This is a genomic window from Pandoraea sp. B-6 (genome assembly GCF_000282835.1).
GTDB classification, from domain to species: domain Bacteria; phylum Pseudomonadota; class Gammaproteobacteria; order Burkholderiales; family Burkholderiaceae; genus Pandoraea; species Pandoraea cepalis.
This window is the reverse complement of sequence record NZ_KB290495.1, coordinates 2,763-44,326: the sequence shown is the minus strand read 5'-3', so window position 1 is coordinate 44,326 and position 41,564 is coordinate 2,763. Positions and strand designations below refer to the sequence as shown.

Below are 41,564 nucleotides of genomic sequence, written 5' to 3'. Positions count from 1 at the left end.
TCTCACGCGCCACGGAATATGCGGCAAACGGCTTCCCGGTCACCCCGTCGCAACACTTCTGGCAAACATTGCGCGCGGCCGAATTGCAGGGTTGGGAAGGCTTCGCCTCGGTCTTCATGCCGAACGGCCGCATTCCGCAGGCGGGCGAGCGCTTTCATCAGCCGGCACTGGCGCGCAGTCTCGATCGCATTGCCACCCATGGAGGGCGCGAGTTCTACGAAGGCGATCTGGCCGGCCGCATCGCGGCAGGCCTCAAGCAGGCCGGCTCGCCGCTGCGCGCCGGCGACCTGTCACGGGCGCAGGCGCGCGAGGAAGTGCCGCTGCGCGTGGCCTATCGTGACGGCGAGCTGCTCGGGCTGCGTCCGCCGACGCAGGGCGTGACAACGCTGGAGATCATGGGCATTCTCGATCGCTTCGATCTGAAGTCGATGCCCGAGGGCAGCGCCGACTACTACCACGTGCTGGTCGAGGCGGTGAAGCTCGCATTCATCGACCGCAATCGCTATGTAGCCGACCCCGATTTCGTCGATGTGCCGGTCGATCGCTTGCTGGCGAGCGCCCACCTTGACGCGCATGCCCGCAGCATTCGCATGGATCGCGCCATGTCATGGCCGCATGTGTTCAAGACTGGTGACACGGTGTACATCGGTGCAGCGGACAGTCAGGGCAACTGCGTGAGCATGCTGCAGACGGTCTACTTCGATTGGGGCAGCGGTGTGGTGTTGGGGGACACGGGCGTGCTGTGGCACAACCGGGGCGCGTCGTTCAGTCTCGACGCACGGAGTCCGAACGTGCTGCACGGTGGCAAGCGCCCGTTCCATACGCTCAATCCAGGCATGTATCTGAAGCAGGGACGCCCGCAACTGCTTTACGGTACGCAGGGCGCCGACGGGCAACCGCAGACGCTGGCCGCGGTGCTCACCCGCCTGATCGATTACGAGATGGATCCGCTCACCGCGCTGGGACGGCCGCGCTTCCTGCTCGGCAAGACCTTCTCCGACAGCCGCGATGCCCTCAAGCTCGAACAGGATGCCGGTGCCGAAGTGTTCGCGGCGCTGGCCGCGCGTGGGCACGAGATGAGCGAGCTGCCGCCGCAGAGTCAGTTGGCGGGCCATCCCGGTGCGATTCGCATCGGTGCGCACGGGCAGATGAGCGGTGCCCACGATCCTCGCAGCGATGGTCGGGCCCTGGGGCTTTGACGCTCGGTTGTCGCGCGTGATACAAGTGCTGCCATCCATCGACAACGTAAATACTTCACATGGCTGGCAGTGCAAAATCGAATCGCCCGCTGTTCGATCTGGATCTGCTGCGCTCGATCATCACGGTGGCGGATTGCGGCAGCTTCACGGCGGCGGCCGCGCGTCTGCATTCGACGCAATCCACCGTGAGCCAAAAGGTGCGGCGTCTCGAAGACTTGGTCGGGCACAAGTTGCTCGAACGCGGCAATCGCGACGTCCATGCCACCGACGCGGGCGAGCGATTGCTCGGCCATGCGCGTCAGATGCTCGCGCTCAACGACCAGATGTTCGAGGCGCTCTCCGGAGCCGTGATAGTGACGGTGCGGCTGGGCGTGCCGGAGGATTTCGCGACCGGCGCCACGACGCAGGTGCTCGCGCGTTTCAATCGGCAGTATCCGCAGGTCAAGCTCGAAGTCACGAGCGGCCTGAGCCGCGATTTGTTCGCGAGCTACGATCGCGGCGAACTCGATCTCGTGCTGGTCAAGCAGCGTCGCGGCAGTCGCGAATCGGTGGCGAGCCGCCCCGAGAAGCTGGCGTGGATCGACAGCGCAACGCATCCGTCGTTCGGATGCGATCCGGTGCCGCTCGTGACGTTTCCCGCGCGCGGGTTGTATCGCGACGATATGATTCATGCACTTGAGACGATGGGACGCGACTGGCGCATCAGCTTCACCAGTTCCAGCCTGAGCGGCATTCAGGGCGCGGTGGCCGACGGGATGGGAATCAGTCTGGTGCCGCCGCGCGCCGTACTGCCGCGGCATGCGGTGCTTGGCCGGGCGCAGGGGCTACCGGTCATCGACGCCTTCGAGCTGGCGATCTTTCACCGACCGACGGCGGATGCCATGGTGATGGCGCTCGCCAAAGTGCTCGTCGGGATGCTCGCGACGAAACCGCGCGCGCCGAAGTGAGCGACGCGCGCGGCGGGATGCGTGCGGGGATGGGCGCCAAGGGGCGCATAGCGCAGACGCTGACTTCAGCGCCTGCTACGGCACCGGTTTCAGCGCTTGTTTCGGCGCTTACTTCGGCTGGGCACCCAGCGTCAGGTTCATGTGACGGTTGACGTCCTTGTACAGCAAGTAGCGGAACGGGCCGGGGCCACCGGCGTAGCACGCCTGTGGGCAGAAGGCGCGCAGCCACATGAAGTCACCGGCTTCGACTTCCACCCAATCCTGATTCAGGCGATAGACGGCCTTGCCTTCGAGCACATACAAGCCGTGCTCCATGACGTGAGTTTCCGCGAACGGGATCACGCCGCCGGGCTGGAACGTCACGATGTTCACATGCATGTCGTGGCGCATGTCCTGGATGTCGACGAAGCGCGTCGTCACCCAGCGGCCGTCGGTGCCGGGCATCGGAATCGGCTCGACGTCCTGCTCGTGCTTCACGAACGGCTCAGGGGCCGGCAAACCCGGCACGGCTTGATAGTGCTTGCGAATCCAATGGAAGCGGGCGGTGCCCTGGCTGTGGTTGCGCACTTGCCAGTCGGTCGCGGGCGGCAGGAACGCATAGCCGCCCGGGGTGAGGCGGTTCGCCTTGCCCTGGATCGTCACCGTGATCTCCCCTTCGACGACGAACAGCACGCCCTCGGCGTTTTCATCCTGCTCGGGTTGGTCGCTGCCGCCCCCCGCTCCGACTTCCATGATGTATTGCGCGAAGGTCTCGGCGAAGCCCGAGAGCGGACGGGCGAGCACCCACAGGCGCGTGTTGTCCCAGAACGGCAGATGGCTCGTGACGATGTCGCGCATCACGCCCTTGGGAATGACGGCGTACGCTTCGGTGAACATGGCGCGGTCGGTCAGCAGTTCCGATTGGCTCGGATGCCCACCCTGCGGCGCGTAATACGTAGTCTTCGACATGATTGATGGCTCCTGTGTCGTTCTGATCGCGGAGTTTCGTGGGGGCGAAACCATCGGGAAAGATGCACAAGATAGCGAACCCGCCATCCATCGACAAATTAAATATCAAAATGGGTGACATTCGATTTTTGAATGAATGAAGACGCTCAGGGCACAACCACGCGCATTGGCCAGCGAAATCGGCCGAGCACATGGACATCGCGGTCCGTGACGATGGCCTCGATGGTCAGCGCTGCCGTGCCGCTGCCCACGACATCGGCTTGCCAAAAGGCATCCGGGGCGTCGCGCGCGACGGCGGCCTGCGGCGAACCCGATTGCGGCGCGTAGCGCGTGGCGTGCTCAAGGCAATGCAACTGCAGGCCGCTCAGCGTTGTCTCGTCATCGAGGCAGAGCTGGAGCATCACGGCATGTTCGCCACGCATGGCGAGCGGCGTCCAGCGCAGCCGCAAGCGGTCGCCGGGGCGAACGTCGACACGCCATTGCGCCGCATTGACACCGGTGAGCGCCGCGCTATCCGCGGCCAGCGCATGGCAGCAGTCGGCGTCTACGCCCACGGGCGCGTCGATCGCTTCGGGGTGCTGGTCAAGCAGCGTCACGGTATCGATGACAAGCAGAACGTCGGCAATCGCACCGCATTCGCCATCGCCGTCGGAGGTGTTTGCGTTGGACATTGGGATTCCTTGCCGTGAGCCTAGGTGACCGCGATCGGGCGCCCGGATTGGCGCGTCGTGGATCGCGGCGCGGCGCTCGTCAGTGATTGCGAATGGTGATGAACGGATCCCACTGGTAGCAGCCGCACAAATTACCGCTGCGATCGAGGATCATGAACTGAAAGTGGTAGGTGACGCGACCGGTCTTGAGCGTTTCGCACGACCAGAAGTAGTTCGAGCAGGTCTGCTTCTTCGGATGGGTCGGGTCGGGCGGATTCGGCACGGGGATCGTGACCTCCGCTTCCCGTGGCGAGGGCGGGGAGATCAGGTCGTTGCCCTGATTGCCGATGAACTTGTAGAAGATGCACGATTGCTCGAAGCCGAGCGAGAGCGAGCATTCGCGCCACCGGATGACGTCGCCGACGGTCGCCGCGACGTCCAGCTCACCGCCCGCCTGTCCGCTCACCACGTTACCCTGCGCCACGATCATGAAGACGTGCTTGAAGTCGATGAGGGGGGATTCGCCATGCTGGAGTTCTTGCCGTACCGGTCGACGATCGTCTTGGTGTCGATGCTGACCAGCACATCGGTGATTTGCGACATGTGTTTCTCCACGAAAGGCTGAGTTGGATGCCGTCCATCGGACGATGGCGGTCTCTAAGCCAGCGGCCTGCCGGCCGCGCGCGAAACGCGGCAACGCGCTTCACGGATGGAGCCTAGAAACGGCGACGGCAATGTTCAACCTCGCGCGGGCTGCGCTTTATGAGTGACAGTTGCGTGCAAAGCGGCGTCGCGACTCGCGTTGCGCGGATGGGCACCGATACACCAATCGGGGAATTGGAGCGATGCCCCCAGGAAGGCCGATGCGTGCGTGCGGGCATCGGCGGCGTCAGCGACAGGAGCGTATCGGCCGGCCGTGTGAACGAAGCCGGCCTGGACAGACGAGCGGGGGCGGGGCTTAACTCAGCTTGCGGCTGTGTTGCAGGCGTTCGAGCACATGAATGCTCAACCGCGCCGTGTGGCTGCGCATGGCGTTATAGGCGGCTTCGGCGTCGGCCGCGAGCACGGCCTCGACGACGCGCTCGTGCTCGTCGAACGACACGGCGAAGCGCTCTTCGACATCGGCTTGCGCCGCGCGGAAGGGCGCCAGACGTTCACGATGACTGTCGATCAGCGCCATCAACGTCTTGTTCTGCGTGCCCGCGCTCAGCAACTGATGGAACTCGCGGTTGAGCGCGAGATAGCCGGCTTCGTCGCCCGCATCCATGCACTGCTTGCTCTGGATGTGAATCATCTCGAGCTGCTTCTTCTGCATCGCGCTCATGCGCTGGGCGCTCAGCCGGCAGCACAGGGCGTCGAGTTCGCACATCGCTTCGAGCATGTCGGACAGATCGTCGACGCTGATGCTCGCCACCACGCCGCCCTTGTGCGGGGTGAGTTCAATGAGGCCGCGTGCATTGAGTTCGCGCAGCGCTTCACGAATGGGCGTACGCGACGCCTTGAAGCGCTCGGCCAGCGCGACTTCCTCGAGCTTCTGTCCCGGCGGCAGGCGTCCGTCGATGATCTCGCCGGTCAACACCCGGCAGATTCGTGCGGCAATGGTTTCGGCCATGCTTGTCTATCTCGCTCCGTGGATGTGTCTTTTTGATGCGATTGTATACATGGAGATTATACGAGTATTTTCCTTCGCCACTATGTCTGGAGGCGTCATCAGGACGCCATTGCCGGATGGAAAGCGCAGCAGGGTGATCCAAGTGCATTCAAAAATACGTTTTTGGATGCAATATGCTGAGATAGTATACATGAACGTCTGCCGGGTGTTCCGGCACGCGTCGACACCTCAATTCGAAGGAGACATCTCATCATGGCCAAACTGCGTCACATTGCGCTTTCGGTGCCCGATCCGTGGAAGGCGGCAGCGTTCTATATGCAGGCATTCGACTTCAAGAAAGTGGGCGAGACGGACTCGTCGCTCGCTCGGGGCGTTTATCTGTCTGACGGCGTCATCAACCTGGCGTTGCTCAATTACAAGAACGACGAAGCCGCAGGCGATCGCGGCCGCGAGTATGTGGGGCTGCATCACATCGGGATCTGGGTCGAGGATGTCGAGGCCACGCGTACGAAAATCGAAGCTGCCGGGGGCCGCTACTACATGGGCGAAGTGCCGGTGAAGAGCAACATCTTTTATGAAGTGAAGTTCTTCGATCCGAATGGCGTGATCTTCGATGTCACTGCCCACGGCTGGGGCGGTGCGTCGAAGGACGGCACGGGCAAGGACAACGCGCCAGCGCTGCGTCACGAAGGGCTGCAAGCCGATCGCACGGGGCTCTGATAGCACGCCGTTCTCGCTCGGCGCCAGGGTTCGCAACACCTGCCTCTGCCCGCCGGACGCCACGCGCCGGCGGCGCTCAGCGACCAGCGCTCACGGGCCAGTGGCCATCCGGGGTGACCCGCTATAAAAAAATCGATCGTTTGTATAAACAAATAGCGGTAGAAATTCAATTTCTTTGCTATGTATAATAATTCGACTGATTGTATACATGTAGCGCGGGCGGCAGACACCCGGTCAGGGGCGCCGCGACAAAAACGAGAAAACTCAGGAGACAGCATGAAGAAGCGAGTGTTGTGTGCATTGTTGCTGGGCGCACTGCAGGGCGGTGCGTACGCGCAATCGACCGGGGGCGTGACGCTTTCGGGGTTCGTGGACCTGAACGTCGAGCAGTTGTGGGGATCGGGGGCCAATGGCGGCAAGGTCACGCGGGTCTCCAGCGGCGGGCTGAACAACTCTCGCTTCAATTTGAGCGGGTTCGAGGACTTGGGCGGCGGCAACCGCGCATTCTTCACGTATGAGCCCATGTTCTCTGCCGCGAACGGCACGCAATCGGCGCAGGCGCGCCAGTCGTTCGTTGGCCTGAAGGGGGCGTGGGGCGAAGTGTCGCTCGGCCGTCAGTTCACGCCGTCTTACTGGATCGCCGGTTACGCCGACCCGAGCTGGGCGGCGGACTTCAGTATGGTCAACAACATGGAGTTCTTCTACGCGTCGTATCGCGTCGACAACGCCATTCAGTACAACACGCCCCGCTGGCACGGGTTGATGGGCCGCTTCATGGCGACGACCGGCGTGGGCGACGGTACGCGTTCGGGCCGGTTCTACTCTGCCGGCCTCGACTACCGTAACGGCGGCATTTTCCTGGGCGCCGTCAGCGAACTGCAATACACGCGCGACATCTACTCGTCGAGCCAGATCCACTCGTCGCGCGACAACTACTTCTCGGCCACCTACAAGTTCGGCAGCGTCGAACCGACCCTGATTTATCACACGTACAACGGCTACTACGCGTACCCGCCGTATGTCGCATTCAACGTGCGCGGCTGGGATATTCAGGCCGGGGTGCGGTATGCGCTGACCGACCGTCATCGCTTCTACGCGAGCTTTGTCCATCGTCAGGACGACGACAACAAGGCGCTCTCGAACGGCAACGGCTTCGTGATCGGCTACATGTACAGCTTGTCCAAACGCACCACGCTTTACGCCACTTATGCCCGTGTGCAGCACAGCAACGACACGACGGTGCATTACCCGGTGACGTTCCAGGTCACGCCGACCGGCACACAGAATCCGTCGGGCGTGCAGTTCGGCATCCGCCACGCGTTCTGACGCGTTCCGATCGGCGACATCACGCCGCCAGCGCCTGACTGACGCGCTGGCGAGAAGATTTTTGAGACGAAGGAGGAAGACATGTTTCGCAAGCCCACACTCGGCGTTTCGTTGACCGCGACGGCATTGCTCGCGGCGCTCACGATGACGCTCGCGGCCCACGCGTCGGCACCGGACAGCGCGCCGGCGGCGCCCGCCGCCACGCCGTCGGACGCACAGCCCACCGGTACGCCCGGTATGCCGAACGTCAAGGATCCTTACCTGGCGGGATGGTTGCGCCTCACGCCGGATCGGGAGCCCAAGCCGCTCAAGGCGGGCGTCGATTACGGCATGGATCCGGCAACAGGCAAATTCATCTGGCCGAAGGCCACACCGGAAGTGCACGCCGGTCAGCGCTTTCCCGGCGAGCTGACGACGTGGGACAAGAAAAGCTACACCAAGAACGTGAAAGTCCTGGCGTTCTACCCGGGGGTCAATTCGCCGTTCCACGCATGGAACAACATCGCCGACTTCAACGGCAAGCGCTACCTCTATATTCACGATCGCGACTACCTGCGCATCATGGACGTGACCGATCCCGCGCATGGCAAGGTGGTGTATTCGACCGGCGGCGTGTGGGGCCCGAAGGGATCGAGCGAGAAGTTTGATCCGAACAATGTGCACGGCTATCTGGGCGGTGCCACCATCGTGTGGAACAAGGCGCGGCGCAAGCCGATTCTCGTGGCGTCGTTCGAAATCGGCCGTTACGGCCTGATGACCGACAAGTCGAAGCAACCGGACAAGGTGGCCGCGCAACGCCACTACAACTCGCTCAAGGGCTTCAAGGTCTTCGAGATGGATGGGCCGCTACCGTCCGACTGGAAGCTCATCGCCACGCGCACCACCGACTACCAGCATCCGGACGCGCCGGTCGGGCAGCAGCAGGGCTCGGGCTCGCTCGATTCGCCGGAGTTCTACGGCGGCAAGTACATGATTCTCTCGTCGGCGCCGGACGACAGCTACGCACTTACCGAGTACCCGAACTATCTCTACTCGCCGGGCTACCAGGTGTGGGATATGTCGGATCCGGCCAATCCGAAGTTCGTCTCGCAGATCTCGGTGCCGGGGCAGATTCTTGGCAATGCGGCGCACGAACAGGCCTATTTGCAGAATCCGCGGGCGGGCAACCGCACCTCGTGGATGGGTTCGCGCATGCCGATCTTCCTGCCCAAGCCGCTGGAGCAGGGCGGCAAGGTGGGCTTCGGCGCGATGGGGGGGCTGGGGCTGTGGTCGTTCGACTTGTCCGATCCGGCGCATCCGAAGGTACTGGGCAACGTGAATACGGCGCCGAGCTTCGCGGGCACCGAGTACGACAATGCGGACGTGAGCCAGTACGAGCGCACGGGGTACGTGCTGACCAGCGGCTACCCGATGAACCGCGACTGTTATGAGCCGTACAAGGACATCTTCGTGGTCGATGCGCGCAACCCGGCCAAGATGAAGGTCGCGGCGAAGCTGCCCGAGCCCGACGTCCCCGAAGGCGCGCCGTTCACCAGTTTCTGCCAGCGCGGCGGCAACTTCGGTCCGAAGCGTTCGAATTCGATCGGCCAGCCGGGCGCGTGGCGCCAGGGCATCGTGCCGTACTCGTTCTACAACGCGGGGGTGCAGATATTCGACGTCAAGGATCCGGCCAAGCCGCGCATTGCGGGCTACTTCGTGCCGGGGCTGGCCGACGAGTCCGAGCTGCCCGTCTACACGCTGGGCAAGGGGGTGCTCGCGATGTACACCGAGTACGACCGCAACATCATGTGGGCCTTCACCGAGAACGGCGCCTACGCCCTGTCGAGCCCGTTGCTGGGTGAGCCCGTGATGGGCGCACCGGCAAAACCCTGGCCGGCACGGTAAGCACCGCGCACAGTGTCAAGGCGGCACGACACGTCGTGCCGTCGCCGCGCACGACTTCACAGGGCCTCCAAAGCGTGAAGTGTTGAGGCGGGCAACCTCCGAAGGTCTCCTGGTTGCCCGCTTCTTTTTTCACCTGAACGCGTTATCGCGCGACATGCCGCGCCACCGCATTGACGGGGGACGCCAGCGGCGCGCCCGCGAGATGGGCGTGAAGGCTGGCGAGCAGCGCGTCGATCTGCGCGTGCAGGGCGGCCGGCGAGCGTCCCGAGACATGCGGCGTCAGCACAACGTTCTCCAGCATGCGCAATGCCGAAGGCACCTCGGGTTCGTGCTCAAACACGTCGAGCGCAGCCCCTGCAATCACGCCGTCGCACAGCGCTTCGATCAGGGCCACGGTATCGACGACGCTGCCGCGCGACACGTTCACGAGAAAGCCGTCGGCGCCGAGCCGCGCCAGCACGTCGGCGTTCACGAGGTGATGTGTCGCGGCACCGCCCGGGCAGGCGAGCACGAGAAAGTCGCTGGCGTCGGCCAGGGCGCCGACGTCAGCGACATGGTGCCAACGGCAGTTGCGGCGCGGTGTGCGCGTGTGATAGCGGATGGACATGCCGAAGCCTTCCGCGCGCGTCGCAATCGCGTGACCGATGTGACCCAGGCCGACGATGCCGAGTCGCGCGCCATGCAGCGTCGGGCGCGGTGCGCGGTGGTTCGCCCAGCCACCGGCCTTCACGGCGCGATCGAGCGTGATGAGGCCGCGTGCGGTGGCGAGCATGAGGGCCAGGGCGTGATCGGCGACGGTCTCGCCGTTGGTGTTGGGCGCGTGCGCGACGGCGATGCCACGTGCGGTGGCGGCGGCGACGTCGATGTTCTCGTAGCCCGCCCCGAAGGCGCAGACGAGTTCGAGCTTCGGTAGCGCATCCATCTGCACGGCCGTGAGGCCTGTCGTGCCATTGGTGAGCACGAAGCGAACGTTGGACGCATTGGACATGAGGCGGATGACGTCGGCCCGATCGACGGCCTCGCAATCGGCGTCGATCTCGTGCAGACGCAGTCCCGCGGCGATCAGTCGCGCGCGGGTGATCGGCGCAAGCGGGATGAGGGAGAGGAGTGGCGAAGCGTCGGTCATGGAGGCCTTCATCGTGAGGATCGTTTGGATAGGAAAATAAAATACAAATCTGTTGCTATGTATACATATGCTATGTATTGTATCTTCACATGGCAATCAAAAAAACGACCGATGCGCAACGCGCGACGTCGGTTCCCTGAGGGAAGACAAGGAGGAAGGTGTGACCTGGTTTGGACTTGCAACTTATGAATCGCTGGCGCCGGGCGCCGTTGCCGCGCGGCGTACGGCGCTCGTGCAACATGGGCATTTGTACGATCTGGAAGCCGTGCTGCGCCACATGGGCACGGACGTGGGCGATGCGGTGCTGGCGGCGCACGATCTGACGGCGCTGCTCTCGGACTGGGATGTGCACGGCAAAGCGATCAACGCCGCCGTGCGCCGTGCGCTGGACGCGGGTGTGCCGGCGAAGGTCGGCGCGCTGGCGAGCGACGCCTATCGCCTGTGCGTGCCCTATCAGCCGGGCCGCATCTTTGCAACGGCCTCGAACTATTACGAGCACGCGGCCGAAATGGGTACGAAGCTCGCGCCGCGCAGCGAGAGTTCGCCGTACATGTTCATGAAGGCGGAGACGAGCGTGACGGCGACCGGCACGGACGTCGTGCTGCCGCCGCACGCGCAGCGCGTGGACTGGGAGGTCGAGCTGGCGGTGGTCATCGGCCGTCCGGGACGGCATATTCCGGTCGAGCAGGCGCATGAATGGATCGCGGGCTATACGGTCATCAACGATGTCAGCGCGCGCGACCTGAACCGCCGCACCGACTATCCGTTCACGCACGACTGGTTTCGCGGGAAGAGTTTCGATACCTTCGCCCCTCTGGGGCCGTGGTTTGTGCCGCGCGAGGTGATTCTCGATCCCCAGCAACTGCGCATGACGCTGTCGGTGAATGGCGAAATGATGCAAAACGACACGACGGCGGGGATGATCTTCAACATTGCGGAGCAGATCGCCTACCTGTCCGACATTCTCACGCTCAAGCCAGGCGATCTGATTGCCACGGGCACGCCGACCGGTGTGGGCATGGGACGCGGCGTCTATCTCAAGGCCGGCGACGTGATGGTGGCGGGCATCGAGGGCATTGGGGCCATCGAGAACCGCGTCGTGGCGCAGCAAAGATAACAACGGCCGCTCAGGTAGCGGCCAGGAGGAGGCGGCAATGGAGCAGTGGCAGTGGGCAAGGCGGTGGTGGACGGTGCTTGCGTGTGCCGGATCGATCGGTGCGATGGGAGCGATGGGGGCGATCGGCACGGTGAGTGCTATCGGTGCGGGCGCGCTGTGGCCGACGCCGGCCGTCGCACAGGAGAAGGTCAAGTTCAACCTCTCGTGGCTGCCACAGGGCAGCACCGGGGGGGTGCTCGTTGCCATTCACCAGGGCTTTTACCGCGAGGCAGGCCTCGAAGTGTCGGCGGTCGTTGGCCATGGCGGGCAGCGCACCGTCAATGAAGTCGATCAGGGCCTGTTCGAGTTCGGCTACGGCGATCCGATCAGCGTGATGCTCAACCGCGCGCAGGGCGGAAAGACGAAGATGGTTGGCGCGATCAATGCCGTCTGGCCCGGCGCGATCTGCTACCTCGTCAAACCGGGGCGGACCCTTGCGAAGCCCGCCGATCTCAAGGGGTTGTCGATGGGCGGCGGCGGGGCGTCGCCGTTACAGAACATCGTGCCGGCCTGGCTCAAGGCCAATGGCTTGCCGCCGACGGCGATCAAGCTGTTGCGGCTCGACCCGTCGACGATCAATCCGTCGTTCCTGCAAGGTCGCGTGGATCTCACCGAATGCTGGGAAGGCGCGAACCTGCCGGTGCTCAAGTCGCTCGCGGCGAAGCAGGGGCGGGAGATCGGCTCGCTGCGCTACCGAGATTTCGGGCTCGACATGGTCGGCAACGGCATCGTCACGACCGAGACGATGATTGCGAAGCAGCCTGACGTGGTGCGTCGCTTCGTGCAGGCCACCTATCGCGGCTATGCGTGGATGCGCGAGCATCCAGAGGCGTCGGCGGGTGTGATCGTGTCGCAGTACCCCATGCTCGACAAACAGGTCATGGTCGAACAGATTCGGCAGATCGGCGTGCTGGAGACCGACCGCGAAACGCAGGGGCACAAGCCGGGTTGGCTGCCGGTGGCGCGCATGGCGACGACCGCGCAGTTTGTGCGCAACGCCTTCAACCTGCCCCCCACGCTGAAGGCCACCGACCTCTATACCAACCAGTTCGTCGAATGACGCTCGCGCAATCGCTGCAATGCAAGGAGTCGAGATGACAAGCCTCAAACCCAAGCTCAACCCGAAGCGCCTTGGTCACCTGGTGTTGGTGGTGCGTGATATTCAGAAGTCGGCGAAGTTCTACACCGAAGTGCTCGGATTGACCGTCTCCGACTGGATTGGCGACCAGATGGTGTTCTTGCGCGCCGGCACCGACCACCACGATCTGGCGCTCTCGCAGATTCCAAAGGATTCGCCGGACATCGACGATCTGCCGCGTTACGGCCGTCCCGGCATGGAGCACTTCTCCTACCTCGTCGACAGTGTCGAGGAAATGGAGCAAGCCGTGGCGGTGCTGCGTGCGCATGACGTCGAGATCGTGCGTGGGATCGGGCGTCACGGGCCGGGGGCGAATTATTTCCTCGTGTTCAAGGACCCGGATGGCAACAACGTCGAGTTGTATTGCGAAATGACGCAGATCGACGACGACCACCCGTACGAAGCGAAGGTGTGGGAGCGCTCTATCGAGAGCTTCGACCGGTTCCGCTTCGAACGCTTCGTCGTGCCGCCCCCGCCGGGCATGGTCAAGGACAAGTCGGGCGGAAAGACCTAGCCAGCCGAGATTCCGGAGGAGACATCGAATGAAACGCATCGCACAGACGATCGTATTTTGGGGCGTGCTGCTCGCCCTGTGGGAATTGGCCGTGACGTACTTCAAGGTGCAGTCGTACCTGATGCCGCCGCCGTCGGCGATCTTTCGCGCGGCCTGGGAAGTGCATCCGCAAATGCTGGAGGACACCTGGATCACAACGGTCGAAGTGTTGACCGGCTTCGTGGCGGCGGTGGCAGGTGGGCTCGTGATTGGCGTCGTCATCAGCTACAGCGCGTTTGCGCGTCGCACGCTGTACCCGCTCGTCACTGCCTTGCAGAGCATGCCGAAGATCGCACTCGCGCCGCTGATGATCGTGTGGTTCGGGTATGGGTTTGCGTCGAAGCTGGCGTCGACCTTCCTGTTCGCGTTCTTCCCGGTCGTCGTGGCGACCATGGGCGGACTCGCCAGTGTCGCGCGCAACCTCGACGAGCACTTCCGCGCGTTGGGCGCGAGCCCGTGGGACACCTTCTGGCGGCTGTACCTGCCGGCGGCGCTGCCCGCGTTCGCCGATGGCCTGAAGATCGCCATGCCGCTCGCGGTGATCGGCGCCATCGTCGGCGAGTTCATCGGCTCGGAAGCGGGGCTGGGGCATCTGATCGTGTTCGCATCGGCGGCGGCGCGCACCGACGTCATGTTCGCGGCCATCCTCATGGTGACGCTGCTGGCGGTAGTGCTCTACTGGGTGATCGAGCGTCTGGCGCGCTTTGTCTGGTGGCGAGGGATCAACGTATGACGATCTCGACGACTACGGTGACGCCGTTCCCCGCGCCGTCGCGCCCCGCCGGCGACACGAAAGTGGCACCGGCGGGCGCCGCGCAGGTCCACGACGCCATGATCGAAGTGCGCCACATCGACAAGACCTTCGCCGCCAAGCAGCGCAAGGCCTCACCGGTGAAGATACTCGACGACGTATCGCTCTCGATTGCGGATCGCGAGTTCGTGTCGATTCTCGGCGCGAGCGGTTGCGGCAAGAGCACGCTGCTGCGCATCGTTGCCGGCCTTGTGCCGCACGATGGCGGCGAGGTGCGTGTGGCGGGCCAGCGCGTGACGCGGCCCGCCCCCGAGATTGGCGTGGTGTTCCAGACGAGCAATATGTTGCCGTGGCTCACGGTGCGGCAAAACCTGCTGCTCGGCACGCGTCTGCGCAAGATCCCGAAAGCCAAGAGCGAGCCGCGCGTGGCGGCGCTGCTGGAGATGCTGGGGCTCGCCCAGTTCGCCGATCATCATCCGCACGAGTTGTCCGGCGGCATGCGCCAGCGCGCGTCGATCGGCCAGATCCTGGCGCTCGAACCGAAAGTGCTGCTCATGGACGAGCCGTTCGGTGCGCTCGACGCCCTCACGCGCGACAACCTGAACGTCGAACTGCTGCGCATCTGGCAGGAGCACCGGCAAACGGTGTTGCTCGTCACGCACAGCATCGAGGAGGCGGTGTTCCTGTCGGATCGCGTGATCGTGATGTCGGCGCGTCCGGGCAAGGTGCAGCAGGAAGTCGTGATCGATCTGCCGCGTCCGCGCTCGCCGCAGACGATCAAGCAGCACCCGCGATACGCCGGGTATGTCGCGCAGCTCTCGCAACTGATGGGGGTCTATTGATGACCGGACAGACGATTGCGGCGACGGCAGACGGGTGGGCGCGAGCGCGATCGCACATGCGCGCGCTCGGGCCGCGCTGGGCCGACGATATCGCTGCCGGACGGCGCCTCGTGCTGGAGACCTACACGCCGCTGCTCGCGCAAGCGTCGACCGACGCGTACACCGTCGTGCGTGATCTGGCCTATGGGCCGCATGCGCGGCATCGGCTTGACGTCTATCGGCCGGCGTCGCGTTTGCGCGAGCCTGCACCGGTCGTCATCTTCGTGCATGGCGGCGGGTTCGTTCGCGGCGACATGAACGCCAATGCGCAGATCTACGGCAACGTGCCCCGATACTTCGCGCGTCACGGTTGCGTGGCGGTCAACGTGGAGTATCGGCTCGCGCCCGAGGCGCCGTTCCCGGGCGGCGCACAGGACGTGGGCGCCGCGGTGCGCTGGGTGCGCGAGCATATCGGCGAGTATGCGGGCGAGGGTGGGGCCGACGTGAAGCGCATGCTGTTGATCGGCCATTCGGCCGGCGGCTCGCACGTGGCCAGCTATCTGTGCGACCCGCGGGTGCGGCCGGCGCAGCCCGAGGTGGCGGGGACCGTGCTTATCAGCGCGCGACTGCGTGCGGATGTGCTGCCCGACAATCCGAACGCGCCCGGTGTGGTGGCGTATTACGGCGACGCGCCTGCACGCCACGAGGCCGACGCGCCGATGGCGCATGCCGAAGCGATGCCGGTGCCCGTGATGACCGTCGTGGCGGAGTTCGAAAATCCCCATCTCGACACCTATGCGCTTGAGTTCTGTCACCGGCTGGCCAAGCGCGACGCCCGCGCGCCGCGCTGGCTACAGGTGCGCGACCACAACCATACGTCGGTGGTTGCGCATCTCGATTCCGGCGACGAGTCGCTCGGTCGCGAGATCCTGCACTTCCTGCACGACATCGACCCATCGCCCTGATGCGGTTCGCGCCTGCCTGCGCCGGTGAGCCATTGCGCCGTTGAACCCTTGAACCGTTGAACCGTTGATCGAATCGGCGGCGGTTCAGCGGCGGGTCAGCAGCGAACAGGCGGCTCTCGGTGCGGGCAGCGCCGTTCATCTCTCCCTCCCTTAAGGAACTGTCATGGTCGATCACGAATTGACCGGGGCGTTTGCGCCCGTCGTCACGCCGTTTCAGGCGGATATGACGCCGGATGCCCCCCGTTTTCTCGCGCATTGCGAATGGTTGCTCTCGCACGACGTGGGCCTGGCCCCGTTTGGTACGAACAGCGAAGCGAATTCTCTCGACGCCCGCGAACGCATGGCGTTGCTCGATCATCTGGTCGACAACGGTCTTGATGTGCGGCGCATGCTGCCCGGCACCGGCTGCTGCTCGTTGCCCGAGACCGTCACGCTCACGCGGCACGCGGTCGAGCGTGGCTGCGCGGGGGTGCTCATGCTGCCGCCGTTTTTCTACAAAGGCGTCACCGACGATGGCGTGTACGACTACTACGCCCGCGTGATCGATCAGGTGAACGATGCGCGTTTGCGTCTGTACCTCTATCACATCCCAGCGCTCTCGGGCGTGCCCATCACGCTACCGGTGATCGAGCGGCTCAGGCGCGACTTCCCGCGGACCGTGGTTGGCATCAAGGACAGCTCGGGTGACTGGACTCATCTGAGTGCGATGCTCGACGCCTTCCCCGGCTTCGGCATCTTCCCGGCATCGGAGTCGCTGGTGTCGCGCGCGTCGGCCAAGGGCGCGAAAGGCTGCATTTCCGCGACGGTCAACATCAATGCGCCCATGATCGGGCGGTTGTGTCGCGAGTGGGCGGACGATGCCGGTGCGGCGCTTCAGGCACAGGCCGACATCGTTCGCGGCATCGTGCAGTCGTTCCCGATGATTCCGGCGCTCAAGGCGGTGCTGGCCTCGCATCGTGACGATCCGGCGTGGGCGCGCGTGCGTGCGCCGCTTACGCAACTGACGAGCGACCAACACGTACGGCTGCACGCGCAGTTGGCCGCTTGCGGTTTCACGTTGGCAGGGTAAGCGGACATGCGCGGCACGTTGCGGTATCGAGGGATATGTCGTGGCTGGCTGTATGTCGGGACCACGCGGCACCTGACTGCGCGGGGGGGCACGAGGCTGGCAGTGGCATGGGGCCTTGCGCTGGCGCTGGGTCCGGGCGCTTGCGAGGTGTCGCACGCTCAGGTGCAGGTCTACGGCCACCTCACGCCGATGACCGATTGGGTCAGTGTTAGCGGGCGTCAGGCGAGCGCGTCGGCGCCGCGTCCGACCCAGGCGCCGTCGGGGGCGATCAATGCGCCGACGGCGAGCGGTGCGCGCATGCTGTCGAGCATTTCGTACTTCGGCATGCGCGGCAAGGAAGATCTTGGCGACGGGTATGCCGCGATCTGGCAGATCGAGACACCTGTCGCGCTCGACGGCAAATCGACCGGCACCATCGCGGGACGCAATACGAATGTGGGCCTGACCGGGCCGTTCGGTACGGCGTTTCTGGGCAACTGGGACACGCCGTATCAATGGTCGACGCTCGCGGTCGGCTCGCCGGTGCGCAATCCATACACCGGCGACCTGAGTACGATCCTGAGCAATCCCGGATTCAATGTGCCGAACACGACGACGCAATCGGGGCGGGTGGGCAGTGCGGTCGATGCCACGTTCAACCGTCGGCAGGGCAACAGTCTTCAGTACTGGACACCGACGTGGGCCGGGTTGCAACTGCGGTTCTCGTACTCGCCGTCGAACAGCAAGGTCGTCACGCCGGCGGGCGAGATCTCGCCACAGGTGTTCGGGGCCGGACTGGAGTACCTGAACGGTCCGCTGCGCGTGCGTTACGCGTACGCGCTGCACAAGGACTACTTCGGGCTGGCATGGCTCGGCGCGCCGTCGTCCGCCAATCCGTCCAATGTCGGATCGCACGCCACGGGGTCGCGCGACGACGCGCACAAGGTGCTTGTGGTCTTTACCTATGCGCAAACCAAGTGGGTCGCGGGCTGGGATCGGCTGACCTACCGCACGGACGACGGCACTCTCGGCAATCTCAACCGCTACCGGCGCGATGCGTTCTACGCCATGGTCCAGCACTGGTTTGGCGGCGGCCGTCACTCGGTCTGGCTCGGCGGCGGCTATGCGACGAACGGCGCGTGTTCCCGCTCGGGCGGTGCGTCGTGCAGTACCGACGGGCTTGGAGCCACGCAACTCAATCTTGGCTATCGCTACGACTTTTCACGGCGCACGGACGTGTACGTCGCGTACTACCAGGTCATCAATCGCGCTTGGGGTCGGTACGGCGTCTCGCCGCGTCCGACGCTCGGCGCGAACGGCGCAAGCGCACCGCCGGGCGCGCACTACCGGGGCATCGGTTTCGGCATCGAACACAGCTTTTGAACAACACCATCCGACTCACAGGAGACGAAATTGAAGACGACACAAGCGGGCTTCGACAGCATTGTCGAGCGAGAAAAGGGGCTGCATCGCGGCCTGAGCAGCGGGCAATTGTCGATGATTGCCATTGGCGGTGCGATTGGCACCGGCCTCTTTCTGGGCAGTGCGTTTGCCATTGGCTTTGCCGGGCCGAGCGTGCTGGTGAGCTATGCGATCGGTGGCCTGATTGCGCTGCTGTTGATGGGGTGTCTGGCGGAGATGACCGTGGCGCACCCGACCTCTGGGTCGTTCGGCGCCTATGCGGAGCACTATATCGGGCCGCTGGCGGGGTTTCTGGTGCGTTACGGCTACTGGTCGTCGATCGTGTTCGCGGTCGGCACCGAGGTGACGGCCATTGCCGTCTACATGAAATACTGGTTTCCGGCGGTGCCGGGGTGGTACTGGATCGTTGGCTTCTCGGCCGGCCTGATCGGCATCAACGCGGCGAGCGTGAAGGTGTTCGGCGCGGTCGAGTACGGATTTTCGATGCTCAAGATCGCGGCCATTGTCGTGTTCCTGATGCTCGGGGCCTATCTGGTGTTTCGGGCGCCGGTGGACAGCGGCATCGGAGTGGCCAACTACACGTCGCACGGGGGATTCTTCCCGAAGGGCGGATGGGGGATGTGGGTCGCGGTGATCGTGTCGATCTTCAGCTATCTGAGCATCGAGATGATTGCCGTGGCGGCCGGCGAGGCGCAGGATCCGCAGCGGGCGATCACGCGCGCCTTCCGGGCGACGATGTTCCGTCTGGTGTTCTTCTATCTGCTCACGCTCGCGTTGACGCTTGCCATCGTGCCGTGGAACGCGGCGGGTGAAGACGGCAGTCCGTTCGTCAAGGTGATGGCCGCGACGCATATCCCGGGCGCGGCGGGGGTGATCAACCTGGTGATTCTGGTGGCCGCGCTCTCCGCGATGAACAGTCAGCTCTACATCACCACGCGCATGATGTTCAGCCTGTCGCGGGCCGGGTACGCGCCGCGCCGGTTCGGCGAGGTGAGCCGCAACGGCGTACCGGTCGCGGCGCTCATGCTCTCGACCATCGGCATCGGGCTGGCGGTCGCGCTCAACGTGTTCGTGCCGCAGGCGTCTTTCACGCTGATGATGTCCGTGTCGATGTTCGGTGCGATGTTCACGTGGCTCATGATCTTCGTCACGCACCTGTACTTCCGCCGTGCGCACGAAGCAGCGTCGCTGAGCTTTCGCATGTGGGGCTATCCGTATGCGAGTCTGGCGGGCGCGCTGCTCATGCTGGCGACACTGGTCACCACCTATTTCACCGACGAATTCCGCCTGACGCTGGTCTATGGCGTGCCGTTTGTCGTGGCGTTGTCGGTAATCTATGCGGTCTGGTATCGCCGGCGTGCGGACGTGGCGGTGGCGCAGTCGCAATAAGCCGCGCTCGCCGTTGCGCGTCGGCCTATCGTTCCCTTCCGGCGCGATGCTTCTGATAGTGAATCGCCGACAGGATCGCCACGCGTCGGATCGGCTCGGGCGGCAGCCACGTCGGCCGCTCGAACCCCAGCGCATCGGCCAGTTCGGGCGACTGCCGGCCGCAGGCCATCTCGCCGAGCAGCTTGCCGAACATGCTGCCCTTGAGCACTCCCGCGCCGTTGCAGCCGAGCGAGGCGAACAGGCCCTTGCGGATCTCGCCGAAGTAGAGCGCACCGTTGCGGGTGAGCGCCGTCACACCGCCCCAGACGAACGCGAACTTGTGCGAGTCCATTTGAGGATAGCGGCGCCGATACGCGTCCGTGAGCATGGCGCTCACCTCGGCCATCGGACGTTCCTTCTCGTACGAATAGGCGCTGCGCACGATAAACCGGCCGCCGTGGGTCTTGCGCAGCGTCGTGCCGAGACGATTGGCCGGAATCACGCCCCATTCGCGCGCGGGGCCGAGCTTGGCCAACTCGTCGGCCGGCAGCGCGTCGGTCATGGCCGCGTAAGTGTAGATCGTGAAGACGCGGTCGCGCGCCAGCCCGAGCTTGCGCGCGAACCCGTTGTTCGCCACGATGACTTGCGAGGCGCGCAGTTGCGTGCGCGCCGTCGTCACGGTGAAGGGGCCGGTGCCGTCGAGCGACAGGACCGGCTCGTTTTCCCACAGCCGGACGTTGGCGGGCAGGCTATCCGCCAGACCGCGCACGAGCGCGGCAGGCTGTACGAAGACGTTGTTCTCCGAGTGATAGCCGTAGCCGTAATAGTCGGTGCCGATCTCGCTTTGCAGGGCATCGCGCGACAGTTCCCGGTAAGTCACCCCCCATTCGCGATATTGCGCGAGCGTGTCGCGCAGGCGCTGCTCGCCATCGGGCGTGGCGGCCGCGTGGTACTTGCCGACCGGGTTCCAGTCGCAGTCGATGCCATGCGTGGTGACGAGGTCACGCAGCCACTTCAGGCCGATGTCGTAGAGCCGGATCTGCTTGCGCGCGACCTCCACCGGGCTGCCGTGCCCGCCCATGCCCGTGTTGTGCGGCAGGTTGATGAGAAAGCCCGAATTGCGGCCTGCGGAACCATTGCCGACCGTGGTGGCGTCGATCACAAGCACCGACGCCTCAGGACGCAATTCCGCTACGCGCCGTGCGGCGGCCAGTCCGGTGAACCCCGCACCAATGACGATGACGTCGAAGCTGCGGGCCACAGGCGGCTGCGTGTGTGGCATGCGCGTCGGCAGCAGGGCGTTCCAGCCGGCCCCCGCCTGATACGCGGGGAAAGTGTCCCGCGCGCTGCGGGAGGGAGTGACTTGATTGGGCATGACGATAGAAGGACGGAGGCTCGCCGAACGTTATGCAGCCTGGCTTTCCAGGCTGCGCATGACTTCGGTCTGCACGGTGTTCCAGATTTGCGACTTGAGTTCGTTGTAGCGCGGCGAGAGCTGAACCTGGGCGTCGCGCGGCATCGGTAGATCGTTCGGCAGGTCGCAGGCCACGCGCCCGGGTCGCGCGCTCATGATCACCATGCGCGTCGACAACATCAGGGCTTCGTCGATGGAGTGCGTGATGAAGACGATGGTCTTGCCGCTCTTCTGATAGATCTGGAGCAACTCCTCCTGCAACACCTGACGCGTCATCGCATCGAGTGCGGCAAACGGTTCGTCGAGCAGAATCACGTCCGGGTCGTTCGCGAGCACACGGGCGATCGACACACGTTGGCGCATGCCGCCCGAGAGCGCCTTCGGATACCGATCCTCGAAGCCCCTGAGGCCAACCATGTCGATGTAGCGTCGTGCCGTGGCGTAGCGGGACGCCTTGTCGACGCCCTTCATCTTCAGGCCGAACGCCACGTTATCGAGCACGCTCAGCCACGGGAACAGCGCGTACTGCTGGAAAACCATGCCGCAATGCGGGTCGACGCCCTTGACCTCGCGGCCGTTCACGCGGATGCGCCCGGTGGTCGGGGCGTCGAAGCCCGTGATGAGGTTCAGCAGCGTCGACTTGCCGCAGCCCGATGCCCCGAGCAACACCACAAACTCGCCGCGTGCGATAGTCATGTCCACACGCTCGAGTGCCTGAAAATCGCCGTAACGCTTCGACACGCCATCGATGGCGATCATGGTTTCGGCGGGGCTTGCAGACGCGGCACCCGACGCGTGCAAAGCGCCCACGTGGGAATCGATTCGATCGTTCATGCCTGCCACCTCAACACCTTGCGCTCGATGGCGCGAAAAACGATATCCGTCACCAGCACGGTGACACTGATCATCACCATGCCGAGCACGACGACTTCCGTCTGGAAAAACTCCTTGCCGTTCATGATGAGAAAGCCCAAGCCCTCGCGCGCAGCGACCAACTCGGCGGAGATCACGCACGTCCACGACAGGCCGAGAATGATCTTCATCCCGCTCAGAATCTGCGGCAGACTTGCGGGCAGGATGACCTCTCGCATGACTTGCGCGTTGCTCGCCCCCAGGTTCTTCGCGGCGCGGATGAGCAGTGGGTCGACATTGCGCGTGGCTTCGATAACGTAGACGAGCGCCGGGGCGAACGTTCCCATGAACACGATGCTGTACTTCTGCGTCTCCGAGATGCCGAACCACAACAGGGAGAGCGGAATCCAGCTCATCGAAGGCAGCGGTCGCAGGAACGACAGAATCGGGTCGAACGCCGCACGGGCGTAGCTCGACGTGCCGAGCACGATCCCCAGCGGAATGGCCACGGCGGTCGCGGCAATGAAGCCCGTCATCACGCGGCGCGTCGAGGCGAGCACGTTCGCGAGCAGCGTGCCGTCGGACAGCATCGAAACGATGCGTTCGCCGACGGCCGACGGGGGTGGCAGGAACAAGGGATCGACGATCCCGGTGCGGCACGCCGCTTCCCACGCGAGCAGGAACACGACCACGGACACAAAGCCCACACCCAGCAGCGTGGCGCGGGACGGTTGATGATGACTCACAATCAGACTCCTCGAGCGTGCGCCGGCACCGCGATGGACCGGCCCCGGCGCACTGATCCAGCCGCAGGACTTACAGATACGACGTGTTGATCCACTGACGCACGGCCGGCGCCTTGTCGATCTGCTTGTACGTGACGAGCATTTCCGCCAGACGTTGCAGGCCGTCGACATAGCTCCCCGGCGCCTTGAGCAACTGCGTTTGCTGGGCGAGGCCGTACCACTCCGCGCCCTTGATCGTCTCGACCTGATCGAGCGCCGACATGCCGGTCAGCGCGATCAGCGAGCGTGCCGCGTCGTCCGGCTTCTCGCGCAACATCTGGCAGGTATCGAAATACACCTTGAGGCACTTGCGAACCGCGTCGGCGTTCTTCTCGGCCCACGCATTGCGCACAATGAGCACATCGGGGCCCGGCGTGACGTTGTACTTCTTGTAAAGCGAGAACTGCGTATCGTCGGCCAGCAGCTTCATACCCGACATGGCGCGGATGCGATTGAACTGCGGCGTCCAAGCGGCGGCGGCATCGATCTGGCCCGATTGAATTGCGCCGGGTAACTCGGGGGCGGGCACATTGAGCACCGTGACGTCGTTCGACAGGCCGGCGTTGCCGAGCAGATCGAGCACGAGCAGGTGCGCGCTCGAGGCGAACGTGACGCCCAGCTTCTTGCCCTTGAGATCCTGCAACGAATTCACACCATCGCGCACGAACAACCCCTCGACGCGGCCGAAGCTCTCCGGCACCGCGACGATCGAGAAGTGCTTGGAGCCGCGCGCCATCAGCGCGAGCGCCGACACGATACCGGTACAAGCGATATCGATGCCGCCCGAGAGCACAGCGCTCATGCGCGCCGACGACGTGCCGAACGACTGCCATTGCTGGTCGATGCCGGCGCTGGCGAGCGCCCCCGACTTCATGGCGAGGTAGGCCGGGTAGTGACCGAGCCATGCCGAGCCGCCGTACTGAACGGACGTCGCGTTCGTCGCGCGGGCGATACCCGAGAGGGACAGAGTGCCGGCGGCAGCGGCGGCCGACAGGGCGGCACTGGAGTGAAGGAAATTGCGTCGTGACAGGTTCATGCGTGTCTCCTTGGTAGGTTATGTGTTATTCGCGTTGAACGATGGGCGCGCTTCAGGTGAAATTCATCTGGCCCGGCGCCTGGGGCGGTGGCTGACCATCGTTGGCCGGGCTCAGCAAAGCGCCAGCCGTTCCCCCAGCCAGGGCATGACGCGGCGCAGTTCTGGAAAGGCTTCCTGCGCGAGGGCCATGCGCCCGGCGAGAAAGCACTGCGAGGCCATCTCCGACACTTCGCCCTCGCGCGATACCTGATAGATCGTGCGAGACAGGGCGGGGCCCGGCAGTGGCAGTGCGGCCACCTGCGGCAGCGAAGCACGGCCTTGCAACACGCACAGCGGCGTGGCAATCGTGAAGCCCAGGTCGGCGGCAACCATCGACATCACGACATCCGACGTATCGATTTCGAGATGCATGCGAGGCGAATGGCCGGTGCGGCGCAAATGTCGTTCGATCACGGCGCCGAAGTGCGAACGGCCCGAAAAGCGAATCAAGGGCAGCGTGCGGATCAGTTCGCTCAAATCGGCCTGTGCAAGATCGGCCTCGCGGGCCTTGGGCACGACGACGATAAACGGCTCCGTGAAGATCGGGCGGCGCACGAGGCGCTCCATGTCATGCATCGGATCGCTGGTTACGATCAGATCGAGCTGGCGGGCGAGCAACGCCTGCGCGTGGCCGTTGGCAAGGCCCGACCAGAGCAGCAACTCGCTGGTGCTGTCCGACATCTGACGTACGATGGACGGGCCAACCGTCGCGGCGAAGGAATCGATCATGCCCACGCGCACTGCGGCACGGCTGGCGACGTCGGCGTCCTGCACCTGAGCGATAAGCCGGTCCATGTCGTCCACAATCTGACGCGCGTGGCGTGAGAGCGCGAGTCCGGCCGGGGTGAGCTTGAGTGGGCGGCGCGACCGATCGAGCACGCGTGTGCCGACGGTCTGTTCGATTTGCGCGATGGCTTGGGAGATAGCGGATTGCGTGACGCCCAGGGCATCGGCGGCGATAGAGAGACTGCCTGCCGACGCGACGGCCTCGAAAATCCGAAGTGATCTGACATCGAGGTCTGCGCGCTTTTTCATCGGCGTGTCTCCGGTTCGGGCGTCGCGTCTTAGCGGGCGGAAATGGCCTTGCTGGCGCGTCGCGATGAATCGATATAAGAATTTTTAAGAATTGTAGGGATTGAAGGGCATAAAACAAAATCAACATAAGAAAAACTAATACTTTGTATTAGGGCGAGGGAATTTTGGGCGAGCAGTGGCGACGGGAGCGGGACGTTCGTCTCGGTCGGTGAAAGCGGGGGCATCAGACGGAGGAGGTATCGGAGGAGGGCGTGGGGCGAGGCGGTGCGGGGAGGTGGTGAGGGGCGGTGGTGCGGGGAGGGTGGTGAGGGGCGGTGAGAGAGACGGACCGGGGCCCCTTTCTGCAGCGAGTTGGGTTTATGTCTGAGAGGCGGAAAGGGGCCCCGGTCCGTCTGACTGTGGGAGAGTGAAGCGGGTGGGGCGTGTGAAGCGTGTGAAGCGTGTGAAGCGGACGCGACGCCACCGGGACGCACCCGACGTACCGGCGGCTACGTGGGGCAGACGTTAGAGCAGACGATAAGCGAGGCGGGCGGCGACGCGAGCCCCTGCGCCTTGCGGGTCAAAGCGCGGGTTGTATTCGGCCAGGTCGGCCACGCGCAGTTTGCCCGAGCGGCGCACATGCGTGACGATGGCTTCGACGACGGACATTGGCACGCCATACGCGGCGGGGGCGGATACCCCTGGCATGACTGGCGCCGGAAGCACATCGAGATCGATCGTCAGATAGACATGTGAGACGTCGGCAATCAAAGCGTCAATCTGTGCGAGACGCGCGTCCAGATGCCGCTCTTGCATTTCGGTGTCTTCCACGTGGATCACGTTCAACTCGCGCGCGCGGTCGAACAGCGATGCCGTATTGCTCAACCGGCTGACACCCAGACATGCGTAGTCGAACGGAAGTCCGGCCGCTTCGCAGGCCTGCGCGATCTGATCGAACGGTGTGCCCGACGTGCCTGGGCGCGCCGTGCGCAGATCGAAATGGGCGTCGAGATTCAGGATCAACACGCGCGAGCGGTCGCCAGTCGCATCGAGATGCGCGCGGAGTCCTTGCCACGTGCCCCACGCCATTTCGTGACCGCCGCCCAGCACCACCGGTTGCGCCCCGGCATCGAGCTGATGGCGTACCGCGTCGGCCAGTGCTGCTTGCGCCGCCTCGAGATCATCGCCGTCACAGGTGATATCGCCGGCATCGAACAGGCACGCGATGTCGTGGGCGGGCAGGTTCGCCAGCGCCCGACGGATCGCTTGCGGACCCTCACCGGCGCCAACGCGTCCCTGGTTGCGTTTGACGCCCGCATCGCAGGCGAAGCCGAGCAGCACGGGCGCGCCGCCCGCCGCCGCATCAGTGCGCGCATCGATCTCGCGCACGACGTTGAACAGCCGGCGCGTGTCGCCACGCTCGCCGGTATCCGTGCGCCCGCGCCAGATCGGGGGATCGCCCGGCACCGATTGCCAATGAATTGCCATGCAAGTCTCCTGTGCGCCGTGCGAGATCAAACCGAGGTCAGGTCGCGCCACTCGCCGTGGCGTACGGTCCGAGACGGCAACTCGCCGCCCAGCCAGTAGGCCAGTTCCGCGGGTCGATCGATTTCCCACGCCACGAAGTCCGCCGTCTTCCCGGCTTCGATCGTGCCGTGCGTGCCGAGCATGCCCAGGGCTTTGGCCGCATTGCGCGTGGCGCCCGCCAGTGCTTCTTCCGGGGTCAGACCGAACAGCGTGCAGGCCATGTTGAGCATCAAGCGTAGCGAGAGGGCGGGCGACGTGCCCGGGTTCAGATCCGACGCCACCGCGATGTCGACGCCGTGACGACGCAGCAGATCCACCGGTGGGCGACGCGTCTCCTGCAACATGTGGAACGCGCCCGGCAGCAGAACGGCAACCGTGCCCGCGCGTCCCATCGCGGCGGCATCGTCAGCGCTCATATATTCCAGATGATCCGCCGACAGGGCACCCATCTCGGCCGCAAGACTTGCGCCGCCGAGCGGCGAGAGTTGCTCGGCGTGCAGCTTCACCGGCAGCTTCAGTTTCTGCGCGCGCAGCAGCACGCGCATCACCTGCGACGGTGAAAAGGCAATGGTCTCGCAAAAGGCATCGACCGCATCGACCAGATGCTCCGCCGCGAGCTTGGGCAGGATGTCATTGCAGACGTAATTCACATACTCGTCCGCCTTGCCCGCGAATTCCGAAGGCACCGTGTGCGCAGCCAGGCACGTGGTCTTCACCGTGACCGGCAACGCCTCGCCCAGGCGACGTGCCACGCGCAGCATCTTGCGCTCGCTGTTCAGATCGAGGCCGTAACCCGACTTGATCTCGACCGTGGTGACGCCGTCGCGCATCAAGGCAAGCAACCGTTTGCGCGCCGATTCGAAGAGCGCATCCTCGGTGGCGTCGCGTGTGTGCCGCACCGTGTGCTTGATGCCGCCGCCGGCGGCCGAGATGTCCGCGTAGCTCACCCCCTGCAACCGTTGCTCGAATTCGAGGCTGCGGTTGCCACCGAACACCAGATGCGTATGGCAATCGATCAGGCCGGGCGTGACCCACGCCCCTTGCAGATCGACGCATGCGTCGGTGCCCGAGGCGGAGCGCTCGCTGCGCGCGCCGACCCACTCGATATGCTTGCCGCATGTCACGATCGCGGCATCTTCGATGGCGTGGTAACGGCCGTCGCGCATCGTCGCGACGTGACAGTGTTTCCAGTAGGTCCGTTTCATGAGAGGCTCATTCCAGGCTCATTGGGCCGCGCACCTGCGCTTCCTTGGGTTTCACGCCGAACTGATAGGCCACCGACATCAGTACGATCCAGCCGGCACCGACATACAACGCGACACGGGTGTCCTCCATGAAGCCGAGCACCCCGATCACAAACAGCATGAACGCGATAGCCAGCGCCGGACCGACCGGCCATAGCGGCACCTTGAACTTGAGCGCGGCGACCTCCGTGGCAGAAAGGCGACGGCGCATCGCCACCTGCGAGAGCAGGATCATCAGCCACACCCACACCGTGGCAAACGTGGCAATGGAAGCGATGATCAGGAACACGCCTTCCGGGATCAGGTAGTTGAGCACCACGCCGCCGAGCAGGGCGGCCGTCATCACCAGCACCGTGACCCACGGCACCCCATGGCGAGACATCGCCGAGAACGCGGCAGGCGCCTGACCCTGTTCGGCCATGCCGAACATCATGCGACCCGCGCCGAAAATGTTGCTGTTGATGGCCGAGATGGCGGCGGAAATCACGATCACGTTGAGGATGGCTGCGGCGGACTTGATGCCCAGCCCCGAGAAGATCTGCACGAACGGACTGCCCTGGCTGCCGATGCCCGTCCACGGGAAGATCGCCATGAGCACACACATCGTCAACACATAGAACAGCAGAATGCGCATCGGCACGGCGTTGATGGCGCGCGGGATCACGGTTTCGGGACTCTTGGCCTCCCCGCCGGTAATGCCGATGATCTCGATCCCGCCGTAGGCGAACATCACCACAGCCAGCGACGCCACGAGTCCGCCCCAGCCATTGGGCAGGAAACCGCCGTGCGACCAGAGATTGCTTACCGCAGGGGCATGCTCGCTATGGAGTTGCACGCCCGCAAACAGAATCACACCGCCCCCCACGATCATCGCGACGATGGCGAGAATCTTCACCAGCGCCAGCCAGAATTCCATCTCCCCGTACACCTTCACGTTGCACAGGTTGAGCCCGCAGATCAGCATCACGATGCCAAGCACCCAGATCCATTGCGGCACGTCCGGGAACCAGAAGCCCATATAGATGCCGAACGCGGTCACGTCCGCCAGGCAGACGATGACCATCTCCAGAATGTAGGTCCAGCCCGTGAGAAACCCGGCCAGGGGGCCAAGGTTGTCGCTCGCATAGCGGCCGAACGAGCCGGACACGGGCTGGCGCACGACCATCTCGCCCAGCGCGCGCATCACCATGTACACGGCGGCGCCGCCCAGAATATAGGCCAGGATGACCGCCGGACCGGCCAGTTGGATGGCGGACGCCGAGCCGTAGAACAGGCCCGTGCCGATGGCGGAGCCGAGCGCCAGAAAGCGGATGTGCCGCGCGCTCAGATTGCGTTGCAGGTTTTTCAAGCTGTCTCCTGAATGCGTGATGAGCCAGCCCGCGATCGCGGGCGGCAAGGGAATGCGGGGGAACGGGCAACCCAGTCCCCAACCGCCGGTGGCGCGAATCGCAGTTCGCTTCGCCCCGGCGGGGGAAGAGGCCTGTGCGATTTAAGCGACTGGCGCGCTAGGCAACGTGCCTGAGGGCACCAGCGCACTGAGCTGGCGCTGGGCGATCAACGCGCTTGCGCCCTCGATGTCGGGCGCAAAATAGCGGTCCTTATCGTAGAACGGAACCGACTGGCGCAGGAGCGCGCGGGCGCGCTCAAGTGCCGGGGTCGACTTGACCCCCTCGCGGAAGTCCAGCCCCTGGCAGGCGCCAAGCCATTCGATCGCGATAATCCCCTTGACGTTATCGGCCATCTCCCAAAGCCGCTTGCCGGCGTTGGGGGCCATCGACACATGATCTTCCTGGTTGGCCGAGGTCGGCAGACTGTCGACACTGGCTGGATGCGCCAATGCCTTGTTCTCGGAGGCGAGTGCGGCGGCCGTCACCTGCGCGATCATGAAACCGGAGTTCACGCCGCCGTTGGCCACGAGAAACGCGGGCAATTGCGACATGTGCTTGTCCATCATCAGGGAGATGCGACGCTCGCTCAGCGCGCCGATTTCGGCCAGCGCGAGCGCGAGGTTGTCCGCCGCCATGGCGACCGGCTCGGCGTGGAAGTTGCCGCCGGAGATCACGTCGCCTTGTTCCCAGAACACGAGCGGGTTATCCGATACCGCATTCGCTTCGACGGCGAGCACCTCGGCCGCCTGACGGATCTGCGTGAGACACGCGCCCATGACTTGCGGCTGGCAGCGCAGCGAGTAGGGGTCTTGCACCTTATCGCAGTGCGCGTGGGACTCACCCACCTCGCTCGTCTCGCCCAGCAGGTGGCGGTACAGCGCGGCGGCATCGATCTGGCCACGCTGGCCGCGCGCGGCGTGAATGCGGGCGTCGAACGGGGCGCGCGAACCGAGCATGGCTTCCACGGTCAAGGCGCCGCAGACGCTGGCGGCGGCGAACATGTCCTCAGCTTCGAACAGACCCCGCAGGGCATAGGCCGTCGAGACTTGCGTGCCGTTGAGCAGCGCCAGGCCTTCCTTGGCGGCGAGCGTGAGCGGTTCGAGTCCGGCCACGGCGAGGGCTTCGCGGGCGTTCATCCACTGACCGCGATAACGTGCCTGACCTTCGCCCAGCAACAGCAGCGACATGTGGGCGAGCGGGGCGAGATCGCCGGAGGCGCCGACCGAGCCCTTGAGCGGGATGCACGGGTAGACCTCGGCGTTCACCAGCGTGATGAGGGCATCGATGACCTTGCGGCGAATCCCCGAATAGCCGCGCGCCAGACTGTTGATCTTGAGCACCATGATGAGGCGCACGAGCGCGTCATCAAGCGGTGCGCCCACGCCGGCGGCGTGCGAGAGCACGAGTGAGCGTTGCAGGTTCTCGAGATCGTCTTTGGCGATGCGCGTCGTGGCGAGCAGTCCGAAGCCAGTATTGATGCCATAAGCCGTGCGGCCTTCGGCGACGATGTTTTCCACGCAGGCCACGCTCTGGTCGATGGCCGCGTAGGCGGTCTCGTCGAGCGTGAGGGTGGTCGGGTGTTGAAAGACGTCGCGCAGTTGCGCGAGCGTGAGCGCGCCGGGCGTCACAAACAGGTGTGCCATGGACGGATTTCCTTGATTCGACAGATTTTGGAGTATCTCGCTTACTTCGCGTCGCCCAGCATGGGCAGGTTCAGGCCATGTTCGCGCGCGCAGTCGACGGCGATGTCATAGCCGGCATCGGCGTGGCGCATGACGCCCGTCGCCGGATCGTTGTTCAGTACACGGGCGATGCGCGCGGCCGCCGCGTCGGTGCCGTCGCACACGATCACCACGCCCGAATGCTGCGAGAAGCCCATGCCGACGCCGCCACCGTGATGCAACGACACCCAGGTCGCGCCGCTCGCCGTGTTGAGCAGCGCGTTGAGCAGCGGCCAGTCGGAGACGGCGTCCGAGCCGTCACGCATGGCTTCCGTTTCGCGGTTCGGGCTGGCGACCGATCCCGAATCCAGGTGGTCGCGGCCGATCACGACCGGTGCCGAGAGTTCTCCTGAGCGTACCATTTCATTGAAGGCCAGTCCGAGCTTCGCGCGCAAGCCCAGCCCGACCCAGCAGATCCGCGCGGGCAGGCCCTGGAAGCTGATGCGCTCACGCGCCATGTCGAGCCAGCGGTGCAGGTGCGCGTCGTCGGGAATCAACGCCTTGACCTTTGCGTCGGTCTTGTAGATATCTTCCGGATCGCCCGACAGCGCCACCCAGCGGAACGGCCCGACGCCACGGCAGAAGAGCGGACGGATATAGGCGGGCACGAAGCCAGGGAAATCGAAGGCGTTCTCGACGCCTTCCTCCTCGGCCATCTGGCGGATGTTGTTGCCGTAGTCGAACGTCGGCACGCCCATCGCCTGGAAGTCGAGCATGGCCTTGACGTGGACCGCCATCGACTGCTTCGCGGCCTTGACGACTTCTGCGGGCCTGGCGCGGGCGCGTTCGCGGTAGTCGTCCCAGGTCCAGCCGATCGGCAGATAGCCGTTGAGTGGATCGTGGGCGCTGGTCTGGTCGGTGACCATGTCCGGACGCACGCCACGGCGCACCAGTTCCGGCAGAATTTCGGCCGCATTGCCGCACAGGGCGATGGACACGGCCTGACCGGCCGCCGTGTATTTGGCGATGCGCGCGAGGGCGTCGTCGAGATCCTTGGCTTGCTCGTCGACGTAGCGCGTGCGCAAACGGAAGTCGATGCTGGTCTGCTGGCACTCGATGTTCAGCGAGCAGGCGCCGGCCAGCGTAGCGGCCAGCGGCTGCGCGCCGCCCATGCCGCCCAGGCCGGCAGTGAGCACCCAGCGGCCCTTCAGATTGCCGTCGTAGTGCTGGCGGCCGGCTTCGACAAAGGTCTCGTAAGTGCCTTGCACGATGCCCTGACTGCCGATGTAGATCCACGAGCCGGCGGTCATCTGGCCGTACATGGCCAGCCCCTTGGCGTCGAGTTCGTTGAAATGCTCCCAGGTCGCCCAGTGCGGTACCAGATTCGAGTTGGCGATGAGCACGCGCGGCGCGTCGGCATGCGTCTTGAACACGCCCACCGGCTTGCCCGACTGTACGAGCAGCGTCTCATCGTCACCCAGCGTCTTGAGCGCTTCGACGATCTTGTCGTAGCACTCCCAGTTGCGGGCGGCGCGGCCGATGCCGCCGTACACAACGAGCGCGTTCGGGTTCTCGGCGACGTCCGGGTCCAGGTTGTTCATGAGCATGCGCAGCGGGGCTTCGGTAAGCCAGCTACGGGCATTGAGCTGCGTGCCGCGCGGGGCGCGGATCGTGACATCGCGGTATCGGGTGACTTGGCTCACAACGTGTTCCTCAAATTCGGAGCGGAGAATGACTTGTACAGTATTGTATATACAAGTTGTCGTGAACTAGGGTTTTTACGTACGTCAGTGAGCCGAGGGGACGGCGTTACAGGGGATGGCCGGCGCTGGCTTATCGGTGCCTGATCGTTGGCTTGCCGGGGCTTATTCTGGCGCGCCGAAGCGGCCTTCGAGGCGGTGGCGAGAACCGGGGTGCAGCAGCCGGGCAACCGAGACCACGCGTTTGCCCGTCCACGTGCGCCGACGGATCAGCAGGCACGGCTCCGTGCGTGCGATGTGCAGCAGTTGCGCTTCCTCGGGGGTGGCCGTCACGGCTTCGACCACATGCTCGCCCGATGTGAGCGGCGAGAGCCGCTGCAGATAGGCGTTGGGCGTCAGTTGGGTGAAGTCTTGTTCGAGGTAGTGTGGCGCGAGCGTGGGATTGACGCAGCGATCCTCGATCTGCACCGGCACGTTGTCCTGGTAGTGAACGATCACCGAGTGGAACAGCGTTTCGCGCTCCTGCAGGTCCATCGCAAGCGCGCGTTCGGGGCCGGCGAGTTCTTCGCGCAGCAGCTTCACTTCGGCGCGATGGCGATGGCCATGCTCGGCGATCTCGTCCGCGATATTGTTGACGGCCAGCAGCGGGGAGTGCGATTTCGGCTCGGCTACGAACGTGCCGACGCCCTGCATGCGTACGAGACGTCCCTCGACGGTGAGTTCTCGCAGCGCGCGATTGACCGTCATGCGACTCACGCCCGAGAACTCGACCAGCTCGTTTTCCGAGGGGATGCGGTGATGCGGCGGCCAGGCGCCACTGTCGATCTGACGGCAAATGAACTGCTTGAGTTGCAGGTAGCGCGGTGCCGGCCCTTGTTCGTTGAGCGTTTCGACAGTCGGTTGGGCAGATTGACGTGGCACCTTGATGGCTTCTCCGGTCACTGACGTGCGGGTGGGAAAGCCTGAAGCATAAGCCAATCGCTCACTGCGGAGGAGAAAAAACGCGACCCGCTGCGCACGGCATCGGTCAAGGCGAAGCCGCGCCAAAGGTGCACTGCGGCGCGCCGCGAAGCGAGCCGAATCCGCTCACCAACCGTGCAATCTCGACCAGACCGCCAGCTCGCGATCTGGAGCGATGGCGTGGTATTCGGGGAATTGCGCGCCGGTGGCACAGGCGTGATTCGGCAGTATGCGCAACAGCGTGCCGATTGGGAATCGCGCGACGATGTCGAGGTCCGGCTCACCTTCGTGCGACAGAATGCCGTGTTCCTGATTGGCGCCGCTCAACTGGTACCCAGGCAGGAGGCTGCCGTCGATGCGGCACACTTGTCCGTAGCCGAAATCGCGTTTCTGCTTTTGTGTGCCGCGGTCGCGGCTCATGGCCATCCAGCCGGCGTCGACAATGGCCCAGCCCTTCTCGGGCTGATGCCCGATCACGGTCGTGAGCACGCTCAATGCCAGTTCGTCGGTCGTACACACGCCGATGTTATGCATGACGAGATCGAAGAACACGTATACGCCCGCGCGCACTTCGGTGACGCCATCTAAATGCGGTGCGGTGAGGGCAGTGGGCGTCGAGCCGACGCTGACCACCGGGCACGGCAGTCCGGCATCGCGCAAACGGGTGGCGGCGCGCACGCAGCCGGCGCGCTCCTGTTCCGCGATGGCGGCGAGCGCTTCGGGCGTGTCGACGTCATAGCTGGAGCCGGCATGGGTCATCACGCCGCCCAGCGTCGCACCGCCCTCATGCAGCACGCGCGCCACGTCGAGCAGCGCATCATCTTCAGGCGCAATACCCGAGCGGTGGCCATCGGTGTCGATCTCGATCCACACGTTGAATGTCTCGCCGAACTCGGCGCCGAATGCCACGATGGCCTGCGCGGAGGCGATGCTGTCCGTGAGAATCTTCAGGTCGCAGCCGCGGCGTCGCAACGCGAGGGCCGCCGGCAGTTTGCTCGCAACCATCCCCACGGCATAGAGGATGTCGGTCACGCCATCGTCGAAGAAGCGGGCGGCTTCCTTCAGGGTGGAGACGGTGATGCCGGCGGCTCCCGCTTCGATCTGAGCGCGTGCCACTTCCACGCACTTGCTGGTCTTGACGTGGGGACGAAAGCGCACACCCAGGGCGTCCATGCGGGACTGCATCCGGCGAATGTTGTGCTGCATGCGCGGCACGTCGATCACGGCGGCCGGCGTGTCGAGTGTCGGCAATGAGGGCGGGGGAAGGGGCGGCTTGGCGGTCATGGTGCGATGTCTCGGACGGTGGGGAGGGACATGGGCGCTGGCCACCGCCGTTGCGCATTCGCGGGATGGCAGGGCACAGCGCCGTCGTCGAAGGAGGCAGTGTAGGAACGATAGGGGGCCTCGTGGTTAAACGTCGCAACATCAAACATTAAGCGTCGGTGAATGATACCGATTGAGACCCTGCGTCGGGTCGAGCCGCCGGCGCAATCGGCGCCGCTCAGTGCGGCGTCACGCCGTCAGGCGAGTCGACGCGCGCCTTCGGCAGTTCGGGTTCGTGCGCCGTTCGCCAACAGACTGCAGGCAAGGAGCAACACTGCCGTCATGAAAAACACCGACGGCAGCCCGAACGCGACGGCAATCTGGCCGCCGACGACGGGCCCGATCACCTGGCCGCTGAATTGTGCCGACTGAAGGTAGCCGAGCATCTTGCCGGTATTGCGCTCGCCGACCGAGTGACGGGCGAGTTTGCCGATGGCGGGCAGCAGCCCCGCGAGCGTCATGCCCATGAGCACACGCAGGGCGGCCAATTGCCACCATGCGGTGACAAACGCTTGCGGCACCATGACCAGTGCCGTCGCGACAAGGCAACCGACGATAACGCGCCAACTCCCGACACGATCCGCGAGCGCACCCAAGCGGGCTGCGGTGAGCATGCTGCCCAGCGCCGAGCTGGCCATGACGACGCCGGCGACGCGTGTGAGGTGCGCGCTGTCAACGCCCAATTGCCCGATGTAGACGGTAATGATCGGTTCGATGGACATGTTCGCCAGCAATACCATCATGGCCGTGGCCAGAATGGCCGCGATGCTGCCGGCGTGCGGCGAGTGATCGTCGGTCGGCGTTACCGATGGGGCGTGGCGTTTCCCATCGCGCGACGCATCGAAGTCTTCGCGAACCCCGAAGATCGTGAGCAGTGCCGTGACCGCAATCATCGCACCGCCGGCGAAGAAGGTGCCACGAATCCCGAGCAACGGTGGCAGCAATCCGCCGACCAGCGGCCCGACCAGACTGCCCGCGAGGGCGCCCGTCGACAGCACACCCAGTGCCCAACCCGCGCGTTCACGCGGTGCCTGTGTGCCCACCATCACCGTCGACGCAGACGCATAACCCCCGACCAGACCGGCAATCAGACGCAACCCCACGAGTTGGTAGACATTGTGCGCGACGCCGATGAGTGACATCACGATGGCCATGCCGACGGCCGCGCGGATGAGCATTGGCTTGCGGCCGAAACGGTCCGCGAGGTGGCCCCAGAGGGGCGCGGTGACGGCGGTGCCGAGAAACGTCGCACTGAACGCTACGCCTGACCATTGAATGACGGCCGCCTCCGATGCAACGCCAAGCTGCTGGACGTAGAGCGGCAGGAATGGCAGCAACAGGCTCAGGCTGACCAACGTAGTAAACGATCCGAACACAGCAATAGTCAGATTACGGCGCCAGTACCGAATGTTGCGCTCGGCATAACTGGCGCCATCGGCTGCGTGGGCGGCATCGGCCGAGGCGAATTGGGACACGTCGACGGGGGGCTTCACAGGAACCTCAGCATTGCGCAAGGAATTGGCGTGGACCGTGGGAGCGGGCTACGACCGAGTCTAGTCCGAGCGCCGGGGGGCGGGAATGGCCGCCGCGCGGAAGTCAGTGTTGCGAAGCGCGGACGAATGCCCCAACGTTTGCAGCAAGTATTCGACAAAGACTCGGGCGCGAGACGGCAACGTCTTGCCGTGCGGGTACATCAGACTCACCGGGCGCGAGCGTCCCCCATAAGCGGCCAGCACCTCGACCAGACGCGCGGCGGCCAGATCTTCCTCAACGATGAAGCGGTAAGTCTGGAACAGCCCGGCACCGGCCTTCGCGAGTGTGACGCCCGAGAGCACGTCGTCACTGCAACGAAAGTGGCCATTCACGACATGCTCGATGTCGCGGCCCGCCTCGCGGAACAGCCACGGTATCGCTCGCCCCGTGCTCGGCAGGTCAAATTCGATGCAGTCGTGCTCGGCCAAGTCGTCAAGGGTTCGGGGTGTTCCCACGCGATTCAGGTAATCCGGGTGGGCGACGACCACGAGTGCGGCGTCTTCGAGCGGGCGCGCCACCATACTCGACTCGGGCTGGGCGCGAAAGCGGATGGCGAAGTCGAAGCGTTCCTCATGAAGGTCGACGTTGCGGTTGCTCACATGCACGTGCACCTTGATGCGCGGATATTGCGCCTGGAACGCGGGCAACAGCGGCAGCAGTCGATAGTGCGCGTAGGTCGTCGGCACACTGATACGTAGGGTGCCGGACGGCTGCGACTGGGCGCCTGAGACACGATGCTCAGCTTCGGAGAGCATGCCAAGGGCGGATCGGCATTCGTCGTAGTACGTGCTACCGCTTTCGGTCAGACGGATGCGCCTTGTCGAGCGGACAAAGAGACGTACCCCGAGGCGTTGCTCGAGCCGGGCGATCGACCGGCTGACGGCGGCCGGCGTCACCCCCGCCAGGTTCGCGGCCGCCGTGAAGCTGCCCGCTTCCGCTGCCAGGCAGAACAACTCGATGCTGCCGAGCAGGATGTCGCCGAATTGCCGCTGCATATCGATTCTTTACATCATGTAAAAAGACAAGTGTATCCGTATGTGTTTTTCGCGTCCTCATTCACGAATAGAGTGGTGCTCAACCCGCGGGGCATGTGGATGATCCGCCGTCCCGGCAGGCCACTTCAAGTTGAGGATAGACATCATGAACCATTCGGAACGCACGGCCATTATCACGGGTGCCTCAAGTGGCATCGGACTCGGGTTGGCGGAAGCTTTCCTGAAGGCGGGTTTCAACGTCGTGGGGACCGGGCGGAGCAGCGCTCGCCTCGACGCGGCGCGCACGGCGCTGGGGATGGGCGAGCGATTCCTGCCGGTCGCGGGCGATGTGGGTGACCCCAGGGTGGCCGAAGCGGCCTTCGCGCGCGCCATCGAGGCGTTCGGTCATGTCGATGTGCTCGTCAATAACGCAGGCATCTTCACGGCGAAGCCGTTTGTCGATTTCACACCGGACGAGATCGACGAGCAGATCGCCACGAACCTGAAGGGCGCGTTGTACTTTTCACAAGTGGCGGCGCGCCACATGAGCGAGCGCCGTCGCGGCGCGATCGTCAACGTGACCGCGTCGATCGCGTTGCAGGCGCATTCGAGTGTTCCCGCCTTGATGGCGGCCGCGCTCAAGGGAGGCCTCAATCAGGCGACACGCGCACTGGCGCTGGAGTTGGCGCCGTACGGTGTAACGGTCAACGCGGTAGCCCCCGGGGTCGTGGACACGCCGATGCATGCCCCTGAAACGCACGACGCGCTGGGGCAGATGCATCCGCTCGGACGCATTGCCGATGTATCGGACATCGCGCGGGCGGTGCAGTACCTCGTGCAGAGCGAATATGTGACGGGGACGATTCTTCCGGTGGACGGCGGTTTCAGCGCCGGACGCTGATCGACACGGCGTTTCGCCTTGGTTTTCCATGGAACGGCGGTCCGGCGAGTTCGCCGGCCGCGCCACGTTGAGGAGTCAGTCATGCCGTTCGTCAGCATTCGTATCACCCGGGAAGGGAATACCGCCGAGCAGAAAGCACAGGTGATCCGCGAAGTCACCGAAACGCTGGAGCGCGTGTTGCACAAGCCGCCGCACCTTACCCATATCGTGATCGAAGAGATCGACACGGACAACTGGGGTTATGCGGGACAAACCACGACGGTGGTCCGCCGTCAGTCGTCGCAGGGGTGAGTGGGAGCCAGGCGACGGGCTCGACCTTACAGCGACCGTTCGATGGCTTGACCGAGCAGCGAAAGCCCGAGGTCGACCTCTGCCTCGCTGACGGTCAGCGGCGGCGCGATGCGGAACACGCCGCCCATGCCCGGCAGTTGCACAATGTTCATGCTCAGGCCGAGGTTCATGCACTCGCGTGTGATCTTCGCGCCGAGTCCGTCGGCCGGCGCTTTGGTGTGACGATCCTTGACGATTTCCATGCCGAGCAGCAGGCCGCGTCCGCGCACATCGCCCACGCATTCGAAGCGCTCCATCAGCCCCAGCAATCCGTTGCGCAGACGTTCGCCCATGGCATTGGCGCGCGCGACAAGCCCATCGCGCGCGACGACGTCGAGCACGCGCAAGCCGACGGCGGCGGGCAGTGGATCAGAGACGTGGGTGGTGTAGAAGAGGTAGCCGCGTTCGTGGGCGCGTTCCTCGATCTCGGCGGACGTCACGATGGCGGCGAGCGGCAGTCCGGCGCCGAGGGTTTTCGAGAGCGTCAGGATGTCGGGAGTGACCCCGTGGCGCTCGAACGCGAACATCGTGCCGGTGCGGCCGATGCCGGTCTGCGCTTCATCGAGAATGAGCAACATGCCGCGTTCTTCGCACTTGCGCTTGAGGGCTGCGAGATAGCCCGGCGGCAGTTCGATGATGCCACCCGAGCTGAGGATGGGTTCCGCGATGAAGGCCGCGAGGTTGCCGCTGGACTGGCGATCGATCAGGTCGAACGCGTAGTCGAGTTCGGCGAGGTAGTCGTACTGACCGGCCGGGCCGAAGCGGGGACGGTAGGTAAACGGCGCGGGAATTGCAAACGAACCGACGGCGGCCGGCCCGACGCCTTTGCGTCCCGCGCTGTAGGTCGCTGCGGCGGCGCCACCGGTCATGCCGTGCCACGATTGGGCGAACCCGACGATTTCGAATTTTCCGGTGACGAGCTTGGCCATGCGAATGGCGGCTTCGTTCGATTCGGCGCCGGTGCTCAGCAGCATGACCCGGTCGAGGCCTTCGGGGGTGATGTCGGCGAGCCGCGTGGCGAGATCGACGACGGGCCGGGAGAGCATGCCGCTGAACAGGTGGTCGAGGGTACCGATAGACTCAGTGACGACGGCGACGATGTCCGGATGGCAATGGCCAAGCACGGCGCTCATCTGTCCGGAGGTGAAGTCGAGAATGGCGCGGCCGTCGGCGTCGTAGACAAAGCTGCCTTGCGCCCGCTCGATGATTATCGGCTCGAAGGTGCCGCCGTAACGGATCAGATGTTGCCGGGCGTTGCGCCAGAAGTCGGCGTCTTGGTTCTTGGACATGCAGGTGTCTCCGATGGGCAACGGCGATGGGGCGGGGCATTTACCGCTTGCAGTCTACGCAGCGCTCTGATTTCATGGAAGCGAATAGTGCTAATGGAAGATAGAAGTGAGTCTAATATCTTGAGCCTGTCCCTGGAAATCGATTTGCTGCGTTCGTTCGTCGCCATTGCGCAGGCGGGTTCGCTCAGCCGTGCGGCGCAGCGCATCGCGCGAACGCAATCGGCGCTGAGCCAGCAGATGAAGCGTCTGGAAGCGATCGTCGATCAGCCGTTGTTGCAGCGCACGGGCCGCGGTGTGGCGTTGACGAGCCCTGGCGAGCGTTTGCTAGGGCATGCCCAGCGGATTCTGCGGGTACACGACGAGGCCATGGCGGAGATGTCGGGCCGGGGGTTGAGCGGCACGATTCGATTCGGGTGTCCGGACGATTACGCCGCCGCGTTTCTGCCCCATCTGTTGCGTGAGTTTGCGGTGGCGCATCCGCACGCGTTGGTGGAGGTGATTTGCGAGCCGACACCGCGCTTGATGGAGCAACTGTCGCGCCATACGTTGGATCTGGCGCTGATTTCGGTGCCGGACGGCGTGGACGATGAGGGCGTCATCCGACGGGAACCGTTGGTCTGGATCGGGAATCCGGGCCTGGAGGCGGTGCTTTCGAATCCCGACGTGGCGCTGCCGCTGGCATTGTCCGACCCGGATACGCTGGATCATATGGCGGCATGCGAGGCGTTGACGCGCGCGGGCAGGGCGTATCGCATTGCCTACGCGAGCAGCAATCTGGCGGGATTGACGGCGCTGGCACGCTCGGGGCAGGCGTTCGCGGTGATGACGCAAACGGCGGTGCCCCAGGATTTACGCATTGTTACAGGTGATACGTTGCCGCCATTGCCGTCGGTCGGGATTACGGTAAAGTTCGATCGCGCGCGTCCGAATCACTTGAGCGTGGCGTTTGCCGATCACATTCGGCGAACGCTGGCGGTGTTGTAGGGCGGGGACGTGGGGTTTTCATGTTTGCCCCTGTTCAGGTGAATTTGACGCACAATTGCGCATCGTTTTGAGGCGGGGGTAGTCGCTTCCCTGCTCATCAACAAGAAGCCGGGTTCCGTGCCCTGGGAGGCTCCGAGGGGGCCGGAAACTCGTGGTTATTACGTTTTTTGTATCGAGGTCGATATGTTGGCGCGTATTTTGGCGGTTTTCCTGGTGGTCGGTTCGCTGCTCTCGTTGGCAGGCTGCAATACGGTCGACGGCGTCGGGCAGGATATTTCAGGCGCGGCGCGCACCGTCAAGCGGGCGCTGTAAGGGGCTGGTCCGGGCGAGGGGGGACGTTTGCGCCTTCGCCAAAATCGATCAGCATGCCGCGTCCACTCGGTTCAACGCCGGATCGCCCCACTGCGATCTGTAGGGAACGTTGAGGTGTCGGAATTGACGCTTCATACCTGGTATCTCCGGTTCTTCCCACGAGATGTACGCAACGATCGTCTGCCACTCGGTGCCTCCGTTGCGATGGTTGTCCGCCTCGTTGGCGCCTCGTTGACGCGTTTTGACGCTTTACACACCTGCCCCCCAGACGGACCGGGGCCCCTTTCCGCCTCTCAAACATAAACCCAACTCGCTGCAGAAAGGGGCCCCGGTCCGTCTCCCCTCCACGCCCCCAGTCCCTCCACCCAACGACCCAAGCCCGGCACCGCCCAAATAAACCACTTCACCACTGGTGCTTTGGAAACCCGTTATCCTTCTTTGGTCTGTGCGCTTTCCAGCACTCCGTTTTCTTTCGCTTTTCGGCGACGACACCGTCCCCGGCACCCGCTTTTCAGGAGTTCCCCCTCGTGGCCGCTTTCGACATCGACGATATCGTCTCCTCCCTGCACTCGGCTCGCCTGCGCTGGCGCGACGGCCAACGCCGCCTGCTCGAATCCGGTGGGCGCGATCTGCCCTCCCGTGAACACCTCGCCGCCATCATCGG

General features: G+C 64.5%; 37 protein-coding genes and 2 pseudogenes. 19 read left to right on the top strand and 20 right to left on the bottom strand.

Going from position 1 to position 41,564, the window contains the following annotated elements:
• Both A985_RS24175 and A985_RS0104275 read left to right on the top strand, forming a co-directional pair.
• A partial coding sequence (locus A985_RS24175; protein WP_083902186.1) for a gamma-glutamyltransferase family protein occupies positions 1–1,199 on the top strand: 1,199 nt, incomplete at its 5' end.
• 59 nt (positions 1,200–1,258) lie between these two features.
• Positions 1,259–2,146, top strand: coding sequence for a LysR substrate-binding domain-containing protein (locus A985_RS0104275; protein WP_017232175.1), 888 nt, complete (start codon positions 1,259–1,261; stop codon positions 2,144–2,146).
• Positions 2,147–2,254: 108 nt separating this feature from the next.
• On the opposite strand, the gene A985_RS0104270 is transcribed toward A985_RS0104275, so the two are convergent.
• The 4 genes and pseudogenes from A985_RS0104270 to A985_RS0104255 form a co-directional block, all read right to left on the bottom strand.
• Entirely contained in the window at positions 2,255–3,094 is an 840-nt protein-coding gene (locus A985_RS0104270; protein ID WP_017232174.1) for a bifunctional allantoicase/(S)-ureidoglycine aminohydrolase, read from the bottom strand.
• Between the two features lie 146 nt (positions 3,095–3,240).
• On the bottom strand, positions 3,241–3,765 hold the full coding sequence (locus A985_RS0104265) for an AidA/PixA family protein (protein WP_017232173.1): 525 nt from the start codon (positions 3,763–3,765) through the stop codon (positions 3,241–3,243).
• Positions 3,766–3,844: 79 nt separating this feature from the next.
• Positions 3,845–4,347: pseudogene (locus A985_RS24170) on the bottom strand (inclusion body family protein).
• Positions 4,348–4,702: 355 nt separating this feature from the next.
• Positions 4,703–5,356, bottom strand: a complete 654-nt coding sequence (locus A985_RS0104255; RefSeq protein ID WP_017232170.1) for a GntR family transcriptional regulator — start codon at positions 5,354–5,356, stop codon at positions 4,703–4,705.
• 252 nt (positions 5,357–5,608) lie between these two features.
• On the opposite strand from A985_RS0104255, the gene A985_RS0104250 reads away from it, so the two are divergent.
• The 3 genes from A985_RS0104250 to A985_RS0104240 all read left to right on the top strand — a co-directional run bounded on the left by A985_RS0104250 (position 5,609) and on the right by A985_RS0104240 (position 9,286).
• Positions 5,609–6,076 (top strand): VOC family protein, encoded by a 468-nt coding sequence (locus A985_RS0104250; RefSeq protein ID WP_017232169.1) that lies wholly within the window; start codon positions 5,609–5,611, stop codon positions 6,074–6,076.
• A gap of 276 nt (positions 6,077–6,352) precedes the next feature.
• Positions 6,353–7,402: a porin gene (locus tag A985_RS0104245; RefSeq protein WP_017232168.1), complete on the top strand. Its 1,050-nt coding sequence runs from the start codon at positions 6,353–6,355 to the stop codon at positions 7,400–7,402.
• Positions 7,403–7,483: 81 nt separating this feature from the next.
• The gene (locus A985_RS0104240) at positions 7,484–9,286 is read left to right on the top strand and encodes a hypothetical protein (protein WP_017232167.1); all 1,803 of its coding nucleotides are present in this window, start codon (positions 7,484–7,486) and stop codon (positions 9,284–9,286) included.
• A gap of 142 nt (positions 9,287–9,428) precedes the next feature.
• Here A985_RS0104240 and A985_RS0104235 read toward each other — a convergent pair whose 3' ends face one another.
• Positions 9,429–10,412, bottom strand: a complete 984-nt coding sequence (locus tag A985_RS0104235) for a 2-hydroxyacid dehydrogenase (protein WP_157211344.1) — start codon at positions 10,410–10,412, stop codon at positions 9,429–9,431.
• A gap of 160 nt (positions 10,413–10,572) precedes the next feature.
• Here A985_RS0104235 and A985_RS0104230 point away from each other — a divergent pair, with 160 nt between their 5' ends.
• The 9 genes from A985_RS0104230 to A985_RS0104190 all read left to right on the top strand — a co-directional run bounded on the left by A985_RS0104230 (position 10,573) and on the right by A985_RS0104190 (position 19,655).
• A complete protein-coding gene (locus A985_RS0104230) occupies positions 10,573–11,529 on the top strand; it encodes a fumarylacetoacetate hydrolase family protein (RefSeq protein ID WP_017232165.1) in 957 nt (318 codons plus the stop codon).
• Between the two features lie 37 nt (positions 11,530–11,566).
• A complete protein-coding gene (locus A985_RS0104225; RefSeq protein WP_017232164.1) occupies positions 11,567–12,628 on the top strand; it encodes an ABC transporter substrate-binding protein in 1,062 nt (353 codons plus the stop codon).
• A 34-nt stretch (positions 12,629–12,662) separates the two neighbouring features.
• Positions 12,663–13,220 (top strand): VOC family protein, encoded by a 558-nt coding sequence (locus A985_RS24165; protein WP_017232163.1) that lies wholly within the window; start codon positions 12,663–12,665, stop codon positions 13,218–13,220.
• 28 nt (positions 13,221–13,248) lie between these two features.
• Complete coding sequence (locus tag A985_RS0104215) at positions 13,249–13,992, top strand: ABC transporter permease (RefSeq protein ID WP_017232162.1); 744 nt, start codon at positions 13,249–13,251, stop codon at positions 13,990–13,992.
• Positions 13,989–14,852: an ABC transporter ATP-binding protein gene (locus A985_RS0104210; protein ID WP_017232161.1), complete on the top strand. Its 864-nt coding sequence runs from the start codon at positions 13,989–13,991 to the stop codon at positions 14,850–14,852. The genes A985_RS0104215 and A985_RS0104210 overlap by 4 nt, the downstream gene beginning before the upstream one ends.
• 56 nt (positions 14,853–14,908) lie before the next feature.
• On the top strand, positions 14,909–15,796 hold the full coding sequence (locus A985_RS0104205) for an alpha/beta hydrolase (RefSeq protein WP_232424514.1): 888 nt from the start codon (positions 14,909–14,911) through the stop codon (positions 15,794–15,796).
• A 163-nt stretch (positions 15,797–15,959) separates the two neighbouring features.
• The gene (locus tag A985_RS0104200; RefSeq protein WP_017232159.1) at positions 15,960–16,865 is read left to right on the top strand and encodes a dihydrodipicolinate synthase family protein; all 906 of its coding nucleotides are present in this window, start codon (positions 15,960–15,962) and stop codon (positions 16,863–16,865) included.
• 102 nt (positions 16,866–16,967) lie between these two features.
• Positions 16,968–18,227 (top strand): porin, encoded by a 1,260-nt coding sequence (locus tag A985_RS24160; protein WP_017232158.1) that lies wholly within the window; start codon positions 16,968–16,970, stop codon positions 18,225–18,227.
• A 30-nt stretch (positions 18,228–18,257) separates the two neighbouring features.
• Positions 18,258–19,655 (top strand): amino acid permease, encoded by a 1,398-nt coding sequence (locus A985_RS0104190; protein ID WP_017232157.1) that lies wholly within the window; start codon positions 18,258–18,260, stop codon positions 19,653–19,655.
• Between the two features lie 25 nt (positions 19,656–19,680).
• Here the strand turns inward: A985_RS0104190 and A985_RS0104185 are convergent, their stop codons facing one another.
• The 14 genes from A985_RS0104185 to A985_RS0104120 form a co-directional block, all read right to left on the bottom strand.
• Entirely contained in the window at positions 19,681–21,009 is a 1,329-nt protein-coding gene (locus tag A985_RS0104185; RefSeq protein WP_017232156.1) for an FAD-binding oxidoreductase, read from the bottom strand.
• A 30-nt stretch (positions 21,010–21,039) separates the two neighbouring features.
• Positions 21,040–21,807: an ABC transporter ATP-binding protein gene (locus A985_RS0104180; RefSeq protein ID WP_026131639.1), complete on the bottom strand. Its 768-nt coding sequence runs from the start codon at positions 21,805–21,807 to the stop codon at positions 21,040–21,042.
• 71 nt (positions 21,808–21,878) lie between these two features.
• The gene (locus tag A985_RS0104175) at positions 21,879–22,649 is read right to left on the bottom strand and encodes an ABC transporter permease (RefSeq protein WP_026131638.1); all 771 of its coding nucleotides are present in this window, start codon (positions 22,647–22,649) and stop codon (positions 21,879–21,881) included.
• Between the two features lie 67 nt (positions 22,650–22,716).
• The gene (locus A985_RS0104170; RefSeq protein WP_017232153.1) at positions 22,717–23,721 is read right to left on the bottom strand and encodes an ABC transporter substrate-binding protein; all 1,005 of its coding nucleotides are present in this window, start codon (positions 23,719–23,721) and stop codon (positions 22,717–22,719) included.
• A 111-nt stretch (positions 23,722–23,832) separates the two neighbouring features.
• A complete protein-coding gene (locus A985_RS0104165; protein ID WP_017232152.1) occupies positions 23,833–24,795 on the bottom strand; it encodes a LysR family transcriptional regulator in 963 nt (320 codons plus the stop codon).
• A 504-nt stretch (positions 24,796–25,299) separates the two neighbouring features.
• A complete protein-coding gene (gene hutG, locus A985_RS0104160; protein WP_017232151.1) occupies positions 25,300–26,262 on the bottom strand; it encodes a formimidoylglutamase in 963 nt (320 codons plus the stop codon).
• Between the two features lie 26 nt (positions 26,263–26,288).
• Positions 26,289–27,506, bottom strand: coding sequence for an imidazolonepropionase (gene hutI / locus A985_RS0104155; protein WP_026131636.1), 1,218 nt, complete (start codon positions 27,504–27,506; stop codon positions 26,289–26,291).
• 7 nt (positions 27,507–27,513) lie between these two features.
• Entirely contained in the window at positions 27,514–28,893 is a 1,380-nt protein-coding gene (locus A985_RS0104150) for an amino acid permease (protein ID WP_017232149.1), read from the bottom strand.
• Between the two features lie 141 nt (positions 28,894–29,034).
• Positions 29,035–30,576, bottom strand: coding sequence for a histidine ammonia-lyase (gene hutH / locus A985_RS0104145; protein ID WP_017232148.1), 1,542 nt, complete (start codon positions 30,574–30,576; stop codon positions 29,035–29,037).
• A gap of 41 nt (positions 30,577–30,617) precedes the next feature.
• On the bottom strand, positions 30,618–32,297 hold the full coding sequence (gene hutU / locus A985_RS0104140; protein ID WP_017232147.1) for a urocanate hydratase: 1,680 nt from the start codon (positions 32,295–32,297) through the stop codon (positions 30,618–30,620).
• Positions 32,298–32,459: 162 nt separating this feature from the next.
• Positions 32,460–33,215 (bottom strand): histidine utilization repressor, encoded by a 756-nt coding sequence (hutC, locus tag A985_RS0104135; protein WP_026131635.1) that lies wholly within the window; start codon positions 33,213–33,215, stop codon positions 32,460–32,462.
• A 165-nt stretch (positions 33,216–33,380) separates the two neighbouring features.
• Positions 33,381–34,538 carry a DSD1 family PLP-dependent enzyme gene (locus A985_RS0104130; RefSeq protein ID WP_017232145.1) on the bottom strand — a complete coding sequence of 386 codons (1,158 nt, stop codon included), beginning with the start codon at positions 34,536–34,538 and terminating at the stop codon, positions 33,381–33,383.
• Positions 34,539–34,774: 236 nt separating this feature from the next.
• A complete protein-coding gene (locus tag A985_RS0104125) occupies positions 34,775–36,052 on the bottom strand; it encodes an MFS transporter (RefSeq protein ID WP_051060065.1) in 1,278 nt (425 codons plus the stop codon).
• Between the two features lie 78 nt (positions 36,053–36,130).
• Positions 36,131–37,105 carry a LysR family transcriptional regulator gene (locus A985_RS0104120; protein ID WP_017232143.1) on the bottom strand — a complete coding sequence of 325 codons (975 nt, stop codon included), beginning with the start codon at positions 37,103–37,105 and terminating at the stop codon, positions 36,131–36,133.
• A gap of 145 nt (positions 37,106–37,250) precedes the next feature.
• Between A985_RS0104120 and A985_RS0104115 the strand changes: the two genes are divergently transcribed.
• Both A985_RS0104115 and A985_RS0104110 read left to right on the top strand, forming a co-directional pair.
• The gene (locus A985_RS0104115; RefSeq protein WP_017232142.1) at positions 37,251–37,985 is read left to right on the top strand and encodes an SDR family NAD(P)-dependent oxidoreductase; all 735 of its coding nucleotides are present in this window, start codon (positions 37,251–37,253) and stop codon (positions 37,983–37,985) included.
• 81 nt (positions 37,986–38,066) lie between these two features.
• Entirely contained in the window at positions 38,067–38,276 is a 210-nt protein-coding gene (locus tag A985_RS0104110; protein ID WP_017232141.1) for a 4-oxalocrotonate tautomerase family protein, read from the top strand.
• Between the two features lie 26 nt (positions 38,277–38,302).
• Here A985_RS0104110 and A985_RS0104105 read toward each other — a convergent pair whose 3' ends face one another.
• The gene (locus A985_RS0104105) at positions 38,303–39,604 is read right to left on the bottom strand and encodes an aspartate aminotransferase family protein (RefSeq protein ID WP_017232140.1); all 1,302 of its coding nucleotides are present in this window, start codon (positions 39,602–39,604) and stop codon (positions 38,303–38,305) included.
• Positions 39,605–39,697: 93 nt separating this feature from the next.
• On the opposite strand from A985_RS0104105, the gene A985_RS0104100 reads away from it, so the two are divergent.
• The 3 genes and pseudogenes from A985_RS0104100 to A985_RS29765 all read left to right on the top strand — a co-directional run.
• The gene (locus tag A985_RS0104100; protein WP_026131634.1) at positions 39,698–40,588 is read left to right on the top strand and encodes a LysR substrate-binding domain-containing protein; all 891 of its coding nucleotides are present in this window, start codon (positions 39,698–39,700) and stop codon (positions 40,586–40,588) included.
• A gap of 183 nt (positions 40,589–40,771) precedes the next feature.
• Positions 40,772–40,900, top strand: a complete 129-nt coding sequence (locus A985_RS29645; RefSeq protein WP_017232138.1) for a hypothetical protein — start codon at positions 40,772–40,774, stop codon at positions 40,898–40,900.
• Between the two features lie 527 nt (positions 40,901–41,427).
• A pseudogene (locus A985_RS29765) lies at positions 41,428–41,564 on the top strand (serine acetyltransferase); the annotation flags it as partial.

Bases quoted from the DNA above. Each gene is read 5' to 3' on its own strand.
- A985_RS0104275 (WP_017232175.1), top strand. From the start codon at position 1,259: ATGGCTGGCAGTGCAAAATCGAATCGCCCGCTGTTCGATCTGGATCTG.
- A985_RS0104270 (WP_017232174.1), bottom strand. From the start codon at position 3,094: ATGTCGAAGACTACGTATTACGCGCCGCAGGGTGGGCATCCGAGCCAA.
- A985_RS0104265 (WP_017232173.1), bottom strand. From the start codon at position 3,765: ATGTCCAACGCAAACACCTCCGACGGCGATGGCGAATGCGGTGCGATT.
- A985_RS0104255 (WP_017232170.1), bottom strand. From the start codon at position 5,356: ATGGCCGAAACCATTGCCGCACGAATCTGCCGGGTGTTGACCGGCGAG.
- A985_RS0104250 (WP_017232169.1), top strand. From the start codon at position 5,609: ATGGCCAAACTGCGTCACATTGCGCTTTCGGTGCCCGATCCGTGGAAG.
- A985_RS0104245 (WP_017232168.1), top strand. From the start codon at position 6,353: ATGAAGAAGCGAGTGTTGTGTGCATTGTTGCTGGGCGCACTGCAGGGC.
- A985_RS0104240 (WP_017232167.1), top strand. From the start codon at position 7,484: ATGTTTCGCAAGCCCACACTCGGCGTTTCGTTGACCGCGACGGCATTG.
- A985_RS0104235 (WP_157211344.1), bottom strand. From the start codon at position 10,412: ATGACCGACGCTTCGCCACTCCTCTCCCTCATCCCGCTTGCGCCGATC.
- A985_RS0104225 (WP_017232164.1), top strand. From the start codon at position 11,567: ATGGAGCAGTGGCAGTGGGCAAGGCGGTGGTGGACGGTGCTTGCGTGT.
- A985_RS24165 (WP_017232163.1), top strand. From the start codon at position 12,663: ATGACAAGCCTCAAACCCAAGCTCAACCCGAAGCGCCTTGGTCACCTG.
- A985_RS0104215 (WP_017232162.1), top strand. From the start codon at position 13,249: ATGAAACGCATCGCACAGACGATCGTATTTTGGGGCGTGCTGCTCGCC.
- A985_RS0104210 (WP_017232161.1), top strand. From the start codon at position 13,989: ATGACGATCTCGACGACTACGGTGACGCCGTTCCCCGCGCCGTCGCGC.
- A985_RS0104205 (WP_232424514.1), top strand. From the start codon at position 14,909: ATGCGCGCGCTCGGGCCGCGCTGGGCCGACGATATCGCTGCCGGACGG.
- A985_RS0104200 (WP_017232159.1), top strand. From the start codon at position 15,960: ATGGTCGATCACGAATTGACCGGGGCGTTTGCGCCCGTCGTCACGCCG.
- A985_RS0104185 (WP_017232156.1), bottom strand. From the start codon at position 21,009: ATGCCCAATCAAGTCACTCCCTCCCGCAGCGCGCGGGACACTTTCCCC.
- A985_RS0104180 (WP_026131639.1), bottom strand. From the start codon at position 21,807: ATGATCGCCATCGATGGCGTGTCGAAGCGTTACGGCGATTTTCAGGCA.
- A985_RS0104170 (WP_017232153.1), bottom strand. From the start codon at position 23,721: ATGAACCTGTCACGACGCAATTTCCTTCACTCCAGTGCCGCCCTGTCG.
- A985_RS0104165 (WP_017232152.1), bottom strand. From the start codon at position 24,795: ATGAAAAAGCGCGCAGACCTCGATGTCAGATCACTTCGGATTTTCGAG.
- hutG (WP_017232151.1), bottom strand. From the start codon at position 26,262: ATGGCAATTCATTGGCAATCGGTGCCGGGCGATCCCCCGATCTGGCGC.
- hutI (WP_026131636.1), bottom strand. From the start codon at position 27,506: ATGAAACGGACCTACTGGAAACACTGTCACGTCGCGACGATGCGCGAC.
- hutH (WP_017232148.1), bottom strand. From the start codon at position 30,576: ATGGCACACCTGTTTGTGACGCCCGGCGCGCTCACGCTCGCGCAACTG.
- A985_RS0104130 (WP_017232145.1), bottom strand. From the start codon at position 34,538: ATGACCGCCAAGCCGCCCCTTCCCCCGCCCTCATTGCCGACACTCGAC.
- A985_RS0104120 (WP_017232143.1), bottom strand. From the start codon at position 37,105: ATGCAGCGGCAATTCGGCGACATCCTGCTCGGCAGCATCGAGTTGTTC.
- A985_RS0104115 (WP_017232142.1), top strand. From the start codon at position 37,251: ATGAACCATTCGGAACGCACGGCCATTATCACGGGTGCCTCAAGTGGC.
- A985_RS0104110 (WP_017232141.1), top strand. From the start codon at position 38,067: ATGCCGTTCGTCAGCATTCGTATCACCCGGGAAGGGAATACCGCCGAG.
- A985_RS0104105 (WP_017232140.1), bottom strand. From the start codon at position 39,604: ATGTCCAAGAACCAAGACGCCGACTTCTGGCGCAACGCCCGGCAACAT.
- A985_RS0104100 (WP_026131634.1), top strand. From the start codon at position 39,698: ATGGAAGATAGAAGTGAGTCTAATATCTTGAGCCTGTCCCTGGAAATC.
- A985_RS29645 (WP_017232138.1), top strand. From the start codon at position 40,772: ATGTTGGCGCGTATTTTGGCGGTTTTCCTGGTGGTCGGTTCGCTGCTC.